This is a genomic window from Blautia sp. CAG:237 (assembly GCF_000436615.1).
Lineage (GTDB): Bacteria > Bacillota > Clostridia > Lachnospirales > Lachnospiraceae > Blautia_A > Blautia_A intestinihominis.
This window is the reverse complement of sequence record NZ_FR886747.1, coordinates 1-57,671: the sequence shown is the minus strand read 5'-3', so window position 1 is coordinate 57,671 and position 57,671 is coordinate 1. Positions and strand designations below refer to the sequence as shown.

General features: G+C 43.6%; 51 protein-coding genes and 3 pseudogenes (1 of these 54 running past the window's edge). 21 read left to right on the top strand and 33 right to left on the bottom strand.

What is annotated here, in order from left to right:
* The 5 genes and pseudogenes from obgE to rsfS form a co-directional block, all read left to right on the top strand.
* Positions 1-1,175, top strand: partial view of a GTPase ObgE gene (gene obgE, locus QZL69_RS09770; RefSeq protein ID WP_022215027.1) — the 3' portion only. 118 nt of this gene lie to the left of the window's left edge; only the last 1,175 of its 1,293 coding nucleotides appear in the window; its start codon lies off the left edge, out of view; it ends in the stop codon at positions 1,173-1,175.
* Between the two features lie 14 nt (positions 1,176-1,189).
* Positions 1,190-1,480, top strand: coding sequence for a ribosome assembly RNA-binding protein YhbY (gene yhbY, locus QZL69_RS09765; protein WP_022215026.1), 291 nt, complete (start codon positions 1,190-1,192; stop codon positions 1,478-1,480).
* A gap of 18 nt (positions 1,481-1,498) precedes the next feature.
* A pseudogene (nadD, locus tag QZL69_RS14015) lies at positions 1,499-2,122 on the top strand (nicotinate-nucleotide adenylyltransferase); the annotation flags it as partial.
* 42 nt (positions 2,123-2,164) lie between these two features.
* Entirely contained in the window at positions 2,165-2,770 is a 606-nt protein-coding gene (yqeK, locus tag QZL69_RS14010; protein WP_118252981.1) for a bis(5'-nucleosyl)-tetraphosphatase (symmetrical) YqeK, read from the top strand.
* Positions 2,771-2,790: 20 nt separating this feature from the next.
* Entirely contained in the window at positions 2,791-3,147 is a 357-nt protein-coding gene (gene rsfS, locus QZL69_RS09750) for a ribosome silencing factor (RefSeq protein ID WP_118252978.1), read from the top strand.
* Positions 3,148-3,262: 115 nt separating this feature from the next.
* Here rsfS and lexA read toward each other — a convergent pair whose 3' ends face one another.
* Positions 3,263-3,883, bottom strand: a complete 621-nt coding sequence (gene lexA / locus QZL69_RS09745; RefSeq protein WP_022215023.1) for a transcriptional repressor LexA — start codon at positions 3,881-3,883, stop codon at positions 3,263-3,265.
* A gap of 206 nt (positions 3,884-4,089) precedes the next feature.
* On the opposite strand from lexA, the gene QZL69_RS09740 reads away from it, so the two are divergent.
* From QZL69_RS09740 to QZL69_RS09665, 16 genes are all read left to right on the top strand, one after another.
* Positions 4,090-5,553: an HlyD family efflux transporter periplasmic adaptor subunit gene (locus QZL69_RS09740; RefSeq protein ID WP_022215022.1), complete on the top strand. Its 1,464-nt coding sequence runs from the start codon at positions 4,090-4,092 to the stop codon at positions 5,551-5,553.
* A 29-nt stretch (positions 5,554-5,582) separates the two neighbouring features.
* The gene (locus QZL69_RS09735; RefSeq protein WP_022215021.1) at positions 5,583-6,290 is read left to right on the top strand and encodes a YggS family pyridoxal phosphate-dependent enzyme; all 708 of its coding nucleotides are present in this window, start codon (positions 5,583-5,585) and stop codon (positions 6,288-6,290) included.
* A gap of 14 nt (positions 6,291-6,304) precedes the next feature.
* Complete coding sequence (locus QZL69_RS09730) at positions 6,305-6,949, top strand: cell division protein SepF (protein ID WP_022215020.1); 645 nt, start codon at positions 6,305-6,307, stop codon at positions 6,947-6,949.
* 6 nt (positions 6,950-6,955) lie between these two features.
* Entirely contained in the window at positions 6,956-7,708 is a 753-nt protein-coding gene (locus tag QZL69_RS09725) for a YlmH family RNA-binding protein (RefSeq protein WP_022215019.1), read from the top strand.
* Between the two features lie 18 nt (positions 7,709-7,726).
* A complete protein-coding gene (gene aroB, locus QZL69_RS09720; protein WP_022215018.1) occupies positions 7,727-8,818 on the top strand; it encodes a 3-dehydroquinate synthase in 1,092 nt (363 codons plus the stop codon).
* Positions 8,815-9,342 carry a signal peptidase II gene (gene lspA, locus QZL69_RS09715; protein WP_022215017.1) on the top strand — a complete coding sequence of 176 codons (528 nt, stop codon included), beginning with the start codon at positions 8,815-8,817 and terminating at the stop codon, positions 9,340-9,342. Before aroB ends, lspA begins: the two co-directional genes overlap by 4 nt.
* 3 nt (positions 9,343-9,345) lie before the next feature.
* Positions 9,346-10,260 carry an RluA family pseudouridine synthase gene (locus QZL69_RS09710; RefSeq protein WP_022215016.1) on the top strand — a complete coding sequence of 305 codons (915 nt, stop codon included), beginning with the start codon at positions 9,346-9,348 and terminating at the stop codon, positions 10,258-10,260.
* A gap of 135 nt (positions 10,261-10,395) precedes the next feature.
* A complete protein-coding gene (locus tag QZL69_RS09705) occupies positions 10,396-11,034 on the top strand; it encodes an AAA family ATPase (protein ID WP_022215015.1) in 639 nt (212 codons plus the stop codon).
* Positions 11,035-11,097: 63 nt separating this feature from the next.
* Positions 11,098-12,801: a [Fe-Fe] hydrogenase large subunit C-terminal domain-containing protein gene (locus QZL69_RS09700; RefSeq protein ID WP_022215014.1), complete on the top strand. Its 1,704-nt coding sequence runs from the start codon at positions 11,098-11,100 to the stop codon at positions 12,799-12,801.
* A gap of 1 nt (position 12,802) precedes the next feature.
* Positions 12,803-14,002 carry a SpoIIE family protein phosphatase gene (locus QZL69_RS09695; RefSeq protein WP_022215013.1) on the top strand — a complete coding sequence of 400 codons (1,200 nt, stop codon included), beginning with the start codon at positions 12,803-12,805 and terminating at the stop codon, positions 14,000-14,002.
* 24 nt (positions 14,003-14,026) lie between these two features.
* Positions 14,027-14,608, top strand: a complete 582-nt coding sequence (locus QZL69_RS09690) for an NUDIX hydrolase (RefSeq protein ID WP_022215012.1) — start codon at positions 14,027-14,029, stop codon at positions 14,606-14,608.
* A gap of 49 nt (positions 14,609-14,657) precedes the next feature.
* Positions 14,658-15,104, top strand: a complete 447-nt coding sequence (gene dtd / locus QZL69_RS09685; RefSeq protein ID WP_022215011.1) for a D-aminoacyl-tRNA deacylase — start codon at positions 14,658-14,660, stop codon at positions 15,102-15,104.
* 27 nt (positions 15,105-15,131) lie between these two features.
* Positions 15,132-16,283, top strand: a complete 1,152-nt coding sequence (gene nagA, locus QZL69_RS09680; RefSeq protein WP_022215010.1) for an N-acetylglucosamine-6-phosphate deacetylase — start codon at positions 15,132-15,134, stop codon at positions 16,281-16,283.
* 94 nt (positions 16,284-16,377) lie between these two features.
* Positions 16,378-17,274 carry a tyrosine-type recombinase/integrase gene (locus QZL69_RS09675; protein ID WP_022215009.1) on the top strand — a complete coding sequence of 299 codons (897 nt, stop codon included), beginning with the start codon at positions 16,378-16,380 and terminating at the stop codon, positions 17,272-17,274.
* 20 nt (positions 17,275-17,294) lie between these two features.
* Positions 17,295-17,525 (top strand): hypothetical protein, encoded by a 231-nt coding sequence (locus tag QZL69_RS09670; protein WP_022215008.1) that lies wholly within the window; start codon positions 17,295-17,297, stop codon positions 17,523-17,525.
* 138 nt (positions 17,526-17,663) lie between these two features.
* The gene (locus tag QZL69_RS09665; RefSeq protein WP_022215007.1) at positions 17,664-18,719 is read left to right on the top strand and encodes a tyrosine-type recombinase/integrase; all 1,056 of its coding nucleotides are present in this window, start codon (positions 17,664-17,666) and stop codon (positions 18,717-18,719) included.
* A gap of 122 nt (positions 18,720-18,841) precedes the next feature.
* Here the strand turns inward: QZL69_RS09665 and mgtE are convergent, their stop codons facing one another.
* From mgtE to QZL69_RS09505, 32 genes and pseudogenes are all read right to left on the bottom strand, one after another.
* Positions 18,842-20,236 (bottom strand): magnesium transporter, encoded by a 1,395-nt coding sequence (gene mgtE / locus QZL69_RS09660; protein ID WP_022215006.1) that lies wholly within the window; start codon positions 20,234-20,236, stop codon positions 18,842-18,844.
* A 481-nt stretch (positions 20,237-20,717) separates the two neighbouring features.
* Positions 20,718-21,137, bottom strand: coding sequence for a hypothetical protein (locus QZL69_RS09655; RefSeq protein ID WP_022215005.1), 420 nt, complete (start codon positions 21,135-21,137; stop codon positions 20,718-20,720).
* Positions 21,138-21,293: 156 nt separating this feature from the next.
* Positions 21,294-22,373 carry a hypothetical protein gene (locus tag QZL69_RS09650; protein ID WP_022215004.1) on the bottom strand — a complete coding sequence of 360 codons (1,080 nt, stop codon included), beginning with the start codon at positions 22,371-22,373 and terminating at the stop codon, positions 21,294-21,296.
* 11 nt (positions 22,374-22,384) lie between these two features.
* Entirely contained in the window at positions 22,385-23,872 is a 1,488-nt protein-coding gene (locus tag QZL69_RS09645) for an MBOAT family O-acyltransferase (protein WP_022215003.1), read from the bottom strand.
* A 346-nt stretch (positions 23,873-24,218) separates the two neighbouring features.
* A pseudogene (locus QZL69_RS14005) lies at positions 24,219-24,446 on the bottom strand (response regulator); the annotation flags it as partial.
* Positions 24,447-24,588: 142 nt separating this feature from the next.
* Positions 24,589-26,046: a DNA/RNA helicase domain-containing protein gene (locus QZL69_RS09635; RefSeq protein ID WP_022215001.1), complete on the bottom strand. Its 1,458-nt coding sequence runs from the start codon at positions 26,044-26,046 to the stop codon at positions 24,589-24,591.
* A 6-nt stretch (positions 26,047-26,052) separates the two neighbouring features.
* Positions 26,053-26,217: pseudogene (locus tag QZL69_RS14000) on the bottom strand (MATE family efflux transporter); the annotation flags it as partial.
* A 314-nt stretch (positions 26,218-26,531) separates the two neighbouring features.
* The gene (locus QZL69_RS09625; protein WP_022215000.1) at positions 26,532-27,755 is read right to left on the bottom strand and encodes a D-alanyl-D-alanine carboxypeptidase family protein; all 1,224 of its coding nucleotides are present in this window, start codon (positions 27,753-27,755) and stop codon (positions 26,532-26,534) included.
* Entirely contained in the window at positions 27,752-28,912 is a 1,161-nt protein-coding gene (locus QZL69_RS09620; RefSeq protein WP_022214999.1) for an FtsW/RodA/SpoVE family cell cycle protein, read from the bottom strand. The genes QZL69_RS09625 and QZL69_RS09620 overlap by 4 nt, the downstream gene beginning before the upstream one ends.
* 8 nt (positions 28,913-28,920) lie before the next feature.
* Positions 28,921-29,160, bottom strand: coding sequence for a cell division topological specificity factor MinE (gene minE, locus QZL69_RS09615; RefSeq protein ID WP_022214998.1), 240 nt, complete (start codon positions 29,158-29,160; stop codon positions 28,921-28,923).
* Between the two features lie 26 nt (positions 29,161-29,186).
* Positions 29,187-29,975 carry a septum site-determining protein MinD gene (gene minD, locus QZL69_RS09610; protein WP_022214997.1) on the bottom strand — a complete coding sequence of 263 codons (789 nt, stop codon included), beginning with the start codon at positions 29,973-29,975 and terminating at the stop codon, positions 29,187-29,189.
* A gap of 86 nt (positions 29,976-30,061) precedes the next feature.
* On the bottom strand, positions 30,062-32,893 hold the full coding sequence (locus QZL69_RS09605) for a penicillin-binding transpeptidase domain-containing protein (protein ID WP_291519231.1): 2,832 nt from the start codon (positions 32,891-32,893) through the stop codon (positions 30,062-30,064).
* 62 nt (positions 32,894-32,955) lie between these two features.
* Complete coding sequence (gene mreD, locus QZL69_RS09600; protein ID WP_022214995.1) at positions 32,956-33,483, bottom strand: rod shape-determining protein MreD; 528 nt, start codon at positions 33,481-33,483, stop codon at positions 32,956-32,958.
* Positions 33,483-34,409, bottom strand: a complete 927-nt coding sequence (mreC, locus tag QZL69_RS09595) for a rod shape-determining protein MreC (RefSeq protein WP_022214994.1) — start codon at positions 34,407-34,409, stop codon at positions 33,483-33,485. Before mreC ends, mreD begins: the two co-directional genes overlap by 1 nt.
* A 19-nt stretch (positions 34,410-34,428) precedes the next feature.
* Positions 34,429-35,442, bottom strand: a complete 1,014-nt coding sequence (locus tag QZL69_RS09590; RefSeq protein WP_022214993.1) for a rod shape-determining protein — start codon at positions 35,440-35,442, stop codon at positions 34,429-34,431.
* Positions 35,443-35,454: 12 nt separating this feature from the next.
* Positions 35,455-36,165 carry a RadC family protein gene (gene radC / locus QZL69_RS09585; RefSeq protein ID WP_022214992.1) on the bottom strand — a complete coding sequence of 237 codons (711 nt, stop codon included), beginning with the start codon at positions 36,163-36,165 and terminating at the stop codon, positions 35,455-35,457.
* An 89-nt stretch (positions 36,166-36,254) separates the two neighbouring features.
* Positions 36,255-37,841, bottom strand: a complete 1,587-nt coding sequence (locus QZL69_RS09580; protein WP_022214991.1) for an NAD(P)/FAD-dependent oxidoreductase — start codon at positions 37,839-37,841, stop codon at positions 36,255-36,257.
* The gene (locus QZL69_RS09575; RefSeq protein WP_022214990.1) at positions 37,838-39,022 is read right to left on the bottom strand and encodes an aminoacetone oxidase family FAD-binding enzyme; all 1,185 of its coding nucleotides are present in this window, start codon (positions 39,020-39,022) and stop codon (positions 37,838-37,840) included. Before QZL69_RS09575 ends, QZL69_RS09580 begins: the two co-directional genes overlap by 4 nt.
* Positions 39,023-39,031: 9 nt before the next feature.
* On the bottom strand, positions 39,032-40,315 hold the full coding sequence (locus tag QZL69_RS09570) for a methionine gamma-lyase family protein (protein ID WP_022214989.1): 1,284 nt from the start codon (positions 40,313-40,315) through the stop codon (positions 39,032-39,034).
* Positions 40,316-40,347: 32 nt separating this feature from the next.
* Positions 40,348-41,295: a tRNA (adenosine(37)-N6)-dimethylallyltransferase MiaA gene (gene miaA, locus QZL69_RS09565; protein WP_022214988.1), complete on the bottom strand. Its 948-nt coding sequence runs from the start codon at positions 41,293-41,295 to the stop codon at positions 40,348-40,350.
* Positions 41,296-41,304: 9 nt separating this feature from the next.
* Positions 41,305-43,485, bottom strand: a complete 2,181-nt coding sequence (gene mutL, locus QZL69_RS09560; RefSeq protein WP_022214987.1) for a DNA mismatch repair endonuclease MutL — start codon at positions 43,483-43,485, stop codon at positions 41,305-41,307.
* 36 nt (positions 43,486-43,521) lie between these two features.
* Positions 43,522-46,140 carry a DNA mismatch repair protein MutS gene (gene mutS / locus QZL69_RS09555; RefSeq protein WP_291519248.1) on the bottom strand — a complete coding sequence of 873 codons (2,619 nt, stop codon included), beginning with the start codon at positions 46,138-46,140 and terminating at the stop codon, positions 43,522-43,524.
* Positions 46,141-46,308: 168 nt separating this feature from the next.
* Positions 46,309-47,586: a tyrosine-type recombinase/integrase gene (locus QZL69_RS09550; RefSeq protein ID WP_022214985.1), complete on the bottom strand. Its 1,278-nt coding sequence runs from the start codon at positions 47,584-47,586 to the stop codon at positions 46,309-46,311.
* 70 nt (positions 47,587-47,656) lie between these two features.
* Entirely contained in the window at positions 47,657-47,854 is a 198-nt protein-coding gene (locus QZL69_RS14090) for a helix-turn-helix domain-containing protein (RefSeq protein WP_005422911.1), read from the bottom strand.
* A gap of 94 nt (positions 47,855-47,948) precedes the next feature.
* Positions 47,949-49,508: a hypothetical protein gene (locus tag QZL69_RS09540; RefSeq protein ID WP_173906923.1), complete on the bottom strand. Its 1,560-nt coding sequence runs from the start codon at positions 49,506-49,508 to the stop codon at positions 47,949-47,951.
* A gap of 638 nt (positions 49,509-50,146) precedes the next feature.
* A complete protein-coding gene (locus QZL69_RS09535) occupies positions 50,147-52,336 on the bottom strand; it encodes a PcfJ domain-containing protein (RefSeq protein WP_022214983.1) in 2,190 nt (729 codons plus the stop codon).
* 102 nt (positions 52,337-52,438) lie between these two features.
* Positions 52,439-53,638: a PcfJ domain-containing protein gene (locus QZL69_RS09530; RefSeq protein ID WP_291519218.1), complete on the bottom strand. Its 1,200-nt coding sequence runs from the start codon at positions 53,636-53,638 to the stop codon at positions 52,439-52,441.
* Positions 53,639-54,627: 989 nt separating this feature from the next.
* A complete protein-coding gene (locus QZL69_RS09525) occupies positions 54,628-55,170 on the bottom strand; it encodes a DUF7666 domain-containing protein (RefSeq protein WP_005422922.1) in 543 nt (180 codons plus the stop codon).
* Positions 55,171-55,181: 11 nt separating this feature from the next.
* Positions 55,182-55,901 carry a Cas9 inhibitor AcrIIA9 family protein gene (locus QZL69_RS09520; RefSeq protein ID WP_022214981.1) on the bottom strand — a complete coding sequence of 240 codons (720 nt, stop codon included), beginning with the start codon at positions 55,899-55,901 and terminating at the stop codon, positions 55,182-55,184.
* A gap of 67 nt (positions 55,902-55,968) precedes the next feature.
* Positions 55,969-56,382: a hypothetical protein gene (locus QZL69_RS09515; RefSeq protein ID WP_005422924.1), complete on the bottom strand. Its 414-nt coding sequence runs from the start codon at positions 56,380-56,382 to the stop codon at positions 55,969-55,971.
* Positions 56,348-56,683, bottom strand: a complete 336-nt coding sequence (locus QZL69_RS09510) for a hypothetical protein (RefSeq protein ID WP_005422925.1) — start codon at positions 56,681-56,683, stop codon at positions 56,348-56,350. The genes QZL69_RS09515 and QZL69_RS09510 overlap by 35 nt, the downstream gene beginning before the upstream one ends.
* 45 nt (positions 56,684-56,728) lie before the next feature.
* Entirely contained in the window at positions 56,729-57,148 is a 420-nt protein-coding gene (locus QZL69_RS09505) for a DUF4313 domain-containing protein (protein ID WP_022214980.1), read from the bottom strand.
* Between the last annotated feature and the right edge of the window lie 523 nt (positions 57,149-57,671).

Below are 57,671 nucleotides of genomic sequence, written 5' to 3'. Positions count from 1 at the left end.
GAGGCGGAGACGTGATCTTCGAAGTGGACGAAGGTCAGAATACGCTTGGAGAATACCGTCATAAGAGAAAATTTAAGGCACAGGACGGACAGGAAGGCGGCAAGAAACGCTGCCACGGAGCTGACGGCGATGATATCGTCCTCAAAGTTCCAGAAGGGACCGTTATCATGGAAGCACAGTCACGCAAGGTCATTGCGGATATGTCCGGTGAAAACCGCAGACAGATCGTGCTCAAAGGAGGAAGAGGCGGCAAAGGAAACCAGCATTATGCGACAGCAACCATGCAGGTTCCGAAGTATGCACAGCCGGGACAGCCTGCACAGGAGCTGGAAGTTCTTCTGGAACTTAAGGTGATCGCAGACGTAGGACTTGTAGGATTCCCGAATGTCGGCAAATCCACTTTCCTTTCCAGAGTCACCAATGCACAGCCAAAGATCGCCAATTATCACTTCACAACACTGAGTCCGAACCTTGGTGTGGTAGATACTGAGAATGGCGGATTTGTTATCGCAGATATCCCGGGACTGATCGAGGGAGCATCTGAGGGTGTTGGTCTTGGACATGAATTCCTGAGACACATTGAGCGTACCCGTGTCCTTGTGCATATCGTAGATGCTGCATCTACAGAAGGCCGTGATCCGGTGGACGATATCCATAAGATCAACAAGGAACTGGAAGCATACAATCCGGAGATCGCAGCAAGACCGCAACTCATTGCGGCAAACAAAATCGACTGCATTTTTGACGACGGAGAGGAAAATCCGATCGACCGTCTCAAAGCAGAATTTGAACCACAGGGGATCAAAGTTTACCCGATCTCAGCAGTAACAGGTCAGGGGCTTAAGGAACTCATTTATGGGATCAAAGAGCTTCTGAACAGCGCACCGGCAGAGAGGATCGTATTTGAACAGGAATTCTTCCCGGAGGACGAACTGTTTGCAGAGAATCTTCCATTTACAGTAGAGAGAGATCCGGATGATCCGGAGATCTTCATCGTAGAGGGACCGAAGATCGAAAAGATGCTCGGATATACCAACCTCGATTCCGAGAAAGGCTTCGCATTCTTCCAGCGTTTCCTCAAAGAAGGCGGAATCCTTGAGGAACTGGAAAAAGCTGGTATCGAAGAAGGAAACACAGTCCGTATGTACGGCTTTGACTTTGATTATTACAAATAGAAAGGTCTGAAAATATGACAAGCAAACAGAGAGCATACCTGAAAGGGCTTGCAATGAAAATGGAACCGATCATGCAGCTTGGCAAAGGATCTGTCACACCGGAAAACACAGCGGCTGTTGACGAAGCACTTGCAGCAAGAGAGCTGATCAAGATCAGTGTACTTCAGAACTGCCTGGATGACCCGCGTCAGATGGCAGAGGTTCTGGCAGAAAGAACACATGCCCAGGTCGTACAGGTCATCGGACGAAAGATCGTTCTGTACCGCGAAGGCAAGAAAGAAAAGAAAAAGATCATTCTTCCGTAACATCAGGGAGGAACAGGTATGGAGAACAGACGAAAAAAAATCGGCATCATGGGAGGAACGTTTGATCCCATCCATGTCGGACATCTGATCCTTGGAGAGAAGGCATACGAACAGCTTGGACTTGACAAGATCTTATTTATGCCGGCCGGGAATCCTCCGCACAAGAGGAACCGTAAGGGAAGGGCATCTGATGAACAGAGAGTTGAGATGGTGAATCTGGCGATCCAGGGAAACCCGCACTTTGAACTTTCTCTGATCGAGATGAATGCAGAGGGATTTACCTATACCTATCGTACTCTGGAGACCCTTAAGAAACAGAATCCGGATACGGATTATTACTTTATTATAGGAGCCGATTCTCTGTATAACTTTGCAACCTGGATGGAGCCTGCCCGGATCTGCCAGGCGTGTACGATCGTTGTTGCGACCAGAGACCACGTGCCTGTAAAAAATCTGGATCAGGAGATGACGTATCTCTCAAAGCAGTATGGAGGATGTTTTATCCGACTGGAGACGCTCAATATCGACATTTCCAGTCAGCTTCTGCGTCAGTGGCATCAGGAAGACAAGAGTATCCGCTATTATGTGCCGGATGCAGTTGTAAATTATATTGAGGAGAATCAGATCTATCATCCGTCTGAGATGATACCTGATCTGACTCCGACAGAGGGAGATAACGTAAAGATGGCAGATTATGATTTCATAAAAATGCAGAAGAAACTGGCAAAATATCTTGATGAAGACCGATATGCACATACCCTTGGCGTGATGTATACCTGCGCATCCCTGGCGATGGTCCATGGATATGACCTCAAAGATGCACAGGCTGCAGGGCTTCTTCATGACAGTGCCAAATGCATTCCAAACAAGAAAAAGCTTAAGATGTGTGAAGAACATAAAATTCCGGTTACAGAGTTTGAAAAAACACATCCGTTTCTTCTTCATGCAAAATTAGGGGCATATGTTGCAGAAGTCAAGTATGGAATCAAGGATAAAGAGATCCTTTCTTCCATTACTTATCATACAACCGGAAGACCAGACATGTCTCTTCTGGAAAAGATCGTATATATCGCAGACTACATTGAGCCGGCGAGAAACAAAGCACCAAATCTCACCAAAGTAAGAAAACTTGCTTTTGAGGATCTGGATGAGTGCATGTACGAGATTCTCAAGGATACACTTTCCTACCTTGAAGAAAATCCGAAGGACGTCGATTCTGCAACAAAAGAAGCATTTGAATTTTACAGCGATTTGCATAACACCAGGTTTGGGGATAAAACACAGGCCTGATGCAGAAAGGAATAGAAGCTATGAACAAAGAACTGGAAATGGTACGTCTTGCCTGCAAAGCCATGGATGAGAAGAAAGCGATCGATATCAAAGTGATCGACATCCATGAGGTTTCCGTGATCGCAGATTATTTCGTGATTGCAAGCGGAAGTAACTTAAATCAGGTACAGGCAATGGTAGACAACGTAGAGGAACAGCTCGGACGTGCCGGCTATGAGCCGAAACAGGTCGAGGGAACAAGAGGTTCCAACTGGATCCTTATGGACTACGGTGATCTGATCATCCATGTATTTGATGAAGAAAACCGTCTTTTCTATGATCTGGAGAGAATCTGGAGAGATGGAAAAGAAGTCGATGTGGAAGAGTTTTTGAAATAATTTACCATAAATATATTATGTAAACAAATAAAGCAAATACTAAAGCTCCGGATCAAAAACAGTCCGGAGCTTTAGTTATGCATAAAATTATTCAAAGCACAGGAAAGATCGATCCTTACTGAAAGAAGCGGAATACACCAAAGACTTTGCCGAGAATCTGAAGATTATCCTGAACCAGAATCGGATCCATGGAATCGTTCTCCGGCTGAAGACGATAGTAGCCGTCTTCCTTATAGAAAGTCTTTACAGTGGCGGAGTCCTCAACGAGTGCAACAACGATATCTCCGTTCTCTGCAGACGCCTGCTGTTTCACAAGAACCTGATCTCCGTCGAAGATCCCGGCATTGATCATACTGTCACCCTTGACGCGGAGCATAAAACTCTGCTCATTCGGCATGAATTCTGCCGGAACAGGAAAATACGTCTCGATATTCTCGACTGCGAGGATCGGCTGACCTGCTGCTACGGTGCCGATGAGAGGAACATTAACAACCTCTCTGCGGACAAGGTTAAAATTGTCATCAATGATCTCAATTGCTCTTGGTTTGGTCGCATCTCTGCGGATATAACCGTTCTTCTCCAGGGCTTCCAGATGAGAATGTACGGAAGATGTGGATTTCAGATGAACTGCTTCACAAATTTCTCTTACGGCAGGAGGGAAGCCTCTGTTCAGGATTTCGTTTTTGATGTAATCCAGAATCTCCTGCTGTTTTTTACTGATTCTGCCATAAGCCATAGATATACCTCCAGGTTCACGATACTTTACTATACACAAATTTATTATAGCACAGTCTGGACAAAATAGCAAACAGATATTCGGAAAATACGTTCGAGATTTCCTGACAGATCAAGAAATTATCTGCTTTTTCTTGTCATTGCAGGATGAAAATGGTACAATGATGGATGCAAAATACAAAGATTGATATAAAGGAGGCATTTTTTGTGCCTGATAATCAGAAAAATTCCGGTAATCATCCAGGTTCTCTTTCGAAGATTCGAAAGATCTTTGGGTTGAATATAGGCACTATGTTATTTGGGTGTCTTTTGATTTATATGTTGTTCAGTGCTGTGCTGTATCTGACTTCTACGAATATTGAATCGTATCTGGTCATTTCAGGACCTCTGTCAAGAAATGAAACTTATACAGGGCTTGCACTTCGCGAAGAGTCTGTTCACCAGGCAGAGACCAGTGGATATGTGAGTTATTATGCAAGAGAGGGAAGTAAGATCAATGCCAGCGGAGCTGTTTATGGCATCAGCAGTACACAGCCTTCAGAAACCACATCGGAACTGAGTGCAGAGCAGCTTTCACAGATTCGCAGTAATATGCTCAGCTTTTCCAAAGGATTTAATTCCAGCAGGTTCAACAGTACATATAGTTTTAAATATGAACTGGAGGGAGATATCCTTCAGTATGCACAGGCCCCGGGAAGTAGTACTGCGACGGTTTCTTCTGCATCATCAGATTCTTCTGATGAAAGTGCAGACAGTGTGCCGGCAGTTTCGACAGCATCTTATGCCGGTCAGACACTGAGCAAGGCAGATACGGACGGGATTGTGTTGTATTCTGTCGACGGATATGAAGGAAAAAGCCTGGAAAACCTTACAGCAGAGGACTTTGACCAGACCGCATATCATGAGACAGATCTTAAGAACCAAGGAACAGTTAATGCGGGTGACAATATGTACACGCTGGTAACGGATGAGCGGTGGAGTCTTTTGATACCGCTCAGCGGCAAGCAGGCAGCAAAACTGAAGGATCGTACTTCTGTTCGTGTCAAATTTATGAAAGATGGAATGACACAGAGCGGAGATTTCAGTATTGTGGAAATTGACAAAGCAAAATATGGAAAAATAGATTTTAACAAAGGTCTGATCCGTTACGCGGCAGACCGCTTTCTTGAGATTGAGTTGGTAACTAACACGGTTACAGGACTTAAGATCCCGTTGTCTTCGATTGTAACAAAGGAATTTTATAAGATTCCTTCTGCATACCTGACAGTGAATAAAGATCAGGAATCAGGAATTATGATCCAGAGCACGGACAAAAATGGAAATACGACACAGAAGTTTGTCAAGGCGACTGTTTACGGAGAAGATGAACTGGAAAGTACAGAAGAAGAGGAGTCTCCGGGAAGTATCTATTATATTGATATGAGTAATTTCAAAGAGGGAGATGTGGCAGTCGACACAGAGAATCAGAGTAAATATGTGATAAGAGAGGTTGGAGTTCTGGAAGGTACATATTGTATCAATCAGGGATATGCTGTTTTCCGACGGATTCAGATCCTGGATCAGAATGAGGAATACGCAATTATATCCAGAGAGACTCGTTACGGGCTTTCCAGATATGATCATATTGTCAGAAATGCCGATAAGGTAGATGAGCAGGAAATTTTATATTAAAAGTTGTATAAGCTAAGGAGGCTGATATTATGGTAACAGAGAATCTGAATCAGGTCAGAGAAAATATTAAAGCAGCATGCGAGGCAGCAGGACGCGATCCAAAGGAAGTAACGTTGATCGCAGTCAGCAAGACGAAGCCGGTTCATATGCTTCAGGAAGCATATGATGCAGGTGCGAGAGTATTCGGAGAAAATAAAGTACAGGAGATCACGGACAAATATCCGCAGCTGCCAAAGGATATCCAGTGGCATATGATCGGACATCTTCAGAGAAATAAAGTGAAATATATCGTGGACAAAGTTGCTCTGATCCATTCTGTGGATTCTCTCAGGCTGGCACAGACAATTGAACAGGAAGCTGCAAAGCATGATGTCTGCGTTCCGATCCTTCTGGAAGTCAATGTCGCACAGGAGGAGACGAAATTTGGACTTAAAACAGAAGAAGTTCTTCCTCTGGTGGAATCTATCGCGAAGTTTCCGCATATAAAGATACAGGGGCTTATGACAATTGCGCCTTATGTACAAAATCCAGAAGAAAATCGACCGATTTTCCGTCAATTAAAAAAATTAAGTGTTGACATTGCGGCCAAAAACATTAATAATGTTACTATGAGTGTTTTAAGCATGGGTATGACTGGGGATTATCAGGTTGCTGTGCAGGAAGGCGCTACAATGGTGCGTGTTGGAACTGGAATATTTGGCGAGCGAGATTACTCAAAACAGGCACAGGACAAATAAGATTGGAGATTGAAATGGGCGTTTTAGATAAACTTTTGGACGTTGTAAAGCTGAATGATGAATATGAGGAGGATGACTTCCTTGATGAAGGACTTCTTGACGAGGACGATGAGGATTTCCTTGACGACGAGGACGATGAAGAGAAACCGGTAAAGAAATTCTTCCAGAAATTCGGCAAAAAGAAAGAAGAGAATGATTTTTTTGACGAGGACGAAGAAGATGAGGAAGAAGAGCCAGTAAAGGCAGAGGTGAAGCAGCCTGCACCGAAGCAGACCTTTAAAACCACTTCTGCACCAAAGCAGGACAAGCCAGTACGTACTTCTTCCAAGATCACACCAATGAGAAGCAGCAGAAGATCCAGTCTTCCTGTAAATATGGAAGTCTGTGTCATCAAACCGTCTTCTATGGAGGATACACGTGAGATCGCAGATACTCTCGTTGAGAAATCTACAGTTGTTCTGAATCTGGAAGGTATTGATGTAGAACTTGCACAGAGGATCATTGATTTTACATCAGGTGCATGTTATTCCCTCGGTGGAAGCCTTCAGAAAGTATCCAGCTATATCTTTATCCTTGGACCAGAAGGTGTAGATATCACAGGTGACCTTCAGAATATTCTTGGAAGCACTTCTACTCCTTCTGTAAGAGCAGGTTATTAATGCACAATGGAAAAAGAAGAATTTTTCATTAAGAGAATCCGGGAACTGGCAAATCTTTCTTATCGGAGAGACATTGTCACATTTTCGGATTTCCTTAATTTAAACGAACAAAATATCGTAAACAACCGAAAGAATCAGATTCCTGGTGTAGTGACGGAATGCTTCGGCGGTTATGAGCAAGCAGAGCGTCAGATGATAGCGTTTCATCCTGATGCTCTTGCTTTTACCTGGGAATATCCGATCACCTGTCTTAAGGTTGAACCGAAGGCCAGAAAATTTTCAGAGGACCTGGGCCATAGGGATTATCTGGGGGCAGTCTTAAACCTTGGGATCGAGCGTTCCGTGATCGGGGATATTCTGATCCAGGAACATACGGCCTGGATCTTCTGCCACAACAAGATCGCAGATTTTCTTGTGGATAATCTTGATCGGATCCGTCATACTGCGGTGAAGGTTTCTGTTGTGGATAACCCGGAGCATTATCCGGAACCACAGTTTGCACTTGTCACAGGAACCTGTTCTTCGGTACGTCTGGATGCGCTGATCGCACTTGCTTTTCAGGCTTCCAGAAGCAGCATGGTTTCTTTTATCGAGAACGGGCAGGTTTTTGTAAATGGCAAACTCATCACTTCCAATGGCTATGAGCCGAAGGAAGGGGATATCATATCAGTCCGCGGAAAGGGACGTTTCATCTTTGACGGAGTTTCCCGGCAGACAAAAAAGGGACGGAACAGTGTGAAGCTGCGCCGTTATCAGTAAATCACAGAGGAGGCAGACATGGCAGAAGAAATTTTACAGGTAAAAAGAAATGGAGATTTTTATTATCCGATCTATTTTGAAGAGGGATTTGACAGACTTGCAGACGCGATCTGTACAGAGGGACTGGAAGGACGTAATCTCTGTATTGTGACAGACACCCATGTGGAACCTCTTTACGCAGAGGAAGTAAAGCGTGTTCTTACGCAGGTTGCATCCAGAGTCTCTGTCTTTGTCTTTGAGGCAGGTGAGAGAAACAAGAACCTGAATACGGTGCAGCAGTTATACAAGGCACTGATCGAGAATCAGCTTGACCGCAAGAGTCTTGTGGTTGCGCTTGGCGGCGGTGTGGTAGGCGATCTCTCCGGATTTGGAGCAGCGACGTATCTCCGAGGCATTGACTTTATCCAGATCCCGACAACACTTCTCTCTCAGGTGGACAGCAGTGTAGGCGGCAAGACAGGTGTGGACCTTGACCAGTACAAAAACATGGTCGGAGCTTTTCATCAGCCGCGCCTTGTCTATATGAACATGAATACACTGAAATCCCTCCCACCGGTAGAGTTTGCCTGCGGAATGGGTGAAGTACTTAAGACAGGTCTGATCTGTGATGCGGATTTTTATGAATATGTGCTTGCAAACCATGAGGCGATCCGTGCCCTCGATACTGCTGCCCTGGCAAAAATGATCCGCCGCTGCTGTGAGATCAAGGCCGGTGTTGTAGAGCGTGATCCGAAGGAACAGGGAGAACGTGCACTTCTGAATCTTGGTCATACTGTGGGACATGCAGTGGAGAAACTCAAGGATTTCCAGCTGCTGCACGGACAGTGCGTTGCGATCGGACTTGTGGCTGCTGCTTATATTTCCTGGAAGAGAGAGCTCCTCACAGAAGAAGAATATAACAGGATCAGAGAAGGCTGTCTTCTTTATGATCTTCCTGTCAGTGCAGAAGGTCTTGACGAGGCAGCAGTCCTTGCGGTCACCAAAAAGGACAAGAAGATGGAACAGGGACAGATCAAATTTGTGCTGATGAAGGGAATAGGAAACAGTTTTATTGACCGTTCTGTAAGTGATGAGGAATTGCTGGAGGGAATCAGGGAGATCCTTAAATGAAAAAACAGGATACGTTTGACACAGGAAGGACTACAATTCTATGTAGCGGACTGATCCTTGTACTGATCTTGCTGGATCAGGTTGCGAAGCATGAAGCTCTTTTGCACCTGAAGGATCACAGTAGTATCTCATTGATACCAGGTGTACTGGAACTTGCTTATGTAGAGAACCGCGGCATGGCATTTGGCATGCTGGAGGGCAGACAGTTCTTATTTGGCGGCATGTGTGTGATATTCTGCATTGCACTGATCTGGGTCTTTGTCAGGATACCGAAGAACAGATATTATCTGCCACTGCTGCTCACAGGAGCAGTATTGTTTGGCGGGGCAGCAGGGAACTTTATTGACCGGCTGTTCCGAGGATATGTGGTGGATTTTATCTATTTTTCCCTGATCGATTTTCCTGTGTTTAATATTGCGGATATCTATGTGGTATGCGGCGGGATCGTGCTGGTGCTTCTGGTAGTCTTTAAATACAAAGATGAAGACTTTGAATTCCTGAGTTCAAAGATAAAGGATAAATAATCTATGGAAACAATAAATTTTAAAGTGGATGTGGAAAAAGCCGGCATCCGTATTGACCGCTATCTTGCGGATGTATGCCTGGACTTTTCCAGATCTTATCTGCAGAAACTTCTCAAAGACCAGATGGTTTCTGTAAATGGCAAAGTAGTAAAGGCAAATTATAAGACGCGGGCGGGTGACGAGGTGGCACTTCAGGTGCCGGATATGCAGCCGCTCGATATCAAACCGGAAGAGATCCCTCTTGATATCCTGTATGAGGATGAATGGCTGATGGTGGTAAATAAGCCAAAGGATATGGTCGTGCATCCAAGTGCCGGACATATGGAGGGAACTCTGGTCAATGCAGTCATGGCGCACTGCGGTGAGCATCTCTCCGGGATCAATGGCGTTCTGCGCCCCGGAATCGTGCACAGGATCGACAAGGACACAACAGGGGCACTTCTTATCTGCAAGGAGGACGGAGCCCACAGAGACCTTGCAGAGCAGCTCAAGGAGCACAGTATCAAACGAAGATATCGTGCTGTCGTGCAGGGGAACATCAAAGAAGATGAGGGAACTGTTGATGCTCCGGTAGGAAGACATCCGATCGACCGCAAAAAAATGGCGATCAATCATAAGAACGGCAAGGAAGCTGTGACACATTATAAGGTCCTGGAACGTTTCGACAATGCGACGTATATCGAGTGCCGCCTGGAAACGGGACGTACGCACCAGATCCGTGTGCATATGGCAAGCCTTGGCTATCCGCTTCTCGGCGATACGGTGTATGGATCATCCAAAAATCCATATCATCTCCAGGGACAGGCACTTCATGCAATGATCCTGGGATTCCGTCATCCGGTGACGGGGGAATATCTGGAATTTACGGCACCGCTTCCGGAGTATTTCGAGAAACTTCTCGATAAATTGCGTAAGTAAAGAATCAAGAGACTTTTCTGGCAAATTGTTGGTCTAATTTTAGGAAAATTGTAAAATAATTATAAATTGTTGGCATTTTCAGAAAAAATAATGTATAATACTTCTATAGTTTTTGCAGAAGGGAGTGCACAGCTTATGAATAGTACAAGTTCAATCATCACAATCGGACGTGAATATGGAAGTGGAGGAAGACAGATCGGTCAGGAGATCGCCAAATATTTCGGGATCAAATGTTACGATAAGGAACTTCTGGAGCATGCCGCAAATGACAGTGGTATCTGCAAGGAACTGTTTGAGAATCATGATGAGAAACCGACCAACAGTTTTCTGTATTCTCTGGTCATGGATACCTATTCTTTTGGATATTCTTCCGCAGGATTTTCGGATATGCCGATGAACCACAAGATCTTCCTTGCACAGTTTGATGCGATCAAGAAACTGGCAGATGAGGGCCCGTGTGTTATGGTAGGCCGCTGTGCAGATTATGCGCTGGCAGACTGGAAGGACTGCTTTAGTGTATTTGTACATGCAGATCTTGACTGGCGGATCAACCGTCTTGCAGCCAAACACAACAAATCTCCAAAAGAAGCCAAGGACATGATCACCAAGACCGATAAGAGCAGGGCAAGCTACTATAACTACTACACCAACAAGAAATGGGGAGCAGCCAAGAGCTATAATCTCTGCATCGACAGTAGCAAGCTCGGTATCGAGAACAGCGTCAGAACGATCATAGAAGCGATCAAGATCTTTGACGAGAGCAAAAATAAATAAAAGTTTCAGCAAAGAAGTCCTCTGGCAGTGTGTCAGGGGACTTTAGCTTAGGGGAGGAACACTATGAGCCACACATCGATCCTGCAGTTTCGTACAGCCAATTGTAAAAACTGTTATAAATGTATCCGCAACTGTCCCGTAAAGGCGATCAGGGTCACAAATCAGCAGGCACAGATCATTGAAGAACAATGTATTCTCTGCGAGAAATGTATCGCTGTCTGTCCTCAGCACGCAAAGGTAGAACACGACGATATCCCGGCTATCCAAAGAGTGATTGCGTCCAGCAAAAAGGTGATCGCGTCTGTACATCCTGCTTATCTTGCAAGATATGGCTGGTACAGTATTGGTGATCTGGAAAAATATCTGCAAAAAATGGGTTTCTGGCAAGTATTTGACGCGGCGCAGGGAGCAGCTGTGATGAAGGAAGAATATACCAGGCTTCTGCGGGAACAACAGCAGAAAAAACTGGTGATCTCATCGAACTGTCCGGTGGTGGTGCGGCTGATCGAGACGAAATATCCTCATCTGACAGAATATCTGGCTCCGGTTTATTCTATGAAGCAGATGCATGCAGCATATTTAAGAGAGCAATATCCAGACGCATCTATCGTATACATCAGCCCGTGTATTTCTGTAATGTCAGAACTGAAAGAGCGCCAGTCATGCGCGGATTATGTAATTACATTTGGAGAGCTGAATAACTGGATGAAGGATATCCAGGAAAAACCAGAACGAGAGGATCAAAAAGACGTATATCTTTCAAGAATGACCGCGGTAAGCGGAGGTCTGATACAGGCAATGCAGCCGATAAACGGACAGAAGTACCTGTCGGTAGATGGAATAGATCAGTGCAAGGAAATCTTAAAGGAACTGAGGACAGGAGATTATGCAGATTATTTCATAGAAATGAACGCCTGTACAAACGGATGTATCGGCGGGGCTTATTCTTTGCAACAGGAAAAGAAACTGCTGGATGCGCTGATCGCGATCAGAGAGCTTTCCATGAAAAATGGTCAGGTAGATTATCAGAAAGATCATCATATCCAGATGCCGGAGATTCCGGAAAGGAAATTTGTGCAGGAGGAAACCTATCCGGAAAAAGCGATCACAAAAGAACAGTTTACCCATGTGATGCACGAAATGGGCAAATATACAAAAGAGGATGAACTGAACTGCGGCGCCTGCGGCTATGACACCTGCAGGGCAAAGGCGATCGCTGTTATCCAGGGCAAAGCGGAAGTATCTATGTGCATTCCTTATATGAGAGAAAAACAGGAAGACTACGCCAATATTATCATTGAGGCTATGCCGGGACTTCTGGTCACGGTAGATTATGACCTTAATATCATACAGATGAACAAAGCGGCGAATGATCTGTTTGATATTTCCAGAAAAAAGCAGCTCCTTGGAAAAGCGGTGGGCGAGATCATGGATGATTATCCGATCATAAATATGATCGCTTTTAACCGGGAGATCGTACAGGACTGTATCTATCTGAATGAACAGAAACGTTATATAGAACGTGTTCTTACAAATGACCGGAAGAATAAACTGATCTTATGTATCATGAAAGATGTGACCAGAGAAAAGGAGAGCGAAAAGAAGCAGAACCGTGCCAAGGCAGAGGCAGTTCAGATGGCAGATAAACTGGCGGCGGAACAACTTCGGATCGTGCATGAGATCGCCAGTCTTCTGGGAGAAACGGCAGCAGATACCAAAGTGGCTATTGAAGAGCTGAAGCAGACCATTTTGCAGGAGATAAAGTAGGATGGAAAAGAAGAAATACGAGACGATACAAACGATAGGAGATATTCCGACAGGATTCGGTAGGGTCAGCCTCAACAAGAAGAAAGAAAAGATCTGCGGTGACTATTATACAGTGATCACAGATACAGATCAGACAGTACTGGTGCTTTCTGACGGATTGGGAAGCGGGGTAAAGGCCAATATTCTGGCTACGCTGACTGCCAGAATGCTCAGTATCATGATCGCAAGGAATATGGACATCCGGACAGCCGTAAAAGCTGTTGCAGATACGCTTCCAATCTGCAGTGTACGCAATCTGGCGTATGCTACTTTTACTGTATTAGTGTCAGAAGGGAATGGAATCTGTCTTCTGCAGTACGATAATCCGGATGCTATTTTGCTTCGTAATGGAAAAAGTGTGGATTATCATCGGGATATTCTAATGTTCGGAGAAAAAGAGATCCACCAGAGTTATTTTCAGTTTCGGACAGGCGATATGCTGATACTTATGAGTGACGGTGTCACCAATGCCGGAATGGGCAAAACCACCTATGGCGGCTGGGGAAGGGAGGAAGTACTGAAATTCTGTGAACAGCGTTACCATAAGGGAATGAGTGCACAGGAGATGGCATCTGACATTGCAGATGCGGGTGTGGCCCTGAATATGGATGAGACGGATGATGACCTTACGGTATTGACTCTGACAGGAATGAAGAAAAACGTAGTGAACATTATGGTCGGGCCGCCGGCAGACCGGGCGGATGACCGCAGTTATTTTACGACTTTTTTTGAAAAAGAGGGAATACGCATCGTATGTGGTGGGACCACGGCAAAGCTGGTCGCGGATTATCTGGGAGAAGAGGTAGCCGGGATTCCCGGTACCGGAACAGAAGAAGTTCCAGCCATGTCGCAGATCAAAGGCATTGACCTGGTAACGGAGGGGCTTCTGACTTTACAGAAGGTGATCGATTACTATGAGGATTTCAGCGAAGACAGGCTGTATTATAATCGGATCATCAAGAAGAAGGATGCGGCAGCAGAACTGTTTCGGATATTGTTTGCCGAAGCTACGGAGATCAATTTTTTCTTTGGAAATGCACTGAATGAAAATTATACAGCACTTCATATTGAACGTGAAAAGAAAAAGAATCTGGCACTGGAACTGATCGAAGCTTTAAAATCCGAAGGAAAAAAAGTGAAGATCTGCTTCTGGTGCGTATAAATGAGGAAAATGGAGAAGAATGCAATGATAACAAGACAGGATTTAATAAATCAGATAGAACGCTATCAGCCGTTTAATGAGCAGGAAGAAGCAGATAAATTTCTGATCTTACAATGGATCAGGGAGAATGATAACGCATTCTTAAGGGAAAACACCGTTGCCCATATGACGGCTTCTGCCTGGGTGGTGAACAAAGACCGGAGCAAGGTACTTATGGTATATCACAATATCTATGATTCCTGGTCGTGGCTTGGGGGACATGCGGATGGAGAGACGGATCTTCTTGCGGTTGCGCTTCGTGAGGTAAAAGAAGAAGCGGGGATCTCGCATGTGCGCCCGGTATCGGAGGAGATCTTTTCTCTGGAATCTCTTACGGTGGATGGGCATGTCAAGAAGGGAAAGTATGTATCCAGCCATCTGCACCTGAATGTGACGTATCTTCTGGAAGCAGACTGCGAGGAAGCAGTTTCGATCAAAGCAGATGAAAACAGTGGAGTAGCCTGGTTTTCTCCGGAAGAAGCATTAAAGAAGTCTACAGAGCCATGGTTTGTAGAACGTGTATATGCGAAATTGATAGAAAAAACGAAAAAAGAAAGATGTCAGTAGCAGATTTGTGCTATAATATTTGGAAATAAAGATAAAACAGGAGAATTTTATGAGACTGGTTGTACAGAGAGTACTTCAGGCAGAAGTACAGGTAGATGGACAGAGTATAGGCAAAATAGGCAGGGGCTTTCTGGTGCTGGTAGGTGTCGGAAAGGATGACACAAAGGAGATTGCAGACAAATACCTCAAGAAGCTGCTGGGACTTCGTATTTTTGAGGATGAGAATGGAAAGACAAATCTTTCTCTCAAAGATGTTAGCGGGGAACTGCTTCTTGTTTCGCAGTTTACGCTCTATGCAAACTGTAAGAAGGGAAACAGACCAAGCTTTATCGAGGCGGGTGAACCGGACAAGGCGGAAGCTTTGTATGAATATATGATCGAGGAAGCATCAAAGAGCGTTCCGGTCGTACAGCATGGAAGCTTTGGGGCAGACATGAAGGTTTCTCTTATCAATGACGGACCTTTTACGATCCTTCTGGATGAGCATATTTTATAAGATACCGAAGATAGGGAGGCAGGAATAATGATTATTGATCATGTGAAGGTTTTTACAGAGGATAAGAAGTTTACAGACGGCGGGATCGTCATAAAGAACGGAACGATCGAACAGGTTTATACAGAGGGGAAGAGACCTCAGACAGAAGATGAGGTCCTTGACGGGAAAGGCATGTACGCGATACCGGGGCTTATTGACCTGCATTTCCACGGATGCAAGGGAGACGACTTCTGCGACGGCAGCAGGGATGCGATCGCCAGGATCGCAGAATATGAGGCTTCTGTGGGGGTGACTGCGATCGCTCCGGCGACGATGACGCTTCCGGTCGAGGAACTGGAGCAGATCCTCCGTGTGGCAGCAGAATACAAAAAAGGTCCGCACAGTAAGAAAGAGGCGGATTTTGTCGGCATCAACATGGAGGGACCTTTTATCAGTCCTGCCAAGAAGGGCGCGCAGGATGAGAGAAATATCATTCCGTGTGATGTGAAGGTCTGCGAGCGTTTTCTGGAAGTTTCAGAGGGGCTGGTGAAGTTCATGGGTATCGCGCCGGAGGAGAGCGAAAATGCGGTTTCTTTTATTGAGGCGGTCAAAGATAAGGTAAATGTTTCTCTGGCACATACAAATGCGGATTATGATACGGCTATGGCGGCTTTTAACGCAGGGGCAGACCATGCGGTTCATCTTTACAATGCCATGCCTGCATTTACGCACCGCGCACCGGGTGTGATCGGGGCTGTTTATGACAGTAAGCATGTGATGGCGGAGATCATCTGTGACGGTGTACATATCCATCCGGCAGCAGTTCGGGCGACATTTGAAATGATGGGAGAGGACCGCATGATCCTGATCAGTGACAGTATGCGTGCAGCAGGAATGCCAGACGGTTCCTATACTTTGGGCGGGCTGGATGTAAACGTAGTCGGAAACCGCGCTACACTGGCCTCAGACGGGGCGATAGCAGGTTCTGTGACGAATCTTATGGACTGCATGAAAACAGCGGTTAAAACCATGAATATCCCGTTGGAAACAGCAGTTGCCTGTGCCACGATCAATCCGGCAAAAAGCCTTGGGATCGATGCTGAATACGGTTCCATCCGAGCAGGCAAAAAAGCGCACATCGTCCTGATGGATCAGGAACTGAACGTGCAGCAGGTAATTAAGGATGGGGAACTGCTATAGTTGCAGTTTCCTTATAAATATGTTATAGTATATAAGAACACCTAACAAACCCCAAAACCTGCTTCGCACAACCAGGAAAGGAGGAACATTCTTGATGGAAGATTATCCATTCAGTGAAAAGACAAGGATCATATGGAAACAATTTATCAGGCAGTTTCAGGAAGAAAGTATTGCATCCTATCAAAGTGATTTCCTGGAATTTACACGATTTACGAAGAAAGATTTCCTGGATATCCATGCAGAAGATGTAGCGGGATTCTACAGAAATCTTGAAAAAAAGATCGAAGAGAAAACACTTGCGCCAAGTACCTGTGCCAAAAAGATCCGGGAACTGAATTCCCTGTCAAATTACGTCTATGAGAATCGTCTGGAATTTGGTATCAGAGATGATTATACGAATCATTTTGCCGATTATGTCAAAAAAGTCCAAAAAGTAAGCATGTATGCAAATGCAGTTCCTGTGGAGGACATTGACCGGCTGCTTGTAGCTGCACAGGAAAATCATATGGCGTACTGTATCATAATTTTGCTTTACCGCATGGGCTTTTCCTCGACAGAGATCATTGACATGAAGCCGGAAAATATCCGTCTATATAACAACGGAGCCTATGCATTTATGCCAAAACGCGACAAGGCAAATTTTATCCCGGAAGATGTCTACAGGATCCTGGAGCTGTATCTGGCAGAACGAGAATCGAACGAATATCTGTTTTACAATAAATATGGAAATCAGCTCAATACCATGTATATCAGCCGTCTACTGAAGAAATACACGGCAAAAGCAGGGATTCACAATTACAGCGCTCAGCAGCTTCGGAATTCCTGCATTTATACGATGTTTGCATATGGAGCAGATACGGAAGGTGTTGCAGAGGAAATGGGGATCACACCGGATAATCTGAAGCGTTATAAGCGTAATTATATAGATGAGACCTCCAGAAGTATCCGAAGTATGGTCAAATTAAAGGCAGATCTTCCGGAAAATGAATAAACAGAAAGAAGGAATTTTTTATGCGTCAGGAACAATTTAAAATGGAACGCCAGGGACTGATCAAAGTCGGCGATGTCGTAGAGATTTCAGAATTTCAGTCCTATATGAATTACAGTTACATCATAGAACCGGCTGTGGCAATGTCCGGATGTTACAAAAACTCCGAACGAATTAAATCCAAAACTGGCGTGATCAAAAAAATCGACCACACACCAAGGGGATTTATGGTAACGGCTGAATTTGAGGAATAAAGGCAAAATCCGGGATATGGCTGGAATCTGTATAGATCTATATGAAAAACTACGGTTTGTCGTATAGATATAGATAACTGCTGTCAGCTGTATTTTTCGGGATTTACTAATGATTTGATTTTAAGGAGTTAAATTTTTATGGAGAAAAAAACAACATATCACGAACAAAAAGATGTCGAGAATATTTTAAGGCTGCGTGAAGTTCTCTCAACGCTGCCGCCGTTTTGCAGGGATTATTTTCGTGCGATCGATACGACGACTACGACCAAGACCAGGATTTCCTATGCCTACGATATCCGGATTTTCTTTCAGTTTCTTCTTGATGAAAATCCGGCATTTAAGGATTACAAAATGACGGATTTTACAGTTGATGTCCTGGATCAGATCAAGGCTCTGGATCTTGAGGAATATCAGGAATATCTCAAGGTCTACCAGGCTGGTGACAAAACCGAAACAAACGGCGAACGTGGGCTCAAACGAAAGATCTCTGCCCTTCGGAGTTTTTATGCATATTATTACAGAAGGGAAATGATCGAGACAAATCCGACCGTACTTATCGATGTGCCAAAGATCCATGACAAAAGCATCATCCGGCTTGATACCGATGAGGTTGCTCTCCTGCTTGATTATATAGAACATTGTGGCGACCAGCTTACCGGTCAGAAACGTGTCTACTATGAGAAAAACAAAGAACGCGATCTGGCGATCGTGACTCTGCTTCTCGGAACCGGTATCCGAGTTTCGGAATGTGTGGGACTTGATATTGAAGATGTGGATTTTAAGAATAACGGAATAAAGGTCACCCGAAAAGGTGGAAATGAAATGGTTGTATATTTCGGACCGGAGGTAGAAAAAGCTCTGAAACGTTATCTGGAAGTCCGCGAGAATATCATTCCGCTGGAAGGCCATGAACACGCTCTCTTCTACTCTGCCCAGCGCCGCCGTATCGGTGTCCAGGCGATTGAGAATCTTGTCAAGAAATATTCCCAGCAGATCACGACCACCAAAAAGATCACACCTCACAAGCTCCGCAGCACCTACGGTACGGCCTTGTATCAGGAAACAGGTGATATTTACCTTGTTGCAGATGTTCTTGGCCACAAGGACGTAAATACGACCAAGAAACACTATGCAGCGATCGACGATGCCAGAAGACGCCAGGCGGCGAAGGCAGTTAAGCTGCGCGAGGATTAATACCTGCTGCCCGTAATGTCTTGCATTATGTACGTTGTTATATGTGCAAATAAAAAGAACATCTTTATGACAGATCTTCGGGATCCTGAAGTTTTTGTCATAAAGATGTTCTTTTTATAAGACTATCCTGCCAGATGCAGTGCTCCTATCAGAAAGATCCAGCTCAGTCCATAATAGGAAATAACAGCCACAAGGTCGTTGACTGTAGTGATGAGCGGACCGGAAGCAACTGCCGGGTCGATGTGGATCTTTTTGAAGAATAACGGAATGCAGGTTCCTACGGCACTGGAGATCAGCATTGCGAGCAACAGGGAAGAACCGATGCAGGCAGATACCGCAAAGGCAAAGATAAGGGTTTTGCCTTTAAATAACCAGATATACAATCCGATCAGCACAAAGGACATAAGTCCAAGCACACCGCCGTTGCACAGACCGATACGCATTTCCTTAAAAACAAGTTCCAGTTTTTGTTTGCCGGTGAGGGATTCATCCATCAGTACACGGATCGTTACAGCCAGTGACTGGGTTCCGACATTACCTGCCATATCCAGAATCAGTGACTGGAAACACATGATGATCGGCAGATTGGTCACAACCTTTTCAAAGATTCCGACAACAGAGGAAACGACCATGCCAAGTCCAAGAAGGACGATCAGCCATGGCATTCGTTTCTTCATACTTTCTTTGAGAGGTTCCTTGAGATCCTCCTCAGCAGTCAGACCAGCCAGTTTCGCATAGTCCTCTCCCATCTCATCATCGACGAGATCTACGATGTTTGCAGATGTAATAACACCGATCAGGCGGTTATCGTTATCAAGGACCGGAATGGAATCTTCGGAATAATCCTTGAGGTCTTCCATACAGTCATCGATCAGGGCTGTTCCGTATACATACGGGTAGGAAGTGACGATCAGTTCACTGAGCGGATGATCCTGGCGCGCGATGATCAGATCTTTCAGATCGATCGCACCGTAGAATTCCTGATTGCTGTTTACGACAAAAATGGTAGAGATATTGTCATTCTGAGCTGCCTGGGATACCAGGGAACTCATGGCTTCCTTCACAGAAAGATGATCCTGGATCACGATATAGTTGGTGGTCATCCGGCTTCCGATTTCTTCCTCATCGAAAGAATTGATCATCTCGATATCATGTCTCGCTTCATCATCCAGTAACTCGATCAGAAGTCTTCTTTTTTCTTTGTCAAAATGCTGCAGGATTTCAGCTAATATGTTTGTTTCTGTTCGGGAAAGGATCGCAGCAGCTTTCTTGAGGCTCATTTCTTCGAGATAAGTGACTGCCATCTCCTCATCAGTGTATTCCAGAATATCCGATAAAGTATCAAGATCAAAGATCCGGTAAAGCTTGTTTCGTTCTGCAGAAGAAAGCTCCGGCAAAACATCTGCAATGTCGTTTTCGTGGAAATCCTGCAGACGCTTGGAAAGGACTGCCGGAGATATATTGCTTCTGATCACTTCAAGGATTTCTTTTGTGTAGTCCTGTGTTCTTTTTTCCATCCTGTTTTCCTCCTTTTTCGTGGTTTCCGAAAAAGAGCACACCAAAACAAGGCATGGTCTTTCTCAGAGCATGTCAATTGGTATCATTGTTAAACGGATATTTGAATTCCGTTTCGCTATTTGGTTAGATTGTGTTCAGGGATTTTACAGGATAAAAAAGAGAAAAATAGAATAATATAAATTAAAACAGAATGTGACGTGTCATCTCACAAACTGCTGCTCTCTTTGATCCTGTGTTACTACTTCGCCCGTGAGAATCACAACTCTCCATTCTGTTCACCTGCCTTTGTATAATTGAATTTTATTGACGGTCATATTATAACCCGTTCACCAGGGGATGTCAAACGGTTTCATCTTAATATTTATTTAGATTACATAATCATACTTATGGTAACTAAAATGGTGCGCAGAAAAAGAACCCTGCCAGCCAGCAGAGTTCTTCTCATCTCCATATCCTATGTAAAATTTAATGAAACCGTAATTATAATGCAGTCACGATCTTATCCTGGAATGCTTCCGGAACTTCTTCCTTGTCAAGAGACATGCTGATGATGAATTTTACATTGAATTTCTCACCAACTGCGATAAGCTGTTCCAGAGTATTGGAAACATCCTGTCCCTCTAATTTAGCAGTTGTCAGGAAACTGTCGAGATATACCTGCTCAAGATCGTGATCCTGAGAAATGATTCCGCATACGAAACCAACGAATTCATCGGCGTTCTTGATCGGATATACAGAAACATCGATCAGACGAACCTTGTTGTTCAGTTCATACATGTGTTTCGTGCTTTTGTCTAAGTAAACAATGCTGCCATTTGCATCCTTAATTGCGCCGTTCACTTTGTCTAACAGTACTTTTGTTTTGCCCTTGCCTTTCTTTCCTACAATCAGTTCAACCATCCTGTTTTCCTCCTTAGACACAATATGATATTAATTTTGAACAAATACGATAATTAATATGTTTGTATTATAGTGTATTTTGCATCAAATTTCAATAGAGAATTGCAAGTTTTTGTGAAATTTTCATTAATATTGTAGTGTGGCACAGAAAAGGATTCAATTTTCCTGTGCCAGAGGGATTCCTGAACGGGAATAATCGTAATCAAGATAGTAATTCAGCATTTTCTGTATCCGTGATTCATAGTTTTGAGGAGTCATGAGTCCCTTGTCATCATAAATCCAGTTAATGATGTTTTCGCTGATCGATTCACTGTAATGAGTATCATCTTTGTAATTATCAAGATCGCAGGTAAGCTCAAACAGATCCGTAAAGGAAAAAAGCTTCACATTATCATACTCCATAAGCAGTTCTGCCTGCAGCTTTTCTGCTTCAAAATAACGTTCCAGATTTCCGGAGCATTTAAGCTTATACCACCAGACTGCACTGTATGGCGGCGTATAGAAATAAAACGTAGTTTCCGGATGAGCTTTTACCATATCAAGACCATTCGCCTCTACATTATGACGGACAGTTTTGGCATCATCTTCTGAAAACTTCTTCTGTTTTTCGATTTTTGTTGGAACAGAGTAGGTTTGGAGTACGTAGTCTGTTCCGACGGGATAATCTGCTGCCCAGGAACTGTATTCATCCATGGATGGTGTTTTTTCGCCATGAAGTGTGTATTTGATAACACCAAGCGTATTGTCTATAAAGATATCTTTGTTAAAAAGATACTGGACATCGTTCCATATATTATTATCATACAGATAAGTTGGAACATTGTTATAATTGTAATCGGACTTGTCATCAAAAATCTTATTATAATCCAGACAGCGGAAAATATATTTAATATCAGACTTATTGTCAAATATAGTACGGATTTCTTCATCGATTGCCCAATAGGTATCACCAGTAAGGGTTACCTTGACAGAATGCGTTCCAAACAGGTCATCAAACTGTGAAGTCTTGAAATTCTGCATCATAGAAGTGCCTGTGATTGCAGCATCATAATCAAAATTCTGGATGATACCGTTATTCAGATATCGTTCTTTTCCTCGCTCAAGAGGATATTCCAACTGTTTCAGAGGCTTATGATAGTGAAAAAAAGGATCGATCACTGCTGTCATGCCACCTGCGAGGATCAGGAGTGTGCCCGTTCCCACGAGTACAGTTTTTACAAATTTATTACTGTTCATAGTATTGCTCCCTAAAAGTTAAAGTAGAGAAATTCTGATACACCGGAAAGGGTAAAAATTCCCCAGACCAGACAGAGTACAGTCACTGCCGCCATTTTAGTGGTTGGACGGAAATTCATCTCCTGATTGTTTTTGAAATTAAGACACAGGAACAACATTCCGCCAAGCAGAATCAGGGCATCTGAACCACGGATGGAAGCCATGATTTTATTGAGTACGGGGATATGACTGTAAATCAAGTAGAATTCCTTTAACTGAAAAGTCTGTAAAAATGTAGCATGGAGATTGAGGTTCTGGAATTTCAGGATTCTTTTGATAAATGTAAATGCCTGAGAAATAGAATCAGCCCTAAAAAAGATCCATGTTATATTTACAAACAGAAAAGTAAAAGCCCACTGAAGGACTACATGCATGCTCTCCCACTGTTTCCGGAACATTCTGGTAAGTGCATTTCCTATTCCATGCAGAAATCCCCAGAAAATAAAGGTCCAGTTCGCACCATGCCAGAGACCACTGACAAGGAATACAATGATGATATTTATATAAGTCCGGACAGTTCCCCTACGGCTTCCGCCAAGCGGAAAGTACACATAGGTTCGCAGGAATCTGGTCAGTGTCAGATGCCAGCGTTTCCAGAAATCTACGACAGACAGCGCTTTGTATGGTGAATTAAAGTTCATTGGGATATGGATATTAAACATATATCCCAGACCCGTTGCCATATCACAATATCCACTGAAGTCAAAATAAATCTGGAAAGTGTAGGCAAGCATTGTAAGGATCGCATCCATGGATGTAAGTCCACTGCCAAGGTGGCTGTAGCCCCATGAAACAGATCCGCTTAAGGTGTCGGCGATCACAGCTTTTTTGACAAGACCGGCTGCGAACATATACAAACCGCGCGCCATATTGTCCCAGTTGATCTTCCAGTTGTTTTTGTCCTCAAACTGTGGAAGGACTTCGTTATGCAGAACGATCGGACCCGCGATCAGCTGCGGGAAAAAGGTTACAAATAATGCGTAATCTGTAAAATTGTATTCCTTGGTTTCTCCACGGTAAGAATCAACCATATAAGAAACCTGCTGGAAGGTAAAAAAGCTGATACCCAGTGGCAGGACGATATTCTTTAACTGGAAGTCCGTGGAAAAAACTTTATTCAGATTATCTACGAAGAAATCATAGTATTTGAAATAAAATATCAGACCAAGATTGAATATCAGACCAATACCAAGCAGTGCCTTTTTCAGAAGTGCAAGCTGTCCTTTCGATATTGTGCCCCCCCATCTGCGCTGCAAAAGCTGAGACAACAGATAATTGACAACAATACTGCTGCACATGATCCACAGATAACTTGGATTGAAATAGCCATAAAACCAGAAAGACATGAGGATCAATGCAACCTTTGCAAAGACTGGTTTTCCGAGTTTATGCAGTCCATAATAGCTACCAAGTGTCAGTGGAAGAAAAACAAATATAAATATGTAAGAATTAAATAACATGTCGTTTTTGTACTTCCCCCTAAATTAATTTTTTAATTTTGTATCAATTATCAACTATAAGGGAAAGTTTAAGGTTCGTCAAGTTTTTCTTCCACTTTGCAGGCTGTTAGAATAGGTGGCACCTTCTGCGGCAAAGAGGATTGTCTTTATTATAGATGGTCATGATCTCGTTTTTATTTCCGCTTGTATCTGCAAGTGTACCGTTTACGATCATGCTTTTGCTACATCCCATGATAAAGTCATCATAAGAGCAGATAGTAACATGGTCGATCTCTGCCTGTTTACAGGACACCGGAGTATTTGTGATCCCGCTCAGTCCCCATACCTGAGATACTGGAAGTGCTCGCATGATCGGAACGGTTGAAGTCTTCCGGATCTCCTGGCAGATATCAAAACCAGATCCATCCGGAAGGCTGACATCCAGAATAACAAGATCGTATTTATCTTCCGTCCATAACTGCTTCTGCTCATCTCTGATGCGGGCGATATCAAGAGCATAGCCCTGTTTCTTAATGGCAAAGGATAAGCCATTTAACATACTTAAGTCATCTTCGACCAGTAATATGTGTTTCATGTTGTCTCCTTTGGTTTATGTGTTATTAAATCCAGTATAGTGCGGGATGAGGCGGGATGCAACTTACATTCTTGTAAGATTGGGATAAGAGGCAAACAAAGAGTGAAGCTTTTAAAACTCCACTCTTTGTCTGAATGATAGATCATTTTCTGTGCATCTGCAGAATCTCAAGAAGAATTTCATACACAGATTCATTTTTCTCTATGATAAGTGACAGGTTTTCCTTTGTCTGGTTCAGAAGGTGAAAAAGGGTCCGTACGTCGGAACTGCCACTGTTGTTTCGCAAAGATGAACGAAGATATCCTTCTGTGTCGTAATAATAACGTTCATCCAGAACGGTGACGAGACGGTCGGTGACGCGGACCGCGGCGGTGTTCAGGTCTGCGGGTGTGGAGGTCTGGCGGAACTGGTAGCCCTGATGAATGTAGCCGTCAAGCAGGTTTTGCGTTTCGCTTTCATTGTTGGCGCAGACTACTTCGATATGCGGATAGTATCTGGAACTTTTTTTCCTTGGCAGATGGAGCATATTCTGGATGAAGGAGGAAAGTTCGGCATTGGTGCGAATGCGGTTAGTCAGATGGAAGGTCAGGATCTGTGGCAGGCGTTCTATCTTCTGAATAGTGGTCTGGTCCATTTCCTCAGGAGAGATCATATCCTCGGAATCACTGGAAAAGATCACGGGCTGGTGATTAACTGCATTTAGAAGAATGTCAAGTTTTGGAGCGGAAAGCAGATGAGCTTCATCTACCAGGATGGCGCTGTAGGAATCAAAGCTGACTGGTTCCCTTTCATTAGCAAGCTCTTTGTCGGTGAGAAAATCGATCCTCTGCAGGCGTTCATGCAGGATCTCCCAATCCCTGGCAGCTTCTCCGCAGTGGATCATGCAGACTCTCTGACGGACAGACAGTTTCATGGCAATGTCATAGAGCAGCAGGGTCTTGCCTGTCCCTGGAAGTCCGTTGAACCAGTAATAGCCGGTGTGTTCTGTGCGGATCTTTTTGAGGATCTGCCGTTCGATATCACGCTGCTGTGAAGTCAGGAAATATTCTTTCCGAAGAAAACGGGCAGGTTCTGTAAGCGGGGAGATCAGATAAAGTTCTGCCTGAAAAAGATCCTCGATATCTCCCTCATAATCCGGACTTTCCTTCTGGAGAATTGTACATAGATGTTCCCAGTATGCCTCTATGATATGGTCATGCTTTGTCAGCTTGACAAGCCGGTTCTGGTTGCTGATATAAGTATAAGAATGGAGCGGCTTTCCAAGCACAGACAGATAATATCGGTTCTGCAGAAGCTGTTTGCAGATCGCCTCATCGGATACTACACCACTTTTTAACTCGATATTTACGATCTGGTCTTTTTTGATTTGGAGAAGGTCAAATTCCTTTCCAAGTTTTGGAATCTGGAAAGAATAGAAAAAACGAAGAGAGCAGATCTGAGGAATATGCACTTCCAGATGTTCTGTCAGAGCCTTCATGCTCTCCATCTCCCACTCTCTCATCCGAAGAAAATATCCCCTCCCCGATAACTGACGCTCCAGTCTCTGAAGATTGTCGAGCGTCTGGTTTCTGGTGATGGTATAGATGGAAATAGATTTCATAATGATTTACCTGACCTCTTTTTTGAGGATTTTGTTAAACAATGTAAAAAAGGTTATTGTGGTAACAGCCGCGGCAAGGATATCGCTTACCGGTTCTGCCAGGAAAACAGCGAACACTTTGTTCGAGAAGAAATTCGGCAGCAGGAAGATCAGCGGGATCAGCATGATCACGATCCAGAAGAAGATCGTGCAAGTAATTTGGGGATGTTTCCTGTTGCCATAGGGTTTGAAGTGTTTGATTCTTGCATTTTAGTCATGGTTTTAGTCCTTTTGTTTGTAAATTGAAAAATGTAAAGTGGTTGGGATCAGGCTGTCTTTGTTGATTAATGCGCGGAGCGCAGAGGGGTTTGGTTTGTTATATGTATTTATTATACTATAACATTTTAATTTATATAACACACTTCTTTATTTTATAAAAACAACAGCCCAGAGCTCTGTCATTCTGCATAAACTCTCCGGGCTGTCTCTTTTTATACATTCATGTATTATACGGTATTGATGTTCTCCAGAAGTGAACTCATCTCCTGATACAGAAGTTCCTTACTGGAAGCTCCCATTACGATGGATATAAATGGATTGCCATATTCATTCTGACATAACAATGCCAGACAGTTTCCTGCACTGCTGGTGGTTCCCGTCTTACCTCCAAGGATCGTAACGCCCTTTGGTGCCGTTGCTTCTCCTGTAAGGTAATGGTCGGTTGCTGTCAGTACTACACTCGCATCAGAGCCATCGCTGTATTTATAATTTGCAGTATAGCTTCCCATCTGTGTGATCTCTGTAAATTCAGGATACTTGAGTGCTTCTTTGAGCATCAGATAGATGTCATATGGTGTAGTATAATGGTTCTCATCCTGCAGTCCATGAGGATTTGTGAAATGTGTTCCTGTACATCCAAGCTGTGCGGCATAAGCATTCATCATAGAAACAAAATTCTCGGTTGAACCGCCGACATGCGTTGCGATCGCAGATGCGGCATCGTTTCCTGAATATACAAGGAGACAGTGCACCAGTTCATCCATCGTTACCTGGTCACCTACCTGGAAACCAACTCGCTGAGAGCCTTCCTCCAGAGTTACATTCTCCTCTGAGATCGTGACTACGTCATCCATGTTTCCATTTGTAAATACCAGGAGTGCTGTCATGATTTTGGTGATACTTGCCGGATAAACTTTGTCATAAGCACCCTTTGCATACATTACCGATTTGTCATTGATATCCAGGAGAAGTCCCTCCTGTCCATCCTCCAGTGTCACAGAATCCAGACTCTGGTCACCGCTTACCACACAGAGGTCTGCAGCAAAAGAAGCCGCTCTTGAAGTTGCCTTAAGTGTATTCTGATATTGGAATTCCTGATTGATATCAAATGCCTGTACCTGTCTGCCAAAGGAAAGTCCCTTCTGCAATAAGAAGTACCCTCCTCCACACAATACGACTGCCAGAAGAAGCACCGTTACTATAATCGGAAGGAAATTTCTTCTGGGACGTTTTTTCCGGCGTGCTTCCGGATTTCTTCTTGCCTGTGTCGGACTGACAGGACGTGCACTTTTGCCTTTGATTTGCTGAGTGTGTGAAGCACTTCCTGTCGGTCTTGCTGACCGGGCTGCTTTTTTTCTGGTGGAAGCAGCGGATGAGGAAGTATTACGAGGTCTTGCTGGTCTCTCCTGAATCTCTTCTCTTCTGCGCTCACGTGGCTGTTCTTTTTTCATAGGTAATCCTCTTTCTGATTTACTGACTTTTTGCGAATTTCCTTATTGTATGCACTGCTCTGCAAGCCTACATTCAGGACAAGCCCCATTCCAAGATAAAGACTGACGAGAGAAGTCAGGCCATAACTTACAAATGGAAGTGGTGTACCTGTATTTGGTGCGATTCCTGTCGCAACACAGATATTCAGAAAACTCTGCAAAGAAACGATACTCGCCATTCCGCAGCATATGATCTTACCCGACAGATCCTTGGCCCGAAGCCCCATCCGGATACATTCTATCGAGATTGCCAGAAGCAGAAGAATAATCGTACAGCAGCCAAGGAAACCATATTCTTCGCCTGCAACTGCAAAAATAAAGTCTGTCTGGTTCTCAGATACAAAGTTTCCTTCATTTACAGAAGCAACTTCATCGTTTCCGGACAGTTTCTTGCCGATCAGTTCTCCTGATGCGATCGCTGTCTTGGAGTTATTCTGCTGCTGAATATCATCACTGTACTCATCATTTTCAGGATAAAGGAATGACATGATTCGATTTCTCTGATAGTCCTTGATCAGTTTCTGATCCGGCTGAACAACAATAAAAAGAAAGATGATGATCAACGGGATCAGGATCAGGAATGTTCCGCCTATGACCTTGTAACTAAGTCCTGCAATATAGATCAGGATGCAGAACACAGCCAGCATCATAAGCGTATTCTTAAGGTCCGGCTGCTCATAGATCAAAAGCAGTGGAACAGCCAGCAATAAAACGGATTTCGCCAGTGTTTTCGGCGTATTCAGATCTTCTTCGTGATCCATAAAAAACCTGGCAAAAAACAATATAATGATGATCTTTGACAACTCTGTCGGCTGGAAACGAATAAATCCAAAATCAATCCAGCGCGCTGCACCGTTTGCAGAATCACCAAACAGACGAACGATCAGAAGAAGGGCGATGTTCGCGCCATACATGATCCACTGGAAATTGGATATCCAGGAATAATCAATCAGTGAAAGAATCACCATGAAGATCAGTCCCATGATAACACCGATCATCTGCTTACTCCGCAGGTCATCTCTGGCACTTCCAACCAGAATGATTCCGATCACACTGATCGCAAGAAGAAAGATCACCAGTCTGAAATTATAAAATCGTAACTTATACTGTTTAATCATTTTGTATCTTATTCCCTTTTCTTATATACCGGAATATCCGCATGAAGAACCGGCGGTTCCTGGCTGATCCGGAATACAACGCCATCTTCATCTATGGATACGTATTTTTTTACTGTGCGGATCATATCATCTTTCAGCAATTTCATCATCTGCGGAGAACAGTCGATCCGCTCTGAAACCAGAAGGAGCTTCATCCGGTTCCTTGCATAATCAGCGGAGCGGTTCCTGAATTGCGAAAATGCTTTCATACAAATCCCCTCCTTCTGCTTATGGATCATTTACGGAAAAAATCTCCAATTCGCTGAAACATTCCTTTTTTTGATCTGAGTTCTGCAAAAGGAACCTCCTCACCAAGAAGCCTCCGGCAGATATTGCGGTATTCCTCCTCTGCCTGAGAATTCCTTCCCGAAAGCGGTTCTCCCTGATTGGCTGCGATCACGATCTGCTCATCATCAAGGATCGTACCGATCAGATCCACAGCAAGGATCTCGATCACATCCTCTACGGACATCATATCTCCACGTGCGATCATATCGGGTCGAAGCCTGTTAATGATCAGATGGATATCCCTGATATCTTCCGCTTCAAGAAGTCCAATGATACGGTCTGCATCACGGATTGCAGATACCTCCGGTGTTGTTACGACAAGTGCCTTATCTGCCCCGGCGATCGCATTTCGAAATCCCTGCTCAATGCCGGCCGGACAGTCAAGAAGAACAAAATCAAACTCTTCCCTGAGTTCCTCTGTCAGCTTGATCATCTGCTCCGGTGACACTGCCGACTTGTCCTTCGTCTGCGCAGATGGCAGAAGAAACAGTTCCGGATGTCTCTTGTCCTTGATCAGTGCCTGCTTCAGACGGCAGTTTCCATTAATGACATCCACAAGATTATACACGATACGGTTCTCAAGTCCCAGGATCACATCCAGGTTCCGAAGACCGATATCTGTATCGACAACAACTGTCCGCTTGTCCAGCATTGCCAGACCTGTGCCAATATTGGCAGCTGTCGTTGTCTTGCCTACGCCACCCTTACCGGATGTAATTACTATCACTTCGCCCATGTTTCTGTATCCTCCTCAAAGATATGTTCCAGACTTCTGGTATTTTCTTCTGTGATCTCAGACACAGGGCAGATGCCCTGTGTCTGTTAATCATTTGAAGTATTGCTGGTATCGCTGGAGGCATAGCCCGTCAGAATTGTATCTTCATCTGCCAGATCATAAATGTACTGTAAGATATCATTTGCGGTCAAACAGGCATTTCCTGAACTGTAACCATTTGCAATTCGGACAGCAAGCGCATATTCTGGAGCACCTGTTGATGCTGAAGTCGTATAACCGATAAACAGACCATGGTTCGGATGGTAAATATCCAGCTCGGCAGTACCTGTCTTACCAGAAAGAGTTACTCCAAGTCCATTGAACTGTTCATGTGTTTCAACAACCCTGCGCATACCATCATGAATATCATCCCATACGCTGCTCGGAACATCCGTCATCTGATTTTTGACAGACGGAGCATATTCTGTAAGGATTTTTCCCTGAGAATCTGTAACCTTATCCAGAAGGGAAAGGTCATAAACTGTTCCGGAAGTTGCCAGTGCCGTCGCATATCGTGCAAGCTGACTGGTACTGAACAGATGATTACCCTGTCCAATATAAGACGGAACTGCCTTACTGTCAGAAACATGTGGAGATGCTTCTGAAATCTCAATGCCTGTTTTTTCATCCAGACCAATCTCGGATGCATACTGCTGCAGTTTCGAAAGACTCAATGTTTCCGAAAAATCTCCATCTGCATTCTTTCCTGCAAGGAAACCGATCATATTGAAAAAGTAGTTGCAGGACTGCTCAATCGCACCACGAATCTCAAGAGATCCATGCCCCTGTCGGTTCCAGCAGTAAATTGCCGGTGTTACCAGATCAAATTTACCTGTACACTCATAATAAGTTCCATCATCAATAATGCCCTCCATCATTCCTGTAATCGTAGACAGAAGCTTCAATGTAGAACCAGGTGCTGTTGTCTGCTGCGTTGCCTTGTTAAAGAACGGGCTGGATTGATCCAATGCAAGTTTTGAATAATAGCTGGTATCCATATTATTGCTGAGTTTGTTATTATCATATCCAGGGTAAGAAACGCATGCAAGAACTTTTCCGGTATTTACATCTGTAATGACTGCTGATGCAGAACACGGTGCAAGTGCAAGCTGTGCCGGTTCGATCTCCAGATTGGCAATCTTATTGATCATAAAATCATAAGCAGACATCTGACCGGAGGCAAGGCTTTCATAACTTGAGTCATCCTTGGAAAGAACGCCCTGCTCGTAAAGTACCAGGCAGATATCCTGTCCGGAAATCTGGTCATTCATAAGCATGTACTTGTACAAAAGCTTCGAAAAACCAGTGTCTGTCTTCAGATAATCTGTAATATAATCCGTAAGTGCCTTATAAACTTCATTGGAATCCAGATATTCCCCATCTGGTGAAATAACAGAAATATCGATCCAGTTCTGGCTTGCGGTATAGTTCAGATAATCCTTGAGACTGATACTCTGATCTGTTGTCCATGCCTGGTATGTCGCATCCGAAGTATCTACGGAATCCTTCTTTATGACTCCCAGTGTATCTCTGAGAATGGTATCACAAATATAAGAAAGGTATTCCTGAAATTCCTTCGATTCATCCTTATATGCAGGCGGATTGTCCATTGTCAACCTGTTAGTTATTGTATCAAAAACTTCCTGCTGCTTTTGTTGAAATTTGGCATATAAATTTTTTTCTGTATCGGAAGCATTCTGATTACTGAACTTATCAATATCAATCACACTGTTGGATATCAGTGCATTGTATACATCATAGATCGGAACAACGATCCTACTTGCATCTTGTTCAGCTTCATAGTCAAACTCCTTAACTGCCTCGATCTTGTTCAGAAGAATACCGGCAACCCTCTGTTTGAGGATCTGATAAATTGCCGCCTGCCAGTCTGAATCTACAGAGAGATAAACATCATTTCCAGCCTGTGGCTCTATTGTTGTGCCACTGTCAATTTTGAGGACTTTACCAAGGTTATCAACCGTAACCGTCTCCTGTCCATCCGTTCCCTGAAGATCCATTTCCATATACTGTTCAATTCCCGCTTTACCGATGACGGCATCATTAGAGTATTTCGGATCCTGTTTCTTAAGATCTGCAAGTTCATCAGAAGATGCCTTACCAGTATAGCCCAGCAGAGGTCCCATACTCTCATCCTCTACATACTGGCGGCTGGAATCCTCCAGAACATCAATTCCCTGAAGTTCATTCTGATTTTCCTTGATTGCTGCAACGGTGCTCTCGCTGACATTTGTCGCGATCGTAACCGCCATATATTTCTGGAAACTGTTTGTGCTCAGTTCATAGCGCATGATTGCAATATCCAGAACTTCCTGCCTGGTAAGTTCCTGCGGAAGACCGTACTGTTTCAACTCTGCATCTGTATAGGCTTCATCGCCATAAAGGACGATAGAAAATCCCTTGTTACCACTAAGATAATCCATCATGTCAGCAGCACTGGCAGCTGCCTCGTCTTTGGTCAGGTCATCAATGAGCGCATGACCGTAAATATCTGCCTTAAATCGATTCAGGGTAAATCCAGGATCAATATCAAACACATAATTTCCACTGTTATCCAGTTTAATATGAAATGTATTTGAAAGACTGTCTCCATTCTCAGCAAGGATCTGCAAAACCTTATAAGCAGTACCATTTAATGTCAGGTTTTTCTGGCGGGTCGTATCATAACTTCCATTATCCTCAAATGTCAGAGAATATGACAAAATATTGGAAGCAATCAGTTTATTGTTTCTGTCATAAATATTACCTCTGGTACTTTTGAGGACACGTGTCTTGGTGGTCCTTGTCTGGAATTCATCAATATAGTCCTCGCCCTGAATGATCTGCAGCTCATAAAGCTGGCGTATCAGAACAAAAGACAAAAGAATAAACACCAGCAAAAGCACAGAGGTTCGTTTCAGTTGAATTTTTTTGAATATTTTTTTTATTTTAGTACCCAAATAGATTCCCTTTCTTTCCTGGTCGCACTCATGAAGCGATGATTAATATAATAAAAAAACTTATAAACGATCATTGTCAGAAACACTGTATAAAAAATTTCCGGAATAATGATCCTGTACAGATATGTAAAAAGTCCAAGCCTTCCTCTCAGGAAAAACTGAAGTCCATACACTGCCAGATTATAGAACAGATCCATGATTGCAGTGAGAGCCATTGGAACTTTGATATCATCATCATAATAAATACGGAATGCATAACCACTGAAAAATCCCGCATACATATAAATCAGCGCATAAAATCCAAATACAGATCCATAAAACAGGTCTACAAGCAGTCCGCTGAAAAATCCCGTCCACAGGCCACTCTTACGTCCCCGCATCAGCCCCATGGAAACACATAGAATCAACAGAAGATTCGGAGTAATCGAGCCAATGGCGATTTTCTGGAGAAGTGTTGACTGCAAAAGGAAAGACAAAATGATCGTAAAAAACAGAACGATTTTACTTTTCATTATTCTGCTCCCTCCTGGTCGGTATCTGCATCAGAAGAAGTATCCGCTGCTCCACTGTTATCAACTGCATCCTGCTTGTTTACCGTGATAACAAAGACATCCTTAAGATGCTGAAAATCCACCGGTGTTACAATTGTACCGGTCTTTGTCAGATTGTTGGTATCCAGTTCAATCTCGCTGACGTAACCGATAAACAGTCCCTCTACATATTTGTCACTGATATTGGAAGTAACAACTCTCTCGCCTACCGTAACTTTATCATCCTTGTCATAAAGCTGTGAAAAACGAAGTTTCCCCTCATCAATCAGTTCAAGTTCTCCTTCTACCACACAGGTGTCATCTGTGCCTACGGTCATTGCACTTACATTACTGCTGTCATCAATGATCGCACGGACGGTAGCCCAGTTTGGTCCTACTTCTGTAACAATTCCTACAAGCCCCTTACCAGCGATCACATTATTATCCACACGGATACCATCATTACTTCCGCGATTGATCATAAAGGTATCGTACCAGTTTCCAGGGTCCTTGGAAATGATTCTGGCAGCAACCTTAGGATATGAGGAATATTCCTCATCCAGATTGTAAAGTTCCTGAAGTCTGGAAAGTTCTGACTGATTCTGGATCAGGATATTATTCTGTTCTGTAAGTGTATCAACAGCATCCTGCAGTTCCTGGTTCTTATCGATCAGATCCTGCTTATCCTGAAATGTCTGGTTGATCTCACCGATCCAGCTTCCGATCCCATTGATACTTTTTTCAAATGGAACTACGATCATTCCTGCTGCCTCTGCCAGCGGCTCCGATGTAACACCGGAAGCCAGTGTCGATACCACAGCACTTCCACAGAAAAATGTCATGATCACCAGCAGATGTTTACTCTTTAAATGTATACGAAATTGAAATTTCTTTTTCAGGTTTCTCATGTATCATACCCCTAAAAAATTATAATTTACGTTGTTTAACGGGCTGTGCCCATTTCATCAGGTCACGGTCACGGATGATCTTCTCCAGACCGCAGATTGTCGCCTTTTCGTAGAAAGGCGATAAGTTAAAGGAAAATCCTGTATAGCTCGCAAGATAATTATCAATATATGGAATTCGCGTACTTCCTCCGGTGAGATAAATCCCCTCTCTGGCAATGTGGTAGGCAATCTGCGGTGGAATTCGCTCCAGAAACGTCTTCATTTCTGCTGCAATCTCATTCACACAGTCCATAATCCCGGCATTTACCACATATCCGGAAATAACTTCTTCCCGTGGAAGACCGGAGATGCTGTCAATTCCAACTACCTTGCGTGCCTCCTTCCGCTGATCGTTCAGACGGCCCATCGCAATCTTGAGCCGTTTCCCGGTCCGCGTACCGATCTGCAGGTTGTAACGCTTGCGGATCTCTGCACAGATTGCTTCATTCATCTGTCTGCCGCCGATCGGAACTTTCTTGGAAATGATAATGTTTCCGTCTGTCAGAATAGAAAACTGTGTGCTCTGTGCACCAATATTGACAACCATACTGCCTTCATTTTTCTCCATCCGGACTCCCATTGCAAGTGCATCCGCGATCGGAGCTTCTACCATGTAAACCCGGTTCTGATGAAGCCAGTGTCCATTTGCCACATAATAATACGCCCTCTTCTCAATCGCAGTCATATCCAGTGGAACTGAAAAAAACATATCGGATCCAACTCCCAGAAATTTATCGATTTTTTTCATCATACTGTATAATGCGATCTCCTGGAGTTCCAGATTTGCAATCATACCAAATGTCATCGGAGAATTCACGGCAATGTCTACCGGAGATTTTTCAAACATCTCATAGGCTTCATTTCCCACTGCAATGATTCTGCGTCCTCTGGATGCTACCATGTTTTTTTCCATGTAACTCTTGTTTTTTAAAAAGGAATAGACTTTAATCGTGCTGCTTCCCAGATCTATTCCGTATGTTTTTCTTAAAAGCATAAAACAATCCCTTCATTCCAGGTATTCTCCGAGTATTCCTTCTTCCCTGAAGCTTACATACCTGTGATCACCGATAATGATATGATCCAGAAGACCAATCCCAAGCATCTCTCCTGCCCGGAAAATCCGTTCTGTGACTTCGCGGTCACATTGGCTTGGAACCGGATTGCCACCCGGGTGATTATGTACCAGAATCAGACTGACCGCATGATAGCGAAGTGCTTCCAGATATACTTCCCTTGGAGTGATCAGTGTTGCATTGACTGTTCCCTTGGAGAGAATCGTATCATTCAGTAAATGGTTCTGGTTATCCAGCATCATACAGATCATTATTTCCTGTTCCTGATGACGAAGCTGCTCCATATAATAGGCTGCAATCGAATCCGGATTCTGAAAACTCAAGTTTGGTCTGGCTGCCGCACATGAGATTCGCTTTGACAATTCTCCAATGCATTTAAGCTGCACCGCCTTGACAGTGCCAATCCCATGTATCTTCTTAAGGTCTGAAAGGGAACTGTGAAGGATTCCCAAAAGACCGGGATATGAAGAATGTTCCATATGGTTCAGGATCTCATTTGCGAGGTTCAGCGAATTCTTCCCTCTGGTCCCGGACCGGAGGATCACTGCCAGAAGTTCACTGTCACTGAGTGTACTCTCCCCGTCCCGCATGCATTTCTCATAAGGACGTTCGGATTCCGGTATATCTTTGATGGTTTGATTCATATATCTTACCTGCGCTCTCTAAATAAGTTCAGGCCCCCGAAGAATCAAAACTCATTTTAGCATAAAAAGAGGGAGATGTACACTCCCTCCTAGAAATTTCTAAATTTTTCACAAATGAACTCTGCCGCCTTGATCCCATCCATCGCAGCAGAAGTGATGCCTCCGGCATATCCTGCGCCCTCTCCGCATGGATAAATTCCTTCTATATTAGAGAGTCCTTCTTTACTCCTTGTGATCCTTACAGGAGAAGAAGTCCGGCTCTCAATTCCACTTAAGAGCGCATCTTCACGGTCAAAGCCATGAAGTTTCTTACCGAATGCAAGAACGCCTTCCTCGATGGAATCCCCGATTGCCTTTGGAAGAATGGAACGCACATTGGAAAGTACAAATCCGCCCCTCATCTGAGGAACGACTTCCCCGAATTCTGTACTTGCCTGATCTTTCCTGAAATCTCCAAAAAGCTGAACCGGGATCCTTCCTTCGCCGAGTTCCCACGCTTTTCGTTCGAGTTCTCTCTGGAATGCGATCCCGCCAAGTGGTGTCTCATCCGGGAAATCTTTTGGGTTTACGGTGACGATCAGGGCACTGTTTGCATTTTTGCTGTCACGCGCCTGATAGCTCATGCCATTAACGGCAAGTCGTCCCGGCTCCGAGGAAGCATTTACGACATAACCTCCCGGACACATACAGAAAGAATACACGCCACGGCCATTCTCGCAGGTATGTGTCACCTTGTAGCTCGCCGCCCCCAGGATCTCATTTTCTTCCTCACCATAGAGGTCTTTGTTGATCATGCTCTGTGGGTGCTCCATACGGAGTCCGACAGCAAACGACTTCGGTTCCATATAAACGCCGCGGCGGTTCAGCATCTTAAAAGTATCCCGTGCGCTGTGGCCGAGAGCCAGCACGCAGACCTCTGCCGGGATCTTTTCTCCGTGGTTGACCTCAACGGCTTCCAGTCTGCCATCCTTAAGGATCAGGTCCGTCATTGTCGTTTCAAAGCGGAAACTTCCACCCATTGCCTCGATCTGATGGCGAAGTGTTTCTACGATCCCGATCAGTACATCGGTTCCGAGATGTGGTTTCTGCTGATAGACGATCTCCTTCGGGGCTCCGGCTTTTACAAATCGTTCCAGGACTTCATGGTTACGTCCGTTTGGATCCTTGACCAGAGTGTTCAGCTTTCCATCAGAAAAAGTTCCTGCTCCGCCCTCGCCGAACTGCACATTAGAATCCGGGTTGAGAACACCGTCTTTCCAGAAATGATCTACCGTTTCTTTTCGTTTGGACGCCATTTCTCCCCGTTCGAGGACAAGTGGGCAGTATCCTGCCCTTGCCAGATACCACGCACAGAAAAGTCCTGCCGGTCCGCTTCCGACGATGACAGGTGGATGAATCAGCTCCGTACTTCCTGGTTTCGGGAAATGATATCTTTTCTTTTCTGTTGACATAATATTGTTACTGTGAACTTTTTTCAGAATCTGTTTTTCCTTTGGCACCATGACATCTACGGTGTAGGCGAATTTTTTGTCGTCCTTGTGTCTGGCGTCCAGGGACTGTCTTATGATCTCGTATGTGAAGCTGCCCTCCTGACATTTCAGCGTCCGGGCGATCTTCTTTTCCAGCTGTTCTTTTGTATGGTTTATAGGAAGTTTTAACTGTGTGATCCTTATCATCTTATCTCCTTTGCCGCATGAATGCCTGCCACTGCTCCGCTCGACCATGCCCACTGTAGATTATAGCCGCCGCAGGGACCGTCGATGTCGAGAAGTTCCCCTGCAAAATACAACCCTTTATGGAGCAGGGATTCCAGAGTCTCCGGATCTACTTCACCGGTATCTACACCGCCTGTGCAGACCTGTGCCTGTTCAAATCCGCTGGTTCCTTTGAGCTCAAGAGGAAAAGCAGTCACTGCTCTGTATGGATCTTTCTGTTTCAGGATAACCTTGATCAGTTTATCCGGCAAAAGCCCCAGCAGGCGTTCTGTCCTGGAAAGTTCCGGATATTCTTTTTCCCTTTTTGTGAGAAGTTCTTGAATGTTCTTCTCTGTATATTCTGGGAAAAAGTTCAGTGTAACGGATACTTTGCGTTTCTCTTCCAGGGCTCTGGCTGCCATTCCACTGATCTGAAAGACCGGTATTCCGGAAATCCCATAATCCATCAGCTGGATCTCCCCTGTCTCGCTGGCAGTTTCCGTTCCATCGATCCACAGAGTGACTTTGCAGTCGGTGCGCACACCTGCCCATGCGGAGAAGAAATTGCCTTTTACCTTGAGCCCTGTCAGCGCAGGAAGCGGTTTGAGGATATGATGTCCGAGTTCCCTGGCAAGTACATATCCGCTTCCATCTGCACCCTGTACGGAAGAAGCTTTGGAGCCATTCGCGAGAATGACTGCAGCCCCCTCATAGGTCCACCCTTCTGTCTGGACTTTCCAGAGATCCTGTTCTCTGTAGATCTTCTGGACCTTTTCTCTTGTTTTGATCTTGACTTTAAGGGAGCGTGCCTTAAGAAGCAAAAGCTCCGGAATATATTTCGCCTGGCCGCCTCTTGGATAAAGCCAGCCTTTTTTGTCTGTCACAACAATTCCCAGTTCGTCAAAAAATTTCAAAGTATCTTCCAGCGAAAACTGAGACAGAATGTCCCTGACAAATGCCGGGTTTTGTCCGTGGAACTTTTCCCAGGACATCTCCTGATTGGTCAGATTGCAGCGGCCGTTTCCTGTCACGCAGATCTTACGGCCCGGTTTCTCATTCTGTTCGAGAATCGTGACGGCTGCTCCGTTTCTGGCAGCCATGATTCCGGCAGTCAGTCCGGCAGCTCCGCCGCCGACAACGATCACCTGTGGTTTTTTATCCATAACGACTCCTTATTTTGATGGGAGAGTGACCAGATTCTTCTCTACCAGTTTCTGGAGAGACATCAGGACACCAAGTTTTGCATGTTCCCAGGTAAGTCCACCTTGGAAATAAACGGCATACGGTGGTTTTACCGGACCATCTGCTGAAAGCTCGATCGAAGATCCCTGTACAAAGGCACCTGCTGCCATGATCACCTGGCTGTCATATCCCGGCATATCCCATGGTTCCGGGTCTACATAGCTGTCAACCGGTGCTGCTGCCTGGATGCCCTTGCAGAATGCGATCAGACCTTCTGGTGTGCCAAGAGTTACCGCCTGGATGATATCCTGACGCGGTTCACTTCCGTTCGGTACGACCGGGAAACCAAGCTTCTCATAGATATTTGCTGCAAAAACTGCTCCTTTGAGTGCACCCTTTGTCACCATCGGTGCAAGGAAAAATCCCTGATAGAAAGAACGGTTTACACCGAGAGACGCACCGACTTCCATTCCAAGTCCCGGACAGGTCATACGGGTAGCAGCGTTTTCTACGCATTCTTTTGTTCCTGCGATGTAACCACCGATCGGTGCCAGACCGCCGCCCGGGTTCTTGATCAGGGAACCGACGATCATGTCTGCTCCGACATCACTCGGCTCGATCGTGTCTACGAATTCTCCGTAGCAGTTATCTACCATACAGATCACATCCGGTTTGATGCTCTTTACAAATGCGATCAGTTCGCCGATCTGCTTTACAGAGTAAGATGGTCTTGTCTGATATCCTTTGGAACGCTGGATCTCTACCAGGCGTGTCTTTTCGTTGATGGCTGCACGGATCGCATCGTAATCAAACGTTCCGTCTTCTTTGAGGTCTACCTGTCTGTAAGTAACGCCATATTCTGCAAGAGAGCCTCTGGACGGACGGATGCCGATGACTTCTTCCAGAGTATCGTATGGCTTGCCGGCAGGAGCCAGAAGTTCATCTCCCGGACGGAGATTTCCAAACAGGGCGATCGCAAGTGCATGTGTTCCGCAGGTGATCTGGGAACGGATCAGGCAGGCCTCTGTATGGAAGGTATCTGCATATACTTTTTCCAGTGTATCACGGCCGAAATCATCGTATCCGTATCCTGAGGAAGACTGGAAACAGTCTGCATTTACTTTGTTTTTCTGCATTGCGAGGAGTACTTTCATCTGATTGTACTCTGCGACTTCATCAAATTTCTGAAAACGTTCTTTTAAAGATGACTCGATCTGCACTCCAAAGTCATATACTTCTGAGGAGATACCAAGCTGTTCATACATTTCTTTCATGGTTTCTTATCATTCCTTTCTGTATTCGTCGTTTATCCAAGAAGGTCCTGTTCTTTCAGGACGCTCATCATGTATTCCAAGATTTCCGCTTCGTTCCAGTGGAACTGTTCTTTGTCCACCCAGATCACATCCTGTTCTCTCCGAAACCAGGTGAGCTGGCGTTTTGCAAAATGTCTCGTATCTCTTTTGAGGATACGCACTGCTTCTTCAAGAGGATATTCTCCTTCCAGATAGGCAAGGATCTCTTTGTAGCCAAGCCCCTGCATGGAGACCATTCCACGGTGGCATCCGCGTTCTCTCAGAGATTTTACTTCTTCGAGAAGTCCCTCCTCCATCATCTGATCCACACGCCTGTCGATCCTCTCATACAGGATCTCCCTCGGTGCGGTCAGGACAAAATATGCCAGATTATATGGTGACGTCTGCTGTTTCTGTTCTTCATTATGTTCTGAGATCGGGGTGCCGTTCTGATGATAAAATTCCAGCGCGCGGATCACACGTTTGACATTGTTTGCGTGGATGTTCTCTGCGCTTTTGGAATCTACTTCGCGAAGTTTCTCGTGGAGATACTCAGCTCCTTTTTCTTTTGCAAACTGCTCCAGTTCCTCCCGGTAAGAAGTTTCCTGTTCTGCCTGTGTGAAATCAATGTCTCTGGTCACTGCCTGAATGTAAAATCCGGTGCCGCCTACCAGGATCGGGATCTTGCCTTTGGCATAGATCTCTTCCAGGGCGGCTTTTGCCAGTTCCTGAAATTTTACGATATGAAATTCTTCTTCCGGTTCCAGGATATCTACAAGGTAATGCGTAACGCCCTGCATCTCCTCCTTACGGATCTTTGCAGAGCCGATATCCATTCCTTTATAGACCTGCATGGAATCTGCCGAGATGATCTCTCCGTTCACTGCTTTTGCAAGGGAGATGGAGAGGCTTGTTTTTCCTACTGCGGTAGGACCTGTCAGCACGATCAATGGCTTTTTCATAACATACTCCTATACGATTCGTTTGAATTTTTTCTCCATCTCTGTCTTTGTCATGGAAATGATGGTTGGCCTTCCATGCGGGCAGTGGTATGGATTTTCAAGTGTCATAAGTTCATCCAAAAGCTTCTCAGCTTCCTCCATCGAAAGGCGGTTGTTTCCCTTGACTGCCGCCTTGCACGCCATCGTGGCGAGCCTGGATGCAAAAATATCCAGTGCATCTTTGCTGTTGTCGCTGTCCAGATGATCCAGCATCTCAAGGAAAAGTTCTTCTTCGGTGAGACCATAAAGATTGGATGGCACAGCACTGATGCAGTATTCACGACCGCCGAAATGCTCGATCTCAAAACCAAACTGTTCAAAGTAATCTTTGTTTGCGTTTAAGATTTCCTCTTCCTGCATATTAAGGGAAACGATCAGCGGCGGTGTCAGGTACTGGGAATCTATGGAATTCTCACGGAATTTCTTTACCAGGCGTTCATAGTAGACTTTTTCGTGGGCTGCATGCTGGTCGATGATGTAGAAATTATCGTCAAATTCTGCCAGCCAGTAGGTATCAAATACCTGACCGATCATCCGAATCCTGTTTCGGGATTCCGGAGCAAGGAGCTTTTCTTCGAAGAGTTCCAGCTGTTTGGGGGCTGGCTCTTTTTGTGGTGCGGGAGATGGTTCTGCTAGAGCAGATGGTGTCTCTGTGCTTGTCTGTTCTGTCTGCGCTTCTGATTCTATTGACGGTACGGGTTTCGTAGCGTCTGATGATTTTTCTGTTACCGGAAGTTCCTGTATTTGTAATTCCTCTGATTTTGCGATTGCTGGTGTCTCCTGCGCCTGCGGTATGGTCGTCGTGGCTGGTGCTGTTTTTTTCGATAGTGTTTCTGCCATTTTTGCCTGCTGCTCCAACTCGACTTTCTTCTTCACCTCATCCAGCTCCTGATTCTTCCTGAGTGTTCCTGCAAACAGATTCTCCTCAGAAGGTGTCAGTGCCGGGGACGGATTTTTTTCTGATAAAATCCCCTCCGTTTTTGCCGGGTGCATCGTCGAATAAGCTGCTGGATTTTCTCGCACCGGCTGCGGTCTGGATATCGGTGTACCGTAGATCTGCTCCCGGCGTTTCTGCTCGAACGGCTCCGGTACCGCAGAAGACTTGACCACATTTTCTTTCCTGGAAGTTTCTTCCTGACCAAGTGTGACCTTCGGTATCATCTCGCGTCTGGTCAGGGCATTTCGCACCGTATCATAGATCGCATCGTAAACTTCCTGTTCCCTCGCAAAACGTACTTCCCTCTTGGCTGGATGGACATTGACATCCAGATCATTCCCCTCCATCTCCATACGCAGAGAAACGAACGGGAATTTATGCTGCATCAGAAAGCCTTTGTACGCGTTCTCAATGGCTTTGGTGATGATATTGTTCTTGACATAACGACCATTGATGTAATAATTCTCAAAAGAACGGTTTCCCCTCGCGATCTCCGGTTTTCCGACAAAGCCGGTGATCTTCATGAACGAATTCTCCTGCTCGACTTCGAGAAGCGCTTTGGCGATATCCCTGCCATACACACTGTAGATCACATCTTTGACACTGTAGTTGCCGGAAGTATGCAGCTTGACCTGTTTATTCTGGATGTATTTAAAAGAGATCTCCGGATGAGAAAGTGCAAGCTGTTCCATCAGGGTATGGATATAATTCGCCTCTGTTGTATCTGATTTCAGGAACTTACTGCGGGCAGGGGTATTATAAAACAGATTCCGTACAAGAAATGTCGTACCCTCCGGTGCACCAAGTTCTTCCAGCGAATGCTCCACGCCGCCTTCGATCACATAACGGTTTCCACTGATGGCAGACGGAGTCTTGGTGATCAGTTCCACCTGTGAAACTGCCGCGATACTGGAAAGAGCCTCTCCTCGGAAACCAAGGGAAGCAATGTGCTCCAGATCCTCAACTTTCTCGATCTTGCTGGTCGCATGACGGAGAAAAGCCAGCGGGATCTGGTCTTCTTCCATACCAGATCCGTTGTCGGTGATGCGGATCAGCTTTTTGCCGCCGTCAGTGATCTCTACTGTAACGGCTGTCGCACCGGCATCAATTGCATTTTCTACCAGCTCCTTCACCACAGAGGACGGGCGTTCCACCACCTCACCTGCTGCGATCTTGTCGATTGTATTCTGATCTAAGACTGCAATTTTTCTCAAAGTTACCTCCCCATTCCGGATAAACAAAGATCCTTTTTACCAGCGGTTTTTGATCTTGTTCTGTAAATTATATAAAATATTCATAGCTTCCATCGGTGTCAGATTCGTCATGTCCAGGTTTTTGATCTCCTCTACGATATCATTATCCTGCACGGTGTCAAAAAGCGACATCTGTGCCATATCTACCTGGTCATAGACGATCTTCTGTTTTTTCTTCGGTGCGGTCAGGTCCTTGACTGCTGCCGTGATATCCGCATCGCTGAGTTCTTCGACGAGTTCTTTTGCACGGTTGATGACAGAATCCGGCACACCGGCAAGCTTCGCTACCTGGATACCATAGCTCTTATCCGCGCCGCCCTTGACAATTTTACGTAAAAATACAATGTCATCGCCTTTTTCCTTGACAGCGATACAGTAGTTATTGACTCCCGGGATTTTGCCTTCCAGTTCGGTCAGCTCATGATAATGCGTTGCAAAAAGTGTCTTGGCTCCACAGAGCTTGGTGTTGCTGATATGCTCGATCACCGCCCATGCGATCGCCAGTCCGTCAAAGGTACTTGTTCCACGTCCGATCTCATCCAGGATCAGAAGGCTTCTGGATGTCGCATTTCGAAGAATATTGGCAACCTCTGTCATCTCCACCATAAAAGTACTCTGTCCGCTTGCCAGGTCATCAGATGCACCGACTCTCGTAAAGATACGATCCACGATTCCGATGTTTGCCTTCTCTGCCGGAACAAAGCTTCCGATCTGTGCCATAAGAACGATGAGGGCCGTCTGACGCATATAGGTAGATTTACCTGCCATATTCGGTCCGGTGATGATGGAGACACGTTTTTTCTGCTTGTCCAGATATGTATCATTGGAGATAAACATATCGTTTTCGATCATCTGCTCTACGACCGGATGACGGCCGCCCTTGATATCCAGGACGCCGCTCTCGTTAATCTTCGGTTTGACAAAGTTATTTTTCTCAGCAACAAGGGCAAGAGAGGCAAAAACATCGAGCGCTGCAACTGCCTTCGCTGTCCGCTGGATACGGACAACCTCCTGTCCGACTTTATCCCTGACATCTGCAAACAGTTCATATTCCAGCGCATACAGGCGGTCCTCCGCGCCGAGGATCAGATCTTCGAGTTCTTTGAGTTCCTGTGTGATATAGCGCTCGGCATTGGTCAGTGTCTGCTTGCGGACATAATTATCCGGAACCTGGTCTTTGAATGAATTCGTTACCTCAAGGGCATATCCAAACACACGGCTGTATTTGATCTTGAGTGTCTTAATCCCGGTACGTTCCTTTTCGCGGGCTTCCAGCTCTGCAAGCCATTTCTTGCCGTCGGTCCTGGAACGGCGGTATTTGTCGACATCTGCATGATAACCTTCCCTGATGATGCCTCCGTCTTTCTGTGCGAGCGGCGGTTCATCCACGATCGCGCGTTTGATCAGATCTGTGACATCCTCAAGCGAGTCCATATCTTCATAGATTTTCTTAAGGACCGGAGCCTCAAATTCCTGAAGGACCTGGCGGATATACGGGATCATTGCCAGTGAAGAAGCAAACGCCACCATATCTCTCGGGTTTGCGGACTGATAACTGATGCGGCTAATCAATCTCTCCAGATCGTAGATCGGATTGAGGTATTCACGGATCTCATCGCGCAGCATCGGCCTCTGGGTCAGTTCTTCCACTGCCTCCAGACGGGCACGGATCTCAGATGCATCGATCAGAGGCTGCTCTACATATCCTCGTAACGTTCTGGCTCCCATTGCGGTCTTTGTCTTATCAAGTACCCAGAGAAGAGATCCTCGTTTCTGTTTCTCACGAAGTGTCTCTACCAGTTCCAGGTTTCTGCGGCTGGAACTGTCGATCAGCATAAATTTATCCGCGGAATACGGACGGATCGATGCCATATGAGATAAGGCTGTCTTCTGTGTCTCATTCAGATACTGAAAAAGTGCTCCTGCTGCGATCACGCCGCTGTCATAATCCTGAATACCAAGTCCTTCCATTGTATTTACATGGAAGTGTTCTCTCAGTGTGCGCTTGCACAGACTGTCATCAAAATACCAGTTATCCAGCGGGAAAATACAGATATGAAGGCGGTCTTTCAGATCTTCTGTATCAATTCCGCTCATAAAAAAAGCGTCATTGCAGATGATTTCCGCAGGGACGAATTTGTTGATCTCATCCAGAAGTTTCTGAGGCTTGTCTACTTCTGTCAGAAAACAGTCACCGGTTGTAATATCTGCGATGGCGCAGCCAAAATGATCCTCCATTGATACAATGGACATCAGATAGTTATTCTTGGACTCATCCAGAGAAGTCGCATCCAAAGTCGTTCCAGGTGTGACAACACGGATAACTTCACGCTTTACCAGACCTTTGGCTTTCTTCGGATCCTCCACCTGCTCACAGATTGCCACCTTATGCCCCTTCTCGATCAGACGCTTGATATAAGTCTCCGCAGCATGAAACGGAATCCCACACATCGGCGCACGCTCCTCAAGCCCGCAGTCCTTACCGGTCAGTGTCAGCTCCAGCTCCTTGGACACCAGCAGCGCATCCTCAAAAAACATCTCATAAAAATCGCCCAGGCGGTAGAACAAAATACAGTCTTTGTAGGTTTCCTTTGTCTTGCAGTATTCCTGCATCATCGGTGATAATACACTAATATTCTCCGGAAACCCAGTGTTTATGCGGCTTTTAGAAGTTCCAGGTGTTGATTTGACCACATTATTACGATAGTTTTTTCCCTCGTTAGTGTTTTTGTCTATACTCAAGTATTTAAACCTCTCTTTAAAATTTTATCTCCATTTGCAAAATCAGGTTTCTGTTCCGTATTTTTGAATATACAGTTCATATTCGTCATCTATATGTTCTTCTTCAATGTGTGTATAATAATTAGTCATTTTTTCATCAGAGTGTCCAGCTATTTTCTTTACTGTGGCGGCATCCATTCCCGATTGAATGCATCTTGTTACAAAAGTATGACGGAAAATATGAGGATGAACATCCATTAAATTCGGGTCTCTGTTCTCTTTTTCTGCCAGAGCAATTTCATGTTTATTAACAATCCCAACAATCCGCCTGCATTCTGTTTGAGCTGATGATGGAAGATAACTTCTTCCTGAAGATGTTGTAAAAATCAGACCGGGATATTTTTTTAAAAGTATATTTGGTTTTCCCCAGTTTTTCCCCAGTTTTTCTTTATCACGATCCTGTTTTTCCTTCCAGCTCATAAAAGCAGCAATCACTGCATCCGTTAATGGAACCTTTCTATTGCTGGCACTTTTCTTTGGTGTTGTAATCTGAATAGTAGAATACCTTTCAGGAAGTTCATTTCCTTTCGAATCATAATATTTTGTAACTCTGTTTAAGGTTTTATATACACGAAGCTTTTCATGCTTAAAGTCAAGATCACACCATTCTAGGGCAAGTGCTTCCCCTATACGTAATCCTGTATGAAGAAGAATAAAAAAGAGTTCATAATACCGGGTATTCTTGCAGCTCTCAAGGAAACGATGAGTGTCATATATACTAAGACATTTTTCATCTTCTTGTTCCTGCATTATCTTCTCATCAGGTATTTCACCCGGTTCTTCTTTAGGCAGTTTAATATCGGCTACGGGATCTATGGGTATCATTTTTCCACCATATGCCTTTTTGAAAAGCTGACGGACTACACTTAATGATTGTATTACCGTTGTACGTGCATATCCTTCTTCTTCGAGTCCCTTTATCATGTCAAGAATATGTGTTGGACGGACCTCTATTAACCTCATGTAACCAATATATTCTCTTACTCGCTCAAAACCATTTACATAGTTACTTAAAGTGGTTGCTTTAACAGAATGCACCACATAAATAAGCATCCATTTTTCATACCACTTTGAAACAGAAATTCTAGGATCATATCCTGCAATTCCGGGGGAACCATTAGCAAGGTAGGCATTTCTTTCTTTTTTTAGATGTTGTAAATTTGTACCATAAATTGAAAACGTTTTTCCTGTACCGCGAACGAAAATTCTGGCCTCATATCGTCCATCTTTTCTTTGATATAATCCTTTTCCTAATTCTTTACCCTTTAAGTTTTTGCCCATAACACCACCATCCTTTCTGATGATAATGCATGGCACTGGATATATATTTTAGCACAACAAAAAAAAGCTTTCAAGACTGCCGATCTATCCATTTTTGAAATTTTTTCTTATCAATCAGCGTTCTGCGCCCAATCCGTACCATGAAACAGTTTTCATTCATCAATGATCTCATTGTTTTCTCAGAAAGTCCTGTAAGCTCACAGGCTTCTTTAACGGATATAAGAATTTTATCGTTGTTTGCTTCCGGCTGTGTTTTTTTTCGCAACATATATAACCGGTCAATATCTGCAGGCAGATGATATTGACCGTTCCTCCTCTCTATAATATAAATTCTAAAAAAGGCTGCCTGCTGGCCTTATAGATTAATCCAATGTTCTACGTTCCTGTTGGCTGACATAATACTCCACTGCTTCCTGTAAACTGCATCCGGCCCTATGGCTTCGACTTATTACACTGCTTTTATTTATTCCTAATTCCTCACAGCATACTTTAAGCGATGGATAAACAGTTCCATGATATTCAAATTCCGGGTTACTTAACATTTTTTTCCTTTTTCTCGTCATAAAATGTGTAAACGATTCTTCAAGAGAACAATTCTTATCTCGTGCTCTTTGTCTCACACATATATCATCAATACCATATTTTTGACAACATGCCCGGAGACTTCGATATTCTATTCCTTTAAATGTAAATTTTTGTATTCTTTCGGCAATCATATCTTTATTTTCAATAAAATGCTCCAATGATTCTTCCATAGTACAATTCAATCTATATTTTCTTGAAGATACACTGTCAGCGTTGACTCCATATTCCAGACAGCATTCTTCCAAAGACCTATAGGTTTTGTCTCTAAAAATAAATACCGACGGCTGTGTTTCCATTCTGGCTTTCTTTATGAAATGATCCAAAGATTCTTCAATGCTGCATTCTGTTGTTTTGGCACGGTTACGCACACTGGAAGCATTAACGCCGTATTCAGCACAACATGCTGAAACACTTTTATACCTTTTCCCTTTATAAAAGAATTGCATTTTCGGTGTTTCTGTTTCCTTTTTTTGAATATAATATTTCACAGCTTCTTCCCATGTACACTTTTTTCGCCAAGCTCTACTGCGTACACTAGATTCATTAATTCCATAGAATTCACAACATTGTCCAAGTGAGATATATTTATTTCCCTCATAAAAAAAAGCCTCTTTCGCACGATGCCTTTCTTTAGACATCACCTGATTTTCAGGAATTTCTTCTTTTTTCGTTACTTCTTTTGGCATACAACCTTCCATATGAGAGATAATTTCTTCCATAACATCCGCGTGAGGACGTTTCGCTTTAAATACTGCTGAACTTACTGACTTTGGCTTTAATCCATACGCAAGACAACGTTCCGTAAAATTTTTGTATTCTTTTCCACGGAATTCAAAGGCTCTTTTCTCTTTAGATTTGATATAATGTGTAATCGCACGTGTAGAAGAAACCCCATTTTTTTCCATATACAAACGTACTGATATAGGATTTATCTCCAGGTCTTCACAACATTGAGGCAGTGATGGGTATTTCACACCATGATATGTGATTTCATGTGCCTTTTTCCATTCTATTGCCCGTTCAATCGCTTCCTGTGGTGTGCATTTTCGATTCCACATATCGGTCTTGACAGAATCTTCGTTTAAATCATAAAATTCGCAGCAGGTCTTAATGCTGGCCCATTTTCGATTTCGGAATATGATCTCTTTACTTTTTTTCAATTCAATAAAATGTGTAATCGCTTCTTCAGTTCTACATTTATATTGATTCTGATATGCCATTACACTACGGTAACATATTCCATAAAAATCACAGCATTTATGCTTACTTTCAAAAGTTCTGCCATTGTACACAAATTTGAATTTCTCCATGTAATTTGATCTGATTTTACGTGGCATAAAAACTTCTTTCCTCCTTTTATCGTGATTGGATCTGATACATGTCAAAACATTTTGCCAAACAAAAAAAGACACTCCAAGAGTCCATTTTACTCTTTTTGTGTCTTTATCGGTTGATCCGCAGACGCGGTATAAAGTATAAAATTCTGACCTCGTATCAGAATAAAATTTGTGCAATCTGCCTTGCAAAATGTTCAATTTTATCGTATCATTCCAGATACTTAATGTCAATTTCACTACAGGCTTTAAACAGTAGCAGCTGGGTAGTATTTTACTCGTATTCCTGCGAATACATGCATAAACTGTTGCATACATGCAAATGCCCCTCCGGTCTTTTCACCGGAAAAGGGCACTTACAGAAGGCTTTTTGTATTCATGTCATACAAAAAATCACATAAATCAAGATTGGAAATGAAACAAACATAAGCCCAAAATCAACAAAGATCAATATCAGCCAAAGCAACTTTAATTTTTCCTCCAAATCTCATCCTCCGTTTCGAGTATATTTAAGGAATTCCATAAAATCCCTTATACTTAAATAAAAGAGAATTTCAGAGCTGTTTCTGTAAATATCCCCAAATTTTCATAGGAATTTCATTTTACTGTTAAAGTTACTTTTGTGATATATCAATCTGCTATTATGCGGCCTGTTCTTCCAGTTCTCGATTCCCAGCCTCCATTAAATCTTCCTCCAGAATTTCAGCAAGCAATTTGTTGCAATACCCAACACCGTTTACACGAACGCCTTTGCTGCGGAGCTCGTCAATCTCTTTTTTCCTGAGACTCTGACTTTTTACAGCCAGTTTATAATCTTCTTTTGCTAGTTTCTTTTTTAATTGTTTCTGCCATTTTACAAGAAAATCCCTTGCAAGCTCAATATCTTCATTCTGCTGGTTATAAAAAGTACGTGTCTGCCTTATGGTCCCATCCGGTTCCACTTCAAGCGTATAGTACGCCTCCGTTGGTTGTTCTGCCTTTCTCAAAAACAGGATATAGGATTCCTGCTGGCTCATTCGTTCATAATAGGTTTCTGTATTATTTACGCAGTGATGCATCAGTTTTGCTTCATACAAAATGTCATCCACTTTTTCCGGCACAACGATCTGATACTCTTTGTCCGCATATTCATATTTTTTCAAATCCCTGCATATACGATTCAGACCCGGATACTTCTTTTCCAGCTCTCCGGCTCTTAAAATCAAATCTTTTGCTTCTATCTCTTTTATCATTTCATTATGTCTCTGCATGAGCTTTCGTGCACGGTAGATAACAGAATCCTGCACATTCACTCCGACCCGAATTGCCATATTAAGATAATCCTTCCATGTTTTGATCAGGTCTTTCACGGATTCCCCACTTTCTGCTGCCTGCTTTTCCAGATAATTTTTGATCTGTAAAGGGGCCATACGATCCATAATGAACATAAGATCCGCTGGTTTAAGCTTTTCCCGGCACATCCACGAAATCACATCGTCACGGATCAACTTGTTTTGGGCTTTTTCAAGTAATAGCCATTGAAGAAAAATCTCTCCCCCATTGTTTGTACGCAGCCTTTTTAAGCGGAACCTGTCAATTCCCAGTGCTTTTCCAAGGTCTCCGGAATCTTCACAATAGATCTGTGCTTTATTATCCATAATGTCCTCTGCCAGATGATAAAGTCCTGCTTTAATGAGCCGTTCCAGGTAGGGCCTTTCTCTAACCATTTCAAAAAAACTTACCGGATCTAAAAACCTTTTGGCTTTTGCATATTCGTAGAATCCTGTCCTACGGAATGTCCTGTTTTTAATGCCATACAGTGATTTTCCATAAATATTTCCCATATTATATTTTTCATATGTCATATAGCCACCGTAACCTGGATACAGTGGAACCTGTAATTTACCCTGGATCCATCGGTTTTCTTTTGTCCAATGATGACGGCCGAAATAATATTCTTTCGTATTTAATTCTTCATCATACAGGATTCTCCGGCGCTCAAAGAAAGAATATACTGGTTTTTTATATGAGCTGCTTACTATGAGCATCTGAAGCTGGAATTCTCTCAAAACAAACTCATTATTTCCACAGGTCTGAAGCAGGTATGCAGTCTCTTTTTGGGTTTCTATATTTTTGGCCCGGCCTAATGCTTTATATTGAATCTGATGTCTGCATTTTGGGCAATGCCCCACTGTATTATGGTGAGGATGGCTGATTGGAACTTCGCTTTCACACCAACTACAATATCCTGTCTGATCTTTCCTGCGGCTGTAATGATAAAAAATAAAATTCTGGGTAATTCCAACTTTTTTCTGCCATCTCAGCCAGTCTTTCGGAATTTTTGGAAGTCTATCCATACACTGATCCCAGCTTGTCAGAATTTTTTCATATTTCATTCCCAGTCTCCGGTGTCTCTGCTCACGTTGATATACATACAGTGCATAAAAAGCATCGTCATATTCACTTTCAAGATACTTTTGGATCAACGCTGTATCTGCCTCTTTCATATAAGAATTTTCCTGATATAACCATTTGGAGAAAATGGTCTTATCCAGCATACTATCTGACCATTTCTTTGTCCGGTAATCATACCCTTTAAAAACATCGTTCTTTTTATCAATATATAATGTATATACAGGTTTCCGACACTCCATGGAAAGATATTCTGCCAGATAAAATGCTACTTTTAAAATATTGTTTTCTACTTCTGCACGTAAATATAGCCCCCTCTGATAAGTCAGCTGCTCCGTATAGTATCCTTTATCTCTTACCGGCACATCTTCTTTTGCAAGTTTTATCAGTTCATCCGTAGCTTCCAGCAATTTCATGTTATGCAATTCTTTTTTATTCATTTCCGTCCTCTCCTTCATTTTCTGCTGCATATAATGTCATTTTCTCTTTTCTGCTCAAATGCAGCAGGGGAACTCCCTGCCGCATCCACTTTATCCTTTTATTTACGCCGCTATTTCAGTAGGGCTTTCTTCGTTTTCTGCCGATTCCATTGGTAGGTCCATTAAGTCTTTCTCTAAAAGATCAGCCAGAAGTTCCCCAGCAAATGTTCCGCCATGGACAACTACATGCTTATCACGTATCTCCTGATAGTTCTGCTGCCTGAGCTTCCTGCTTTCTTCTGTGCTCTTACGATCTTTTTGGGTTAATCGTTTCTGAATTTCCTTCTGCCACAATGTTAAAAAAGAAGTCACCTTATCAATGTCCTTATTTTGACGATTAAATTCCGCACGTTTTTGCCGGATAGTTCCATCTGGTTCAACTTCCAGTGTATAAAACGGTACTTTCGGATTCTCTTTTTCCCGCAAAAACAGGATATAGCTTTCCTTTGAAACGATCCGGTCAAAATAAGTATCCGTCTTATTTACACAGTGATGAAGCGTATCACCTTCATATAGAATGTCATCGATACTCTTTGGCGCAATAACCTGATATTCACCGTCACTGAACTCATATTTTTCTTTCAAATCAATGAGATGTTTCTGAAATCCGACATACTTTTCTTCCAGCTCCCTGCGTCGGATTCCGCGTTTCATTTCTTCTATCTTCAAAACCGCCTCTTTATGGCGCAGTTGAAGATCTCTGGTACGGTAAATAATGGAATCATGTATATCCATTCCCAGTCTTTTTGCCATAGAAAGATAATCGTTCCACACCTGCAGCACATGGCTGATATCATCCCCGGATTTTTCTGATTGTTTCACAAGATAATGTCGAATCTGGCAGATGCTCATCTGATCCAGAACAAACTTCAGGTCGTTTGGTTCAAATCCTTCTTTTACCATCCAGCATATTTCTTCATCCCCGATTGTTTTTCCTGTACTCTTTTCAAGTTGCAGCCATTTAAGTTCTTTTACCCCGCCATTCATATCTCGGAGTCTTCGAAACTCTTTCTTATCTACGGACAGGAATTCTGTTGGTTTTCTGCCTTTTCTTTTTATTGCATCTGCTGCCCTGTGGTCCAGTACATCATCAACTAACTGGAAAAGCCCCGCTTTTACAATCTGTTCCAGTACCGGATACGTCTTCCATAGGTAAAGATATTTTCCAGGATCTATCTTTTTCTGACCAAGGGCGTACTCACGCAGACCTGTTTCTTTTAATTCATGCCTGGACAGATCCGACAGGGTATATGGATAAACCATTCCTTTATATTGACTGTCACAGCAAGTATAATACCAAGAACTTCTACACGAAATCCAACGCATTTCCCGTTGTTTGAACAGATCATAAACGAAATTGGAAATTTCCTTTCCATTTGCAGAGAAGATTCTTCTTTGCTCTTCATGGCAGGTAGTTTCGCAATCTGTATAGCCGCCCTTTTTATACCACGTTCTGGCATAAAAGATCCGGAGCACAAAACCAGAAGTCTTGCGTCTCCTCTGGATAAGATAGACTCTGTACCACTTTGTACAAAATCTTCCAGACTTTCCCACAGAACGAAAAGTAATTGGTTGTCCACACACATTGCACTGTCCTTTCTGGTTATATTTGGGTGAGCGGATTGGAACATGTTTTTTGCAATATGTACAATATCCTTCTGTAGCACCATTTTTCTGATACTTGTAGAAGATATAGTGTTCCGTAATTCCATATTTTGAAACCCATCCGATCCAGTTCTTAGGCAGTCCAGATACAGTTTTCATCACCTGGTCCCATGAATCTGTAAGTTTTTTATCATGACGTATCCTTTGTTCTTTACGGATATTCGCCTGAAACTCTTCCAGTGACCGGATTGCAGGCTGCATTGTCTTTAAATATTTTTGGATGACCTTTGTATCACAGTCATTTACATAGATGTTGCCAAGATTAATCCTTACATCCCATAAGATACTTTCAAGAAGTGCCTTTTTCCATTTTTTTAATTTTTCATCATAGGTTATAAACCGTCTCTCTTTTCTGCTGATAAACAGACGGTACCTTGGAAAGTTTATATTCTCCTCAATATCCGTTACGGCAAACAGATACACTTTTAAAATTCCTTTTTCTACTGCTGCCCGACAATACATCCGATATTTTCCGGGTTCACCCCTTTGATTCTCCAGTGTACTCAAAGATATTTCCGTTTTCTTTGCATCGGCGATATGTCTGTTCATCACTTTTAATGGTTTTAATTCCATCAACCCCTTTTTTCTCATAACTCCACCAGCTTTCCAGTCACATCAATCCATGCTTCCTCCGGATATTTCTGACCATCGATACAGATGACCCCAATTTCCAGGATCTGGCTGTTGCCAGGCTGCTCCTTTAAAAGTAACAGTAAATCGCCCTTTTGTCCTTTGGCTTTGGGGGCTTTTCCACGTACAATACAAAATCCGTTGCAGCTGGTCCCGCTTTCTTTTGCAACATGGGAGTTCCATTTTCGGTTTGGATATTTCGCCATGTAAGCAGCTCCATGTAATAACAGGCTTCTCAATTCAATTTTCTTTAATAGGCGCATCTTTGTGCAGGAGATTTTTGAATCTTCTCCATCTTCATCCAAATCCCCTGATGCATCTACTATGTAATACACGGAATTTTTCCAATTCGGATAATAGCAGAGACAATCCAGTGGGTTTTCTGCACAATGAAATCCATTTTGTCTACAGTTTGCTTTTTCCGTTTCATTTATGCCATACTCCTGAAACTGAAAGCCCCGACATTTCAAATCCTTTTGAAATCCTTTATATGCGATCATATCCTTCTCCTTTAACTCTCTTTCTGCTGCATCATGTCAAACAAGGACATCTGCCCGGAATCTTTTGATTTTTTCTTGCTAATATACTTTTCTTCCTGCTCCGCTGCTTCTTTGGGATGCACCTCGGAATCTTTCTTTGTCCCCTGGTTTTTCGGTATTGTTTTCGTTCTCTTATTTACCGAATCCCATTCCTTTTGAATCTTTTTCTTTTCTTCCTGCTCTTTTTCTGCTATTTCTTTTTCATCATCTTTCGCATAATATTCAAGTACCCAAGGAAAAACCTGGTCGCCGGAGAGTGCCAGGCCTGTATTGGCTCGAATGCCGTTCTCTCCCTTTTTTTTCGCTCCCTCCAGTGCAATGTTGTAGGCTTTTTGCGTCACGTAATCCAAACATCTCTGAAGCATCTTATGTTTTTTTAACACCTGTGCATCTAAAGCAGAATCCGTTTTGGCAAGATTTACGAGATACTGTCCTATGATGTCTGCAAAGCCTGCATCCTTTAAGGCAAACATTTCTGCACGCAGTTTTTCAGACGCATTCGCAAACGTTCTTTCCTCAATCGGTATATCAACCAGCCGGTAGCGGCTGCCCTGAATAAATTCCTCTGTCTGTTTTTTGGAAACTGCATGTGCTTTGGCAAGTTCCCGCACACCATCCATATTCCCGCTCTGGCGGTAATACAATGCTGCTGTATTTAATTCTTCTGCAGTTTTTATGATCTCATTTAACATAATCGATCCCTTCTTTCCTGATAAAAACATGAGGCAGAAGAAAAAATCTCCTGCCTCTGCCTGCTTTTTATGCCGCATTCATTTTCTGTTCAGCCGCTTCCATTTCTTTTTCTACTTCCAATGCAATCCTGCGTCTCTCTGCATCATCAGAATCTAAAAGGCTGATCATTTCCAGTACAATACGGCGAACCCATTCATTTTCCTCCCATCCTGCACAGATCTGACGGGCTTTTTCCGTCAGTTCCTTCCAATCAGCATCTTCCAGATCCCTGCCACGATATTCTTTATAGAAAGAATAGATTTCTTTCATGGCTTTCGGTGCCTGAATCTTTGCCGCTTCATCCAAATTGGAGAGGAGTCCCATCAGCATGGGATGGTTTTTATATTTTTCAATCAAAGGACGGATACCGGTCTGAATTTTACCCGTATAAAGTCCTAAAAAATCATTAAATATTCCTGCAATCAATTTCTGATCTGTCATTCGTTTCCTTCCTTTCTGTTAATTTTCTTACTCTGCGCCTGACCGTAGATGGAAAACACTGAAATGCTTCCGATACTGCATCCTGGCTGTATCCCTGATCAAGAAGAGCCTTCATAGCCGCTGCCATTTCTGATTCCTTGAGCTTTTTTATGGACGGTTTCCGAACTTTCTTTTTCAGGATTTTCCGGCAAAGCGGATGATCTGGTCCGTATTCGTACATTGTGCTGGCTTCCGCTGCATTCAAATTGCACAGGATTGCAATCAGCAGACAGTAATATCCCTTATATTCGTCGTCTTTCATGCCGCACCACCTTTATTGCCTGGTTTTCAAATGTACCTCTTTACCCTAATCTGCTTTAAATTCTTTTTGATCAAGACCATTTTCGAGCAGATATCTTTCCGTACCTTCTGGATCGAGCTGTGCAAGTCGTGCAAGATTAAACTCTGCAACATAATAGCTGCCATAATTGATTTTCCTCTTACCTACAACTTTTCCGAGTTTATACTTCTCAATAAACGCAACCTTTGCTTTTGCTCCGCAATCCGAGATTATTGCCTGCCCCGGTCTTAGGAATCCCATAACTCCAATTGTAAGGTCTCCGAATAATTCCAGCTTTTTCTCACATTCCTTTTGCTTTTGCCATAATCCGACATACAGGGATCCGTTGTAGTACATATTCACTCTGACATATAATTCCTCATGTCCACATTCCCAGTCATATCCCAATGGTTTTTCATCTTTTCGAATGCATATATCCTGTCCCATATTCTGCCTCCTTTTTTGATTTTCCTGTTCATCTTTTATGGATTATTTTATATTTCCTCCCTTCCTGTTTTTTGTACACCCCACATTTCGTTTTTGGGCAACAAAAAAAGACACCAAAAATCTTCTTTTGATTTTTGATGTCTTCCTATTGATAAAAGGCCTTCGCCTAAATGTTGCTCCCGGAACAGCATATCCGGAACAAAAAACTTTACTGCGTGGCAAACCATGCATAAAAAATAATCCATTTATATGGTAACACAATATATTGAATTCGTCAATAAAATACAGCGCATAGAATGCTATATCTTGTTATTCTGCCATTTTTCAAGTACGCTTACCATTTTTACTTCTCTGTCATTTCTACGTTCATCAGGAAAATTTCCAAGGAGTCATATATTGAAATATACTATAAAAAATAGTAGAATTTTTCTCTCTCGCACAAGATGAATAGAAGCCCGTTAAGGGATAGGAAAACGCCGAAAACCCGCATGAACACTCAATGTCATTAACTTAAAAGCAGAAG

Excerpts from the sequence above, each read along its gene's own strand:
- yqeK (WP_118252981.1), top strand. The coding sequence starts at position 2,165 with ATGGCAGATTATGATTTCATAAAAATGCAGAAGAAACTGGCAAAATAT.
- QZL69_RS09635 (WP_022215001.1), bottom strand. The coding sequence starts at position 26,046 with ATGAAATCTATTTCCATCTATACCATCACCAGAAACCAGACGCTCGAC.
- minE (WP_022214998.1), bottom strand. The coding sequence starts at position 29,160 with ATGAAAGCATTTTCGCAATTCAGGAACCGCTCCGCTGATTATGCAAGG.
- QZL69_RS09530 (WP_291519218.1), bottom strand. The coding sequence starts at position 53,638 with ATGGTTTATCCATATACCCTGTCGGATCTGTCCAGGCATGAATTAAAA.
- mreD (WP_022214995.1), bottom strand. The coding sequence starts at position 33,483 with ATGAAAAGTAAAATCGTTCTGTTTTTTACGATCATTTTGTCTTTCCTT.
- QZL69_RS09655 (WP_022215005.1), bottom strand. The coding sequence starts at position 21,137 with ATGGTTGAACTGATTGTAGGAAAGAAAGGCAAGGGCAAAACAAAAGTA.
- nagA (WP_022215010.1), top strand. The coding sequence starts at position 15,132 with ATGATTATTGATCATGTGAAGGTTTTTACAGAGGATAAGAAGTTTACA.
- QZL69_RS09570 (WP_022214989.1), bottom strand. The coding sequence starts at position 40,315 with ATGAAAGAAATGTATGAACAGCTTGGTATCTCCTCAGAAGTATATGAC.
- QZL69_RS09735 (WP_022215021.1), top strand. The coding sequence starts at position 5,583 with ATGGTAACAGAGAATCTGAATCAGGTCAGAGAAAATATTAAAGCAGCA.
- QZL69_RS09520 (WP_022214981.1), bottom strand. The coding sequence starts at position 55,901 with ATGTTAAATGAGATCATAAAAACTGCAGAAGAATTAAATACAGCAGCA.
- dtd (WP_022215011.1), top strand. The coding sequence starts at position 14,658 with ATGAGACTGGTTGTACAGAGAGTACTTCAGGCAGAAGTACAGGTAGAT.
- QZL69_RS09700 (WP_022215014.1), top strand. The coding sequence starts at position 11,098 with ATGAGCCACACATCGATCCTGCAGTTTCGTACAGCCAATTGTAAAAAC.
- radC (WP_022214992.1), bottom strand. The coding sequence starts at position 36,165 with ATGAATCAAACCATCAAAGATATACCGGAATCCGAACGTCCTTATGAG.
- lexA (WP_022215023.1), bottom strand. The coding sequence starts at position 3,883 with ATGGCTTATGGCAGAATCAGTAAAAAACAGCAGGAGATTCTGGATTAC.
- QZL69_RS09550 (WP_022214985.1), bottom strand. The coding sequence starts at position 47,586 with ATGGGCAAAAACTTAAAGGGTAAAGAATTAGGAAAAGGATTATATCAA.
- QZL69_RS09505 (WP_022214980.1), bottom strand. The coding sequence starts at position 57,148 with ATGGGACAGGATATATGCATTCGAAAAGATGAAAAACCATTGGGATAT.
- QZL69_RS09535 (WP_022214983.1), bottom strand. The coding sequence starts at position 52,336 with ATGAATAAAAAAGAATTGCATAACATGAAATTGCTGGAAGCTACGGAT.
- QZL69_RS09690 (WP_022215012.1), top strand. The coding sequence starts at position 14,027 with ATGATAACAAGACAGGATTTAATAAATCAGATAGAACGCTATCAGCCG.
- mutS (WP_291519248.1), bottom strand. The coding sequence starts at position 46,140 with ATGATGCAGGAATACTGCAAGACAAAGGAAACCTACAAAGACTGTATT.
- QZL69_RS09540 (WP_173906923.1), bottom strand. The coding sequence starts at position 49,508 with ATGCCACGTAAAATCAGATCAAATTACATGGAGAAATTCAAATTTGTG.
- QZL69_RS09575 (WP_022214990.1), bottom strand. The coding sequence starts at position 39,022 with ATGGATAAAAAACCACAGGTGATCGTTGTCGGCGGCGGAGCTGCCGGA.
- QZL69_RS09665 (WP_022215007.1), top strand. The coding sequence starts at position 17,664 with ATGGAGAAAAAAACAACATATCACGAACAAAAAGATGTCGAGAATATT.
- QZL69_RS09730 (WP_022215020.1), top strand. The coding sequence starts at position 6,305 with ATGGGCGTTTTAGATAAACTTTTGGACGTTGTAAAGCTGAATGATGAA.
- mreC (WP_022214994.1), bottom strand. The coding sequence starts at position 34,409 with ATGAGAAACCTGAAAAAGAAATTTCAATTTCGTATACATTTAAAGAGT.
- yhbY (WP_022215026.1), top strand. The coding sequence starts at position 1,190 with ATGACAAGCAAACAGAGAGCATACCTGAAAGGGCTTGCAATGAAAATG.
- minD (WP_022214997.1), bottom strand. The coding sequence starts at position 29,975 with ATGGGCGAAGTGATAGTAATTACATCCGGTAAGGGTGGCGTAGGCAAG.
- rsfS (WP_118252978.1), top strand. The coding sequence starts at position 2,791 with ATGAACAAAGAACTGGAAATGGTACGTCTTGCCTGCAAAGCCATGGAT.
- QZL69_RS09515 (WP_005422924.1), bottom strand. The coding sequence starts at position 56,382 with ATGACAGATCAGAAATTGATTGCAGGAATATTTAATGATTTTTTAGGA.
- QZL69_RS09705 (WP_022215015.1), top strand. The coding sequence starts at position 10,396 with ATGAATAGTACAAGTTCAATCATCACAATCGGACGTGAATATGGAAGT.
- QZL69_RS09510 (WP_005422925.1), bottom strand. The coding sequence starts at position 56,683 with ATGAAAGACGACGAATATAAGGGATATTACTGTCTGCTGATTGCAATC.
- QZL69_RS09695 (WP_022215013.1), top strand. The coding sequence starts at position 12,803 with ATGGAAAAGAAGAAATACGAGACGATACAAACGATAGGAGATATTCCG.
- QZL69_RS09525 (WP_005422922.1), bottom strand. The coding sequence starts at position 55,170 with ATGATCGCATATAAAGGATTTCAAAAGGATTTGAAATGTCGGGGCTTT.
- QZL69_RS09670 (WP_022215008.1), top strand. The coding sequence starts at position 17,295 with ATGCGTCAGGAACAATTTAAAATGGAACGCCAGGGACTGATCAAAGTC.
- QZL69_RS09650 (WP_022215004.1), bottom strand. The coding sequence starts at position 22,373 with ATGAACAGTAATAAATTTGTAAAAACTGTACTCGTGGGAACGGGCACA.
- QZL69_RS09645 (WP_022215003.1), bottom strand. The coding sequence starts at position 23,872 with ATGTTATTTAATTCTTACATATTTATATTTGTTTTTCTTCCACTGACA.
- miaA (WP_022214988.1), bottom strand. The coding sequence starts at position 41,295 with ATGAAAAAGCCATTGATCGTGCTGACAGGTCCTACCGCAGTAGGAAAA.
- aroB (WP_022215018.1), top strand. The coding sequence starts at position 7,727 with ATGGCAGAAGAAATTTTACAGGTAAAAAGAAATGGAGATTTTTATTAT.
- QZL69_RS09725 (WP_022215019.1), top strand. The coding sequence starts at position 6,956 with ATGGAAAAAGAAGAATTTTTCATTAAGAGAATCCGGGAACTGGCAAAT.
- mgtE (WP_022215006.1), bottom strand. The coding sequence starts at position 20,236 with ATGGAAAAAAGAACACAGGACTACACAAAAGAAATCCTTGAAGTGATC.
- lspA (WP_022215017.1), top strand. The coding sequence starts at position 8,815 with ATGAAAAAACAGGATACGTTTGACACAGGAAGGACTACAATTCTATGT.
- QZL69_RS09675 (WP_022215009.1), top strand. The coding sequence starts at position 16,378 with ATGGAAGATTATCCATTCAGTGAAAAGACAAGGATCATATGGAAACAA.
- QZL69_RS09580 (WP_022214991.1), bottom strand. The coding sequence starts at position 37,841 with ATGATAAGGATCACACAGTTAAAACTTCCTATAAACCATACAAAAGAA.
- QZL69_RS09620 (WP_022214999.1), bottom strand. The coding sequence starts at position 28,912 with ATGATTAAACAGTATAAGTTACGATTTTATAATTTCAGACTGGTGATC.
- QZL69_RS09625 (WP_022215000.1), bottom strand. The coding sequence starts at position 27,755 with ATGAAAAAAGAACAGCCACGTGAGCGCAGAAGAGAAGAGATTCAGGAG.
- QZL69_RS14090 (WP_005422911.1), bottom strand. The coding sequence starts at position 47,854 with ATGTTGCGAAAAAAAACACAGCCGGAAGCAAACAACGATAAAATTCTT.
- QZL69_RS09590 (WP_022214993.1), bottom strand. The coding sequence starts at position 35,442 with ATGCTTTTAAGAAAAACATACGGAATAGATCTGGGAAGCAGCACGATT.
- QZL69_RS09710 (WP_022215016.1), top strand. The coding sequence starts at position 9,346 with ATGGAAACAATAAATTTTAAAGTGGATGTGGAAAAAGCCGGCATCCGT.